Origin of the sequence: Streptomyces clavifer, from assembly GCF_036345975.1 — a bacterium.
Lineage (GTDB): Bacteria > Actinomycetota > Actinomycetes > Streptomycetales > Streptomycetaceae > Streptomyces > Streptomyces clavifer.
Genome location: NZ_CP107793.1, coordinates 1 through 57398 on the forward strand (window position 1 = coordinate 1; position 57398 = coordinate 57398).

The 57398-nt window shown below is 69.7% G+C and carries 51 protein-coding genes and 4 pseudogenes (1 of these 55 running past the window's edge); 20 read left to right on the plus strand and 35 right to left on the minus strand.

Translation table 11 applies throughout. The annotated features are described in order from the left end of the window. Positions 1–2112: 2112 nt before the first annotated feature. Together OG927_RS00005 and OG927_RS00010 are read left to right on the plus strand one after the other, a co-directional pair. Positions 2113–2322: a hypothetical protein gene (locus OG927_RS00005; protein ID WP_124283546.1), complete on the plus strand. Its 210-nt coding sequence runs from the start codon at positions 2113–2115 to the stop codon at positions 2320–2322. Between the two features lie 171 nt (positions 2323–2493). Beyond that, positions 2494–3114, plus strand: coding sequence for an SMI1/KNR4 family protein (locus tag OG927_RS00010; protein WP_124283547.1), 621 nt, complete (start codon positions 2494–2496; stop codon positions 3112–3114). A 259-nt stretch (positions 3115–3373) separates the two neighbouring features. Here the strand turns inward: OG927_RS00010 and OG927_RS00015 are convergent. The 4 genes and pseudogenes from OG927_RS00015 to OG927_RS00030 form a co-directional block, all read right to left on the minus strand. After that, positions 3374–3949, minus strand: a pseudogene (locus OG927_RS00015) (pentapeptide repeat-containing protein); the annotation flags it as partial. Positions 3950–4152: 203 nt separating this feature from the next. Then, positions 4153–4764 (minus strand): hypothetical protein, encoded by a 612-nt coding sequence (locus OG927_RS00020; protein ID WP_330319449.1) that lies wholly within the window; start codon positions 4762–4764, stop codon positions 4153–4155. Then, on the minus strand, positions 4761–5309 hold the full coding sequence (locus OG927_RS00025; protein ID WP_164494257.1) for an RNA polymerase sigma factor: 549 nt from the start codon (positions 5307–5309) through the stop codon (positions 4761–4763). The genes OG927_RS00020 and OG927_RS00025 overlap by 4 nt, the downstream gene beginning before the upstream one ends. A gap of 374 nt (positions 5310–5683) precedes the next feature. Further along, positions 5684–5833, minus strand: coding sequence for a hypothetical protein (locus OG927_RS00030; RefSeq protein WP_164494258.1), 150 nt, complete (start codon positions 5831–5833; stop codon positions 5684–5686). 604 nt (positions 5834–6437) lie between these two features. On the opposite strand from OG927_RS00030, the gene OG927_RS00035 reads away from it, so the two are divergent. The 7 genes and pseudogenes from OG927_RS00035 (at position 6438) to OG927_RS00065 (ending at position 15979) form a co-directional block, all read left to right on the plus strand. After that, entirely contained in the window at positions 6438–8900 is a 2463-nt protein-coding gene (locus OG927_RS00035; RefSeq protein WP_330319450.1) for a helicase associated domain-containing protein, read from the plus strand. Positions 8901–9037: 137 nt separating this feature from the next. Next, on the plus strand, positions 9038–10435 hold the full coding sequence (locus tag OG927_RS00040) for a DNA-binding protein (RefSeq protein WP_124283551.1): 1398 nt from the start codon (positions 9038–9040) through the stop codon (positions 10433–10435). Between the two features lie 163 nt (positions 10436–10598). Further along, complete coding sequence (locus tag OG927_RS00045; protein ID WP_056791393.1) at positions 10599–11363, plus strand: TnsA-like heteromeric transposase endonuclease subunit; 765 nt, start codon at positions 10599–10601, stop codon at positions 11361–11363. Then, positions 11360–13465, plus strand: a complete 2106-nt coding sequence (locus OG927_RS00050) for a Mu transposase C-terminal domain-containing protein (protein ID WP_056791389.1) — start codon at positions 11360–11362, stop codon at positions 13463–13465. Before OG927_RS00045 ends, OG927_RS00050 begins: the two co-directional genes overlap by 4 nt. A 74-nt stretch (positions 13466–13539) precedes the next feature. Next, on the plus strand, positions 13540–14508 hold the full coding sequence (locus OG927_RS00055; RefSeq protein ID WP_330321284.1) for an ATP-binding protein: 969 nt from the start codon (positions 13540–13542) through the stop codon (positions 14506–14508). A 553-nt stretch (positions 14509–15061) separates the two neighbouring features. Continuing rightward, positions 15062–15472, plus strand: a pseudogene (locus tag OG927_RS00060) (transposase); the annotation flags it as partial. Between the two features lie 75 nt (positions 15473–15547). Beyond that, a complete protein-coding gene (locus OG927_RS00065) occupies positions 15548–15979 on the plus strand; it encodes a hypothetical protein (RefSeq protein ID WP_056791384.1) in 432 nt (143 codons plus the stop codon). Between the two features lie 65 nt (positions 15980–16044). On the opposite strand, the pseudogene OG927_RS00070 reads toward OG927_RS00065, so the two are convergent. The 5 genes and pseudogenes from OG927_RS00070 to OG927_RS00090 form a co-directional block, all read right to left on the minus strand. Then, positions 16045–16140: pseudogene (locus OG927_RS00070) on the minus strand (IS5/IS1182 family transposase); the annotation flags it as partial. Next, positions 16141–16998, minus strand: coding sequence for an aldo/keto reductase (locus OG927_RS00075; protein WP_124283553.1), 858 nt, complete (start codon positions 16996–16998; stop codon positions 16141–16143). It lies immediately after the preceding pseudogene. Continuing rightward, positions 16995–17429 carry a cupin domain-containing protein gene (locus tag OG927_RS00080; RefSeq protein ID WP_124283554.1) on the minus strand — a complete coding sequence of 145 codons (435 nt, stop codon included), beginning with the start codon at positions 17427–17429 and terminating at the stop codon, positions 16995–16997. The genes OG927_RS00075 and OG927_RS00080 overlap by 4 nt, the downstream gene beginning before the upstream one ends. 91 nt (positions 17430–17520) lie before the next feature. Next, the gene (locus tag OG927_RS00085; RefSeq protein ID WP_330319451.1) at positions 17521–18507 is read right to left on the minus strand and encodes an aldo/keto reductase; all 987 of its coding nucleotides are present in this window, start codon (positions 18505–18507) and stop codon (positions 17521–17523) included. Between the two features lie 2 nt (positions 18508–18509). Next, positions 18510–19403 carry a helix-turn-helix transcriptional regulator gene (locus tag OG927_RS00090; protein WP_056791369.1) on the minus strand — a complete coding sequence of 298 codons (894 nt, stop codon included), beginning with the start codon at positions 19401–19403 and terminating at the stop codon, positions 18510–18512. Between the two features lie 152 nt (positions 19404–19555). Between OG927_RS00090 and OG927_RS00095 the strand changes: the two genes are divergently transcribed. After that, complete coding sequence (locus OG927_RS00095; RefSeq protein WP_056791366.1) at positions 19556–19891, plus strand: carboxymuconolactone decarboxylase family protein; 336 nt, start codon at positions 19556–19558, stop codon at positions 19889–19891. 193 nt (positions 19892–20084) lie between these two features. On the opposite strand, the gene OG927_RS00100 is transcribed toward OG927_RS00095, so the two are convergent. Continuing rightward, a complete protein-coding gene (locus OG927_RS00100) occupies positions 20085–20531 on the minus strand; it encodes a hypothetical protein (RefSeq protein ID WP_124283557.1) in 447 nt (148 codons plus the stop codon). Between the two features lie 699 nt (positions 20532–21230). On the opposite strand from OG927_RS00100, the gene OG927_RS00110 reads away from it, so the two are divergent. After that, positions 21231–22403, plus strand: coding sequence for a DNA gyrase subunit B (locus OG927_RS00110; protein ID WP_330319452.1), 1173 nt, complete (start codon positions 21231–21233; stop codon positions 22401–22403). A gap of 740 nt (positions 22404–23143) precedes the next feature. Here the strand turns inward: OG927_RS00110 and OG927_RS00115 are convergent. Then, positions 23144–23773, minus strand: a complete 630-nt coding sequence (locus OG927_RS00115) for a TetR family transcriptional regulator (protein ID WP_056791358.1) — start codon at positions 23771–23773, stop codon at positions 23144–23146. Between the two features lie 125 nt (positions 23774–23898). Between OG927_RS00115 and OG927_RS00120 the strand changes: the two genes are divergently transcribed. Continuing rightward, entirely contained in the window at positions 23899–24891 is a 993-nt protein-coding gene (locus OG927_RS00120) for an aldo/keto reductase (RefSeq protein WP_330319453.1), read from the plus strand. 761 nt (positions 24892–25652) lie between these two features. On the opposite strand, the gene OG927_RS00125 is transcribed toward OG927_RS00120, so the two are convergent. The 3 genes from OG927_RS00125 to OG927_RS00135 are packed head-to-tail and all read right to left on the minus strand — an operon-like array spanning position 25653 to position 27123. Further along, positions 25653–26120 (minus strand): YybH family protein, encoded by a 468-nt coding sequence (locus tag OG927_RS00125; protein ID WP_056791349.1) that lies wholly within the window; start codon positions 26118–26120, stop codon positions 25653–25655. A gap of 28 nt (positions 26121–26148) precedes the next feature. Then, positions 26149–26277, minus strand: coding sequence for a hypothetical protein (locus OG927_RS00130; protein WP_282434502.1), 129 nt, complete (start codon positions 26275–26277; stop codon positions 26149–26151). Between the two features lie 18 nt (positions 26278–26295). Beyond that, positions 26296–27123, minus strand: a complete 828-nt coding sequence (locus tag OG927_RS00135) for an SDR family oxidoreductase (RefSeq protein WP_079100724.1) — start codon at positions 27121–27123, stop codon at positions 26296–26298. 101 nt (positions 27124–27224) lie between these two features. On the opposite strand from OG927_RS00135, the gene OG927_RS00140 reads away from it, so the two are divergent. Continuing rightward, positions 27225–28085: a helix-turn-helix transcriptional regulator gene (locus tag OG927_RS00140; protein ID WP_056791346.1), complete on the plus strand. Its 861-nt coding sequence runs from the start codon at positions 27225–27227 to the stop codon at positions 28083–28085. Between the two features lie 72 nt (positions 28086–28157). On the opposite strand, the gene OG927_RS00145 is transcribed toward OG927_RS00140, so the two are convergent. Together OG927_RS00145 and OG927_RS00150 are read right to left on the minus strand one after the other, a co-directional pair. Next, positions 28158–29705 carry a hypothetical protein gene (locus OG927_RS00145; protein ID WP_330319454.1) on the minus strand — a complete coding sequence of 516 codons (1548 nt, stop codon included), beginning with the start codon at positions 29703–29705 and terminating at the stop codon, positions 28158–28160. Positions 29706–29749: 44 nt separating this feature from the next. Further along, positions 29750–30922 carry an NB-ARC domain-containing protein gene (locus tag OG927_RS00150; protein ID WP_124283562.1) on the minus strand — a complete coding sequence of 391 codons (1173 nt, stop codon included), beginning with the start codon at positions 30920–30922 and terminating at the stop codon, positions 29750–29752. Between the two features lie 1077 nt (positions 30923–31999). Between OG927_RS00150 and OG927_RS00160 the strand changes: the two genes are divergently transcribed. Continuing rightward, positions 32000–32875 (plus strand): DUF4394 domain-containing protein, encoded by an 876-nt coding sequence (locus OG927_RS00160; RefSeq protein WP_330319455.1) that lies wholly within the window; start codon positions 32000–32002, stop codon positions 32873–32875. Between the two features lie 113 nt (positions 32876–32988). Here the strand turns inward: OG927_RS00160 and OG927_RS35930 are convergent, their stop codons facing one another. The 10 genes from OG927_RS35930 to OG927_RS00205 all read right to left on the minus strand — a co-directional run bounded on the left by OG927_RS35930 (position 32989) and on the right by OG927_RS00205 (position 41572). Further along, positions 32989–33573 carry a relaxase domain-containing protein gene (locus OG927_RS35930; protein ID WP_408058124.1) on the minus strand — a complete coding sequence of 195 codons (585 nt, stop codon included), beginning with the start codon at positions 33571–33573 and terminating at the stop codon, positions 32989–32991. A 255-nt stretch (positions 33574–33828) separates the two neighbouring features. Beyond that, positions 33829–34788 carry a hypothetical protein gene (locus OG927_RS00165; RefSeq protein WP_330319456.1) on the minus strand — a complete coding sequence of 320 codons (960 nt, stop codon included), beginning with the start codon at positions 34786–34788 and terminating at the stop codon, positions 33829–33831. 72 nt (positions 34789–34860) lie between these two features. Further along, entirely contained in the window at positions 34861–36150 is a 1290-nt protein-coding gene (locus OG927_RS00170) for an MFS transporter (protein ID WP_330319457.1), read from the minus strand. A 3-nt stretch (positions 36151–36153) separates the two neighbouring features. Next, positions 36154–37050, minus strand: a complete 897-nt coding sequence (locus tag OG927_RS00175) for an ABC transporter ATP-binding protein (RefSeq protein ID WP_330319458.1) — start codon at positions 37048–37050, stop codon at positions 36154–36156. Then, on the minus strand, positions 37047–38102 hold the full coding sequence (locus tag OG927_RS00180; protein ID WP_330319459.1) for a FecCD family ABC transporter permease: 1056 nt from the start codon (positions 38100–38102) through the stop codon (positions 37047–37049). The genes OG927_RS00175 and OG927_RS00180 overlap by 4 nt, the downstream gene beginning before the upstream one ends. Beyond that, positions 38099–39061, minus strand: coding sequence for a FecCD family ABC transporter permease (locus OG927_RS00185; protein WP_079100729.1), 963 nt, complete (start codon positions 39059–39061; stop codon positions 38099–38101). The genes OG927_RS00180 and OG927_RS00185 overlap by 4 nt, the downstream gene beginning before the upstream one ends. Before the next feature lie 77 nt (positions 39062–39138). Then, positions 39139–40182, minus strand: coding sequence for an iron-siderophore ABC transporter substrate-binding protein (locus OG927_RS00190; protein ID WP_056791313.1), 1044 nt, complete (start codon positions 40180–40182; stop codon positions 39139–39141). Positions 40183–40332: 150 nt separating this feature from the next. Then, the gene (locus tag OG927_RS00195; RefSeq protein ID WP_056791310.1) at positions 40333–41103 is read right to left on the minus strand and encodes a helix-turn-helix transcriptional regulator; all 771 of its coding nucleotides are present in this window, start codon (positions 41101–41103) and stop codon (positions 40333–40335) included. Between the two features lie 75 nt (positions 41104–41178). Further along, positions 41179–41379 carry a hypothetical protein gene (locus tag OG927_RS00200; RefSeq protein ID WP_157866824.1) on the minus strand — a complete coding sequence of 67 codons (201 nt, stop codon included), beginning with the start codon at positions 41377–41379 and terminating at the stop codon, positions 41179–41181. Positions 41380–41389: 10 nt separating this feature from the next. Further along, complete coding sequence (locus OG927_RS00205; RefSeq protein WP_124283568.1) at positions 41390–41572, minus strand: hypothetical protein; 183 nt, start codon at positions 41570–41572, stop codon at positions 41390–41392. Positions 41573–42030: 458 nt separating this feature from the next. Between OG927_RS00205 and OG927_RS00215 the strand changes: the two genes are divergently transcribed. After that, positions 42031–42513, plus strand: a complete 483-nt coding sequence (locus OG927_RS00215; protein ID WP_157866823.1) for a hypothetical protein — start codon at positions 42031–42033, stop codon at positions 42511–42513. A 1474-nt stretch (positions 42514–43987) separates the two neighbouring features. Next, positions 43988–46459: a SpoIIE family protein phosphatase gene (locus tag OG927_RS00220; RefSeq protein WP_330321285.1), complete on the plus strand. Its 2472-nt coding sequence runs from the start codon at positions 43988–43990 to the stop codon at positions 46457–46459. Between the two features lie 235 nt (positions 46460–46694). Here the strand turns inward: OG927_RS00220 and OG927_RS35935 are convergent. The 6 genes and pseudogenes from OG927_RS35935 to OG927_RS00245 all read right to left on the minus strand — a co-directional run. Then, positions 46695–46823 (minus strand): annotated as a pseudogene (locus tag OG927_RS35935) (DEAD/DEAH box helicase family protein); the annotation flags it as partial. A 162-nt stretch (positions 46824–46985) separates the two neighbouring features. Next, positions 46986–47165 (minus strand): hypothetical protein, encoded by a 180-nt coding sequence (locus OG927_RS00225; RefSeq protein ID WP_319108041.1) that lies wholly within the window; start codon positions 47163–47165, stop codon positions 46986–46988. 189 nt (positions 47166–47354) lie between these two features. Next, on the minus strand, positions 47355–48242 hold the full coding sequence (locus OG927_RS00230; protein WP_319108039.1) for a helix-turn-helix domain-containing protein: 888 nt from the start codon (positions 48240–48242) through the stop codon (positions 47355–47357). A 1-nt stretch (position 48243) separates the two neighbouring features. Beyond that, positions 48244–48702: a hypothetical protein gene (locus tag OG927_RS00235; RefSeq protein ID WP_330319460.1), complete on the minus strand. Its 459-nt coding sequence runs from the start codon at positions 48700–48702 to the stop codon at positions 48244–48246. A 1053-nt stretch (positions 48703–49755) separates the two neighbouring features. Next, entirely contained in the window at positions 49756–50457 is a 702-nt protein-coding gene (locus OG927_RS00240; RefSeq protein ID WP_056791292.1) for a hypothetical protein, read from the minus strand. Beyond that, positions 50454–51044 carry a sigma-70 family RNA polymerase sigma factor gene (locus OG927_RS00245; protein ID WP_330319461.1) on the minus strand — a complete coding sequence of 197 codons (591 nt, stop codon included), beginning with the start codon at positions 51042–51044 and terminating at the stop codon, positions 50454–50456. The genes OG927_RS00240 and OG927_RS00245 overlap by 4 nt, the downstream gene beginning before the upstream one ends. A 797-nt stretch (positions 51045–51841) precedes the next feature. On the opposite strand from OG927_RS00245, the gene OG927_RS00250 reads away from it, so the two are divergent. Both OG927_RS00250 and OG927_RS00255 read left to right on the plus strand, forming a co-directional pair. Next, positions 51842–52168, plus strand: a complete 327-nt coding sequence (locus tag OG927_RS00250) for a hypothetical protein (protein ID WP_330319462.1) — start codon at positions 51842–51844, stop codon at positions 52166–52168. A 597-nt stretch (positions 52169–52765) separates the two neighbouring features. Next, positions 52766–53623: an MBL fold metallo-hydrolase gene (locus tag OG927_RS00255; protein ID WP_330319463.1), complete on the plus strand. Its 858-nt coding sequence runs from the start codon at positions 52766–52768 to the stop codon at positions 53621–53623. Between the two features lie 343 nt (positions 53624–53966). Here OG927_RS00255 and OG927_RS00260 read toward each other — a convergent pair whose 3' ends face one another. The 3 genes from OG927_RS00260 to OG927_RS00270 all read right to left on the minus strand — a co-directional run bounded on the left by OG927_RS00260 (position 53967) and on the right by OG927_RS00270 (position 55798). Next, positions 53967–54380 carry a hypothetical protein gene (locus tag OG927_RS00260; RefSeq protein WP_124283573.1) on the minus strand — a complete coding sequence of 138 codons (414 nt, stop codon included), beginning with the start codon at positions 54378–54380 and terminating at the stop codon, positions 53967–53969. Positions 54381–54437: 57 nt separating this feature from the next. Further along, positions 54438–54734, minus strand: coding sequence for a hypothetical protein (locus OG927_RS00265; RefSeq protein WP_330319464.1), 297 nt, complete (start codon positions 54732–54734; stop codon positions 54438–54440). A 782-nt stretch (positions 54735–55516) separates the two neighbouring features. Then, entirely contained in the window at positions 55517–55798 is a 282-nt protein-coding gene (locus tag OG927_RS00270; protein ID WP_056791278.1) for a hypothetical protein, read from the minus strand. Positions 55799–56064: 266 nt separating this feature from the next. On the opposite strand from OG927_RS00270, the gene OG927_RS00275 reads away from it, so the two are divergent. Together OG927_RS00275 and OG927_RS00280 are read left to right on the plus strand one after the other, a co-directional pair. Further along, entirely contained in the window at positions 56065–56907 is an 843-nt protein-coding gene (locus tag OG927_RS00275; protein ID WP_056791275.1) for a helix-turn-helix domain-containing protein, read from the plus strand. 432 nt (positions 56908–57339) lie between these two features. Next, positions 57340–57398: the 5' portion of an IS701 family transposase gene (locus OG927_RS00280; RefSeq protein WP_330319465.1), read on the plus strand. 1105 nt of this gene lie beyond the right edge of the window; the window shows 59 of its 1164 coding nt (coding positions 1–59); it begins with the start codon at positions 57340–57342; its stop codon lies beyond the right edge, outside the window.

A 57398-nucleotide genomic window follows, 5' to 3' on the forward strand; every position in this document is an offset into this window, starting at 1 on the left:
ATATCGCTGCGCGATATGCAAGCGAACGGCTTCGCTCCGCGAAGCCGGAAAGGGGCTGCGCCCTTTCCGAGGGTGCGCTTCGCTTACCCTCGAATTCACGCTCCGCGTGAACCAGGATTCCCGCTTCGCAGAAACCCTTCACCGCACTCCGCTGCGCTCCATGCGGGGGTCGTCCGCTGCGCTCCCTCCCCCACCGGCTACGCCGGGCTGGCTAGGTGAGAGGGTGTCCGGGGCCGTCGTGAGAGTGCCCCGGACATAGGCCCGGCCTTTCCGGGCGGGGGCCGGTTTGAGGGTGCATCAAAATCTGACCGTAGCTCAACTCTGGAACCACCCACCCCCACCGTTCACCACCTGATGCACCATGTACCTTTGGCAGATTTGAAGGGGGTGCATCATTTTTGGGTGTAGCTAGAGACTGGAGCCAGCCCACACCACCCCTACCGCACTCCGGCACGCCCGGAACGGCTACCGCACACCCCACCCCCGACCGTGCCGGAACCGGCCGGGCTCACGCGGACACTGCCCCCTCCCGCGGGGTCACAGACCCCTCCTGCGACCCCGCGGCACCCCGACTACCCAACCCCCCTCGCCATGGGGCCCCTGGAGACGCTCAAGCACTTCCAGGAGCCCCGAAAAGACAGAGAAAACGCAGATGCCGGGCAACGCAGTCGGCCGGCATCACGGCCAGGACCACCCCCGCATACGCGGGGAGCAGGTGACGGGGACGTCTTGGACGAGCTGGGTGATGGGACCATCCCCGCGTGCGCGGGAGCAGACTCTGTGACCTGCGTGGAAGTTAGAAGGGGGGTTCGTCACTGTAGCCAGTCTGAGGGGGTGGCTTGGCAGGAGTAGCAGAATCGGCCCAGGGGTCGCCTTCGGGGACCTGCCGGGCAGCAGGTACGGCTGACTGCGGGGTGCCCCAGCCTGAAGTGGGTGACGGGCCACCCCAACCGGAGGACGGCGGTGCCGGAGCGGCAGGAGGAACTACCGGCGTCTCGTTCGCTTCGAGGTCATCGATGTCGTTGTTCCATAACTGGCGCAGGTATTCGCGGCAGGTCGCCGGGTCGTCTTCTTCCCAGTGGTCGTCTGGCTTGGCCCAGCGCCGGCCGTCGGGGTCACGGTCTTGTAGTTGGCACAGGGCACGTAGGAGGGCGTCGACGACTACCCATTGGCTGGTGGTTGTGCCGGTAAGAAGGCGCCGGATCGTTTCCCTGCTGACCGGGTGACAGCCGGGCATGTCCCTGGTGAGAGTGGCGATCCGTGGGAGCGAGGGACGTGCGGCTTCCCGGTAGTGAACGAAGAGCTCGTTCACAAGCTCCCGCTTGGGGCCGGGTGGCAGCACGTCTTTACCGGGCATTCGTAACATTCTCGGCATCTAGCAACTCTGCCACGGATAGGCGCAGTTAGACACAGGAAAGCTCGCTTCTGCGTGAGATGACACCACACAAAGACCTACTGAACCCCATGTCAGCTCGTTCTTACTGCCCTTTCCCTCGAATCGACTCAGACCAGCACGTTAATTGCCAGCTTCCACATGGGAATCCATGTTTGAACAACATGCCGTTTTCGCTGGTCAGAGGGGGTGTAGGGGTGGTTTCGTTGGTGTCGGACGCCTTACTGAGCCGCAAATGTCTCGGTGGGTGGACAACGGCGTGGACGTCGCCCGAAACGGCGACGGCCCCCTGGTGGGCAGGGAGCCGTCTGCAGAGGACATCACCACTACATAAGGAACAGCGCATGTCCGACCACGAGCCTAAAGGCACAGGCCAGCCTGCGGAAGGCCCTCGTAGACGCTGGCGACATCGACTCCGCCGGCTCAGGAACGAAGCGGGCGTCTACCTCGTCCGAGGAGCGGCCACCACCGTGGGCGGCATCCTCGTGACCTACAGCGCCTTCTGGATCCAGACACGCGTCTGACGCCACCGTCCGCGGAGGGGCGGAGGGGGCCTGCTCGCAGGATCACTCCGTGGCCGGGGCCGTGGTCCTGGCCCTGGCCGACCGGTCGGGGCCAGGGTCGTATCGGGCTCCCTACCGCGACCCGCCGTGTGTCTGCACCCGAGCCAGAGGCCAGGACTGCCATGCCGGGGGTGGGGCTCTGGCGCACGCTGGGGTATGAACGCGCCGATAGCCGTCCACCGCCCCTCCGCGACCGGTGGACGGCGGGTCACCATCCGCGGGCAGATCGCCGGTCTCGCCCACGACGACCACGACGTCGTGGAGTTCCTGCGCCGCGCCGGCCTCCCCGACGTCGAGCAGCTGCTCGACGACGCGGCGTGGGTGCAATGGCGCGGCGGCAGAGCACACCGCTACGAAGCCGCGTAGCGGGTCCGGCCGGTGGTCAGGCGGGTGAAATACCGGGGGGACGCCGCGGTCGCGGAGCTGCTGGAGCCTGTCCAGGCCTGGCCGGCCGGTCGCAGGGTGCTGGTTCGCCGTGCGTGCCGTGAGCAGCGGCCAGTCGCGGGCAGCGGCTAGGCCGTTCCTTTCGGATCTTGCATGATGATCGGCATGAACACGGAAACCTGCGACCCTGCCGAGTTGGCCGCCCTCCGTGAGATCTTCGCGCCCCGTCCCGAGGCGTCGCTGCCGGCAGGCTGGGAGGCGGTGCGGTTTTTCGAGGCGGAGCACGGCATCCTCCTGCCGGAGCCATACCGCACGTTCGTGGCGGAGGTCTGCGACGGCCTGCGGGCCGGGCCGCCCTACTACGGTCTGCTGCCCTTCGCGCAGACGCCCTCGGATTGGGGCTCCGACCGCCCCGAGCGCCTGCTCGCCGAGCCGTTTCCTCTCAGGTCGACGTGGATGTGGGAGACCAACGAGGAGGACGAGGAGGCATTGTCGGAGCAGGAGCTCGAGGCCCGGATGGACGCCGTGTTCGACCACGGCTCCCTGTTGCTGGGCACCGACGGCTGCGGCATGTACTGGCACCTGGTCGTCACCGGCCCGCAGCGCGGTCACGTCTGGCTGATCGACGAGTACGGCGCGGTGCCCTTCGGTACTTCGCCGAGCACCTCCCCGATGCCGGGCACCCCTGGTTTCACCGGATGGGTGATCCACTGGACCCAGGGCCGTTCCTGGTTCGCCGGTCCTCCGGGAGATGATCCGGAAGAAGCGGCCTAGCCGCGGGCGGCGGTCAGCAGACTCGCTTCGTGCTCCGTTCCGACGGTGTCCTGGTGCGATGCGCCGCCGTGATGACAGTGCGCGACCTGCGGATGTAGATGGCGTCCGTGAGGCCCGTGGAGGGCGCTGGGACGCCCCGGGGGCCCTGGGGTGCCTGACCGCATCACGGGTGGCCCAGCGGCCGCCGCAACACCCTCAGAGGCCAGCGCAGCGCCGCCCGGTTTCCTTCACGAGGGCGCCCACCACCGCTGCAGGGTGGTCAGCGCTTGACGCGGTTGCGGACCGCGAGGACCGCGAGGCCCAGCAGGATGGGTTCGGTCAGTCGGGAGGTCATTTCGATGTAGGTGCCGGTGGTGGTGAGGTCCTGCCCGGAGGAGCGGAAGACCACCGAGTTGAGCGTGACGTTCAATGCCTTCTCGAAGCGCTCCCCGTTGAACCTGTCGCCCTTCGGGTTCTGTGGATCGGCCTTGTCGATCTCGAAGGTGACCTTGCCGCCGCCGGCCGGGACGGTCCCGGTCGCTTCCTGCTTCGGGGAGTCCTGGGCGATCCCGAAGCCCATCAGCAGCACCACGGTGGCCAGCATGGTGGCAGCGAGCCAGTACAAGGCCCGCGAGGCACGCAGGCCGTACCCGGACAGGGCCCAGTAGCCGTGCAGCAGCCCGCGTTCGGTGCGAGTGGTGCCCTCACGGTCATGGCGGCGCATCTCCATCTCGCCGTAGTAGAAGTCCGCCGCCCCCGGCTCGTTCTTGCTGTCCTCGAACGACTTGCGCAGCGCCCGGTAGACCGGTGCCAGCTGTGCCGGTCCGACGTGGCCGGCACTGAACACCGCCACGTTGGCAGGATCTGAGGGGCGCCCGCATGCCCCGAGGGCTGTACGGCCAGCCGTGGTGGTGGTTGGTGCAGAAGCCAGCGGCCGGCTCAGGGGCTCGGGCGGAACGTGCTGCGGCGGCTACCGTTTCGCCTTCGGTAGCCGCCGCATCGCTGAAGTTCTCGCCGGTTCTCCCGTCAAAGAGAACGGATCACCAAAGAGATAGTCGCCTAAATACGCCTTCCCCCATCCGCAACCTGATCAGGATTCGCCAGAAACTTTTCGATCTCTTCAAATGCGTCCTTGAGATCGTTTCCTGTTTCTCGCTCACGAATGCAGAAATGCATCAAGGAGTTGGACATCAGATGCGCAATCGATTTCTGCACGTCGAGAGGAATGTCCTCGCCTGGATAATCACGCACCTCCAACTCCTCGTCTAGAATCTCTAGATAGCATTTTGCGTCCTCGTCACCGGACACAGCAGCTCTCTTCCACCACAGGTAAGCACCTTTGTCATCGCCGAGAGACTCGACAATCTCAGCTACTCGCCGAAGCTCAGCAGAACTGATTTCATCTTTCGCATCTCTCTCGAGCAGTGCGTCTAGCTCAACGAGACGTTTCAGCTGGCGACGATCAAGGAGCTGGGTAATCTGAAGAGTCTCAGAATCATCCAGCGGACACGCCCCGGCCGGGGGCCGGCCCGAAGGCCAACCCCCCTGGTTCCCGGGCAGGTCAGAGACCTCACCCGAGACGGCTTCCTTGCACAATGCCTGGTCAATGAGGTCCAGCAGGACCAGACGGGCGAACTTTTCCTGCTCTTTTCCGAACTTCCAGCTGCTCATGCTGACACCTCCTCAGATGACTCAACCATTGCTTTCTCCAACCGTCGACGCGCCGTCCTGATGTACTTCTGGACGGTCCCCACGTCGACGTCCATCATTCCTGCTACCTGATCCAGCGGAAGTTCCCGCACGATGGCGAGATTGACGACCTCGCGCATACGCTCAGGCAGATCAGAAATAAGTGCATAAATCTTGGCGCGAAGTTCAAGAACCAAAAAAGATTCCGGAATTCCGAGAGAAGATGCTGCATCAGGAATATCTTCTGGGGGCATCGGGGTGATCGAGGGTCTCCCACTCTTTCGAAACTCGTCCACGATCACATGGTGCAGAACCTTGCGACTGTAGTGGATTAGTCGAGTGTCGCTGATGTGCCCCAGTTCGGGAAATCGTTTATAAACTTTCTCCATAGTGATCTGGACCGCGTCTTCGGCGAAGTCTCGGTCAGATGATGTGGCCCTGGCCGCCGTCAAAAGAGGGCGCCGCAGGGTAGCGAACCGATTGTTGGGGTCACTGTCGTAAGTGGGCGGACACGCTTCATCGGTCACGGGGACCTCCGACAGCGCATCGCCTGCCACGGCGTGCTGTGGCAGGCGATGCGCACACCGTCCCTCCATGGGATCTCAGGCCAAGCCATGGGCTCAGCTCCCTTCTCGGCGAGGATCTTCAGCGGTGAAGGCAGTGCCTTCACACACCTACACGCCAGAAGGCTCCGGATCCGGACGCCTCACGACGAAATTTTTCAACAGGGTGCCGACCGGCTGCGGTTGGCGGGTCTGCGCAGCCGGGAAGGGTGCGCCCGTCGTGGAGCAGGTCTCCACAAGGGATTCGAATGTCCGGCGCGGCGGCGTGTGGCGTCAGGACCCGAGGGAGCTGACGTCACACGCCGCGGCGCCGAAGGCCTCAGCGCTGAGCACGGGAACTACAGCTTCAGAAACAGCAAAAGCGCCACGAAAGCGGCTACGGCCAGGGTGAGGGCCGGAATCAGGGACGGCATGGAGACTGCGAGGTAGGCGGCAAAGGCCGCGCCCATCATCGCGATCGCGATGGGCGTGCGCTCGTTGCTGGACACTGGGTTTCCTCCGAGGTGTCGGGACTGCCGTGTTCCGGAGAGCGCGTGTGCCCTCCGATGACCTACACGGCGAACCAACGTGAAAGCGGACGCCTGAATGGCCATCACCCTTCCGCCGACCACGGGCCGCCGCTACGCTGCTGCCGCCCAGGGTCCACGACGACGCTGGCGTCGTGGAATTCCTGCTCGGCGCAGGCCTTCCCGACCGAGCAGCTTCTGGACGACACGTCATGGGTGCAGTGGTGAGGCGGCAGAGCACACCGGCACGAAGCGGCGTAGCGGATCGGCCGGTGGTCAGGCGGGGGGGACGCCGGGGGGAGGATGCCGCGGTCGCGGAGCTGCTGGAGCCTGTTCAGGCCGCCCGGCCGGTCACAGGGTGCTGGTTCGCCGTGCGGGCCGCGAGCAGCAGAGGCTGGTCTGCTCCTTCAGTTGACCTGCGCAACGCGTTTGTTGTCCGGCATCATCACGATATGCCGGTCGATCCCGTACTCAGGGCTCGTCCGCCAGCTGGAGCCGTCACTTATGTTCGTCCGGATCCGTCCGTCTCGTCGCGAGCTCAACCGCTCAGGCGGCCGGGCCCCTTGAGAGATCGGTCTCTTCGCTGATGCCTGCCTCCCTTCTGCTGTCGGCACCGGCGTCGCGTTCTGCTACGACACAGCCAGGGCTGGTGCGGCTCGCGCCGCTGCAGGGTGAGACGAACCTTTCGTATCTGGACCGGCTGGCCGACCGCTACCGCCTTGGCGTCAAAGACCTCATCCCGCCGCTGCTCCAGGACGGCACAGAACTGTTCAGGGGCTTCCGCACGGACGGGGAGGTGTACCTCAACGCCGAAGCGCGCGCCCGTGTCTCCGCGTTCTGCCGCGTGTCCGAGAGCGTCCTGGGAAGGGCTCTGCCCGCCTGGGCCGCCCATGAGCCCCTGTCACCGGACGGGGCGGGTCCGGCGGGGCGGTTCCGCTTCGGAGCTGTGGTGCCGGCCGCGGGGGAAGGCTGCCGGCTGTGTACGTCAGCGCGCACCGGAGGGGCCAAGCCCGCGCGGCTGTATCTGCAGCCGCACACCCGGGTCTGCCCGCGCCACCGGCGCTGGATGCTCGGCACCCAGTGGGTCGACGGCGCGCCGGCGGGCACCGAGCAGATCGGCCTGGCGGGTCTGCCCGAGGTGCTTTCAGCGCACCGGTCCCACCTGCACCTGCTGCGGCGCCGTCCGGACACGGCCCGGGCGTTCGAGGTCGCTCACGCCGTGATCGTCTCCTGGTGGGCGCAGCAGTGGCCGGAGGAGGAGGAGTGGCCCGATCGGGTACGTCAGATGGCGCCGTCGGGGGCAGATGCGGGCTGGTGGCGGCTTTTGGTGCGGGACGCGGTTGTCTACCCGGAGACGGTTGCCCTGGCCCGGGTCCTCACCGGCGCACACGTGAGGCAGCGGCTGCTCGTTGAGACCGGCGGGCATCTGCCCCACATGCTGGCTCATACCCCTGCCTTCATTGCTGGGTTGGCGCGGGTGTTGAGACGGCCGTGGCTGCTTGATCGGATCGCCTCGGCTTCGGTGGGCCCTTTGCTGGTCTGGGTGCAGCACTGTGTACGGGCTGGTGCGGGCTCGGCCGCCGCCGGGAGTCTGTGGGAGCTGCGCACGGCGCACCGGCCTCGCAGCGTCGCCCGTGAGCTGACCGTCTACCGCGGTGCTGCCGCCCGGCGGGAGGAGGCTGCGGGCGGCGGGGGGCAGCGTCTGGGGTTGCGGCACACTTCGGATCAGGCGTTCACGGCCGGTTTGGCCCATGCCCGTGCTTATGCCGCTGTCCACGGCCACCTCGCCGTCCCGATCGGCACCTGGTTCAACGGCTTCGCCCTGGGCCGGTGGCTGTCCGATCACCGTGAATCTGCTGCGCTGCCGCCCGAAAACGTCGCGGCACTCGAGGCGCTGGATCTCTGGTGGCGGCCGCCGTGGCCTGTGACGTGGCAGCGCTTCTACTACCAGGCGCAGCACCACACCCGCGCCCGCGGGGCTTTGCGGCCCGAACACGGCTTCCCCACCACCGGCTTCGGGTTGGGTCAATGGCTCTACCAGCAGTGCGTCGGCTATGAGAGTCTGCACTCCGCGCAGCGGGGTCTGCTGGCCGGTATCGGCCTTACTTGTGAGGCCGTACGGGTGGCCCGCCCCGGTAAGCACCGGGCTGCTTCTTTCCAGCGCGCTCTTGGCTGTGCGCGCGCGTTCGCGGAGGCTCACGGGACGTTGGTGCACGCGACTACCGGCACGGTCCAGGACGGCCACAGGCTGGGGCAGTGGCTGGCCGGCGAGCGCAGCAAGGACCGAGCCCACCAGCAGCGTCACGGCACCCACTCCCCCGGGGCGCTGGCACTCTTGGCGATCGACCCGTGGTGGAATCCGCCGTGGTCACTGCAATGGCAACGCTCCTGGTATCAGGCTCGCGCCTGTGTCCAAGACGGCAAGGTCCTCAACGCGGCGGCGGGGTTTCCTGGCACCGGCAGCAAGGTCGCCACGTGGCTGACCACCCAATGTGCCCGGTACGACACGCTCCTGCCCGAACAGCAGGACCTCCTCGCCCGCATCGGTATCACCGCAGCCGCCGCTCTCGAAGCCACTACCCGGCCCACCGAGAGCGGGACTGACTACGCCACCGCGTTGGGACACGCCCGCTGGTATCACGCGGTCCACAACACACTCGCCGCGGCGACCGGCACCATCCATGATGGCTTCCACCTGGGACAATGGCTACGCCGACAACGCCAGCACGCCCGTGACAACGCCCGCCGGGGCGCGCCTTCGCCGGCCGCCGCGAAAGCTCTGAGCGCGCTCGATCCGTGGTGGTGCCCGGCCTGGAGCCTGGCGTGGCAGCGCTCTTGGCAGCGCATCCACGACCAGAGCGAAACCGGCGCCCGGCCTGGGACCGGTCATCACTCCCGCAGCCTCACTCCCGTCCAGCGCGCCTGGCTGCGCCGGCAGCACACCCGGTACCACGATCTGCACCCCGGTCAGCAACGCCTCCTGGCCGGCATTGGCCTCACCACCCGGACCACGGCCGGACCCGGGCCCGTCCCACCGCACGCCGAGTGACTATCCACCCTGGTGATGGTGGGACGTGGTGCGAGGGCTTGCCAGCTCGGCGGTGCGTGGCGCTGATGGGTTGAGAGCCACACGGAAGTACTGTGAAGAACGCCCGCCAAGGCCGGTGAACGCGAGAGCGTGGTGGAGTGACCCCTCGTCCCGGCCTCCTGTCGACAGTTCCTCTGCAGAGGGAGACGACCTCGTCGCTGATCTGCCGCATCGCGAGCCGCTACGGGCTGGAAGCGAAGGCGTTGCGGTCCTGCTGGAAGTGGCACAGCCACCAGCCCCGGCACGACGGCGGGGGTGCACGGGCAGACGCCGAGGTGCTGTTGAACACAGCCGGCCGGCAACTCCTGGGAGGCTTGTGCGGCGTCGAGGAAGACGTGCTGGCGCGGGCGTTGCCGTCCTGGGGACACCAGGACGCCAAGGTGCCCGCCGAAGAGGGCGGAGTGCCGGCGGCGGTGTGGCGGACCGGGGGGACGGTCGCCGGACCGGTGGCATTCGGCTGCCGCCTGTGCACCGCCCGGCGTACGGGGACGGTCGTGCGGGTGGTGCGGTACTCACCTCTCTGGTCCCGGGTGTGTGTCCGGCACGGGAGGTGGTTGCTGGACGCGGACGCCGACCAGCCCTACGAGTACCTGGACGTGCGGTGTCTGCCGGAAGTTGCCGCGGCGCAGCGGCGGTGGGTGGGGGTGGCGCGGCGCGCGGTGCGGGCGGGGGCCCAGCCGGAGCGGGTGTTCGCGCTGGCGCACGCGGTGGTGACCCGCTGGTGGGAGCAGGCCCTGCACTGGGAGCGGGAGAAGGTCTGGCCGCGGCGGTTGCATCAGGTCGCGGGCGGTGATGCCGGGGGTGATCTGGAGTGGTGGCGGATCGTGGGGCGGGGCGCGGTGGTCTTCCCCGAGGTGGTGGCGGTCGCCGACGCGCTGCTGGATCCGGCCATGGGCGAACTGGTGTGGGTGGACAGCGGGGCCGGGCAGCCGCGGGCGCTGCCCGTCGACGGGTTGTTCTGCCGTCGGCTCGGTGAGCGGGTGGGGCGGGAGTGGCTGGGGCCTCTGGTTGCGGCGGACCATGGCGGTCCGCTGATCGCGTGGATGGGCAGCGTGATCCGGCTGCGCCGTGGGGCCGGTGGGCCTCCCGGATATGACAACGACCCCTGGTGGCTGCGTCGGGAGTATCAGCCGGTGACGATGGCGGGGCAGTTGCGGGTGCTGGGCAAGGAGAAGAAGGCACCCGGTTCGGGGACGATGTGGCGGACGGTGGTGCCGGCTGAGCAGCGGATGCGGATCGGCAGTCTCATCGGCAGTGCCGAGGAGCAGTTGCTGCAGCTGCGCGGCGTGCAGAGCGGGCCGACCGCCGAGGTCGCCCGGCAGCTGCTGCAAGGCCTCGGTCACAGTGCTGGTCTGGTCGAGGCGGCCTGGAAGCGGACCGCGGTGGCGGCGGTGAACGGCGGGGTTCCGTTGGAGGAGGTGGCCCGGTGGGCGGATATGTCCCCCGGGACACTGAGAAGGATGCTGACGGCAGGCGGGCAGGAAGAGGACGGCTGAGATCAAGGTGGGCCCGGGCGCATCGGCTGTTAACTGATACAGCACTCGTTTGTGGCAGAAACCCTGAAAACGACGATGCTTGTCGGCGGGAGCGGCTTGGCTGACGCGGGTGATCAGCACAGGAGAGGCCGCCCGGCCCGGGGGCCGGGCAAGGCGAGCGGCCGTGGATCGTCGGAGCGGCTTCGAGGCGGTGTTCCTCGATCCGGTGGGGCAGCCGGTTCAGCAGCGGTGGGCGGATGCCGCCATGACCGTGGGATTCGAGGAGTTGCGACCGGTGTCGGCGTTCCCGGTGATCCCTGGGCGCCGCTGGGGGCCGGGGCTGTGGTGGTCGGCGACCACCGGGCGGCACGTGGCGGCCGGGTCGAACGCGATGCGCACCCAGCTGATGGTCCTGGACCGCGACCCCGATGTGACCGGGCTCGCGGGGCGTCCGGTGCGGCTGCTGTGGCGCGAGGAGCGGGGCCGGGTGCGTTCCTGGGTGCCGCAGCTGTTCGCCCGGTACCGCGACGGCACGGGTCTGCTGGCCGACTGCCCCAGCCACCTGGAGGCCGGCGGCGACCGCGCGGTGAAGGCCGCCGAAGCGGTGAACGCGGCGTGTGAGGAGATCGGCTGGGCCTACCGGCGTCTTGCGCCGCTCGACGACGTCCTGGCCGCCAATCTGAAATGGCTGGCCGGCTACCGCCACCCCCGCAACGCCGGCCGCCCCGGCCTGACGCCCACGGTGGTGGAGGCGTTCGCGCGGCCGCGGCCGCTGATCGAGGGCGTCGAAGCGGCCGGCGACCCGATCGAGGTCCTGCCGGTGGTCTTCCACGCCCTGTGGCACGGCCGGGTGACGGCAGATCTAAAGGCGCCGCTCCACGAACGCCTCCTGGTCGGTCCCGCGGGCTGGAGTGGCCCGCGTCCGGGCACGGCGGGAGGGGCCCGGTGACCGCGCGGCGCAACGCCCGGCCATCGGTGACGGTCGGGGCGCAGGTCCGGTTCCGCGGTGTGAAGTGGCAGGTGGTCGCCCTGTCCGGGCAGACCATTCACCTCGTCGGCCCGGACGGCGGTGGCGAGGCGGTGCTCGCCGGTTACCTGTTCGCCGATCCCGGCTTCAGCGTCATCGGGGCCGAAGTGCCGCAGGCGGCCCCGCAGTGGGGGCTGTTCGAGACCGCCCCCGCCGCGGCACGTGAGAAGGCCATGGCCTGGCAGCGGCACGTGCGGGAAGTCGAATGCGGCCTTGCCGACGGGCCCGGCAGCGCTGGAGCGGTGCGGGTGCAGTACGACCCAGAGCGGCACACGCTGGCCGAGCGGGAACAGGCCAAGGCCGAGGAGCTGACCGCCCTGGGCTTCGGCCGGGTGTCGCGCACCACGGTGCAGCGCATGCGGCTCGCTTACCGCAAGCAGGGCCTGTGGGGGCTCTTGGACCACCGCACCACTCGTGCCTCCAGCCCCACCGGGCGGTCCGACGAACGGGTCGTCGCCGCCGTCCGTGAAGCACTGCGCCGCCGGCGCGGGCGCTCCAAAGGCACCATCAACGGCCTGTTCCCGCTCATCAACCAGATCCTCGAAGATCAGCACGGCCCCGGTACGGTGCCCGTGCCGTCCCAGGCGACGCTGTACCGGCTCGTCACCACACTCGCCCGCCCCGGTGAACTGCCCAGCGGTCCGGTGCGGCAGGTGCCCGCGAGTGTCGAGGGGCGGGCTTTCACTCCCGCCATGGCGCTGCGGCCGGGCGAGCAGGTCCAGATCGACACCACCCGCCTGGACGTCTTGGCCCTCTTCGACGACGGGCGCCTGGCCCGGCCCGAGCTGACTATCGCCGTCGACGTCGCCACCCGCTCCATCCTCGCCGCCGTGCTGTGCCCCAGCGCGACCAAAGCCGTGGACGCGGCCCTGCTGCTCGCGGAGATGGCGGTCCCGCCCCCGGCCAGGCCAACCTGGCCGGACATCCTGCGCATGGACCACGCCCGCGCACTCCCCCACCAGCGGCTGGCCACGCTGGACGAGCGTCTGGCCGGTGCGGCGGCCCGGCCGGTCGTCCTGCCCGAGACGATCGTCGTCGACCGCGGCAAAGTCTTCATCTCCCGGGCGTTCACCGCCGCCTGCGAGAGCCTCGGCATCAGCGTCCAGCCCGCCCCGCCCCGCGCCCCCACCGCCAAGGGCATCGTCGAGCGCACCTTCGGCTCCATCAACGCCCTGTTCTGCCAGCACCTGCCCGGCTACACCGGATCCAACGTCACCCGCCGCGGCCCCGACACCGAGAAAGACGCCTGCTACAGCGTCACCCAGCTCCAGGACCTCCTCGACGAATGGCTGGTGCACTACCACCACCGGCCCCACGAAGGGCTGCGCCACCCGATGATGCCCAGGAAGGCCCTCACCCCGAACCAGATGTGGGCCGCGCTCCTCGCCGTCGCCGGCTATGTACCCGTCCCGCTGACCGGGCGCGACTACCTCGAACTGCTCCCCGTGCGCTGGCAGGCCATCACCCCCGCCGGCATCACCATCCACCACCGCACCTACGACGCGGACCTCCTCGCCCCGCACCGCAGCCAGGCATCCCCCGTCGCCGGCCGCGGCGGGAAATGGGAAATCCACTACAACCCCCACGACGTGCGCCAGATCTGGGTCCGCCTCCCCGACGGCGAACTCACCGAGATCCCGTGGATCCACCGCGACCATGTCCACCGGCCCTTCGACGAACGCACCTGGCAGCACATCCGCACCCAGGCCGTTGACGGCAACCACAGTGACACCGAGCAGCACGAAGCCAGCCTCGCCGACTCCCTCGACCAGCTCATGCGCCGCGTCCACAGCGGCCACGCCACCACAACGGAGCAGGCACTCCTCGCCCGCACCGCTCACCTCCCTCTCCCCACAGCCCGCGACGGGGACCACCACACCGAAACACCCGCTGACAGCCCGGCGCAGCTGGACGAGGACGACAGCATCGACGACCTCGACGACCTGCCCGACGACGACGTCAGACCCGCCCCGGCCGCCGGATTCGGGCTCTACGACGCACACGAGGAAGCCGACAAGTGGTGAACCCGAGCCCGCCAGGCGCGAGCAGCACACAAGGCGGTCCCGGCGACAGCGGCGGAGCCGAGCTGTCGTGGCCGCTGACCACCTGGCAGGGCTGGCACCGCTTCGCGACCACCGACCCCGTCGTCCCTCCCCGGCCCGGCGACCCACCCCGCAGTACAGAGGAACGCCTGGCCTACCACTCCAGCTTCGTCACCATCCGCACCCCCGCCATCCACACCCTGGCCATCCAAGTCCGCACCCTGATGATCCTCGGCCGTCATCAGCAGACCACCGCACGGCCCTCACTGATCGTCACCGGACCCGCCGCAGCAGGGAAAACCACGGCCCTCCTGAACGTCGGGCGTACCTGCCACCTCGCCCACACCCGCAAAAACCCGCCACCACCGGGATCAGCGCATGCTGCGGTACCCGTCGCGTATGTTCTGGTCCCGCCCGGCGCGACCGCGAAAACCCTCATCACCGAATTCGCCCGCTACCTCGGCATCCCCGTGGCCGCGCGCATGACCCAGACCCAGATCACCGAAGCCGTCTGCCACACCTACACCCAAGCCGGCGTGCAGCTCGTGATGATCGACGAGATCCACCGCCTCAACCCCCGCACCACCACCGGCGCCCAAACCGCCGACCTTCTGAAAGACCTCAGCGAACGCCTCCCCGCGACATTCGTCTACGCCGGCATCAACGTCACTGACACCCCGCTGTTTACCGGCGTGAGAGGCGCCCAACTCGCCGGACGCGCCACCCTCGTCGACTGCGGCCCCCTACCCGCCCGCCACGGCACCCGCCACCCGTTCCGCGACGTCATCACCGACATCGAAAACCATCTCGACCTCCAGCAGCACAAACCCGGCACCCTCCCCCACCACGCCCCCTACCTCCACCAACGCACCGCAGGACGCATCGGATCCCTCACCAGACTCATCCGCCAAGCCGCCATCACCGCTATCAGTGACGGCACCGAACGCATCACCAAAACCACCCTCGACACCATCCGCCTCGACCACCTCGCCGAAACCCAACACCGCTCCCGCCGAGGCCGATAGGCCCACCTGCCAGCCAGGCAAAACAACCCTGACCAGCACAAACACCAACCGGGCCTATACACGCCAGAACTACCTACAACACACCCAGCCCCGCTCAACGCACAACACATAGCCCCAGCTCAGAAGCCCCCACCTACCCGCCCGAGCCGCCGACTCCACCTCTCAGCGAACCAGCAACACCCCAGACCAGCCGCCCCACCACACACCAACAAACCCCCCACCCAGCGTTAGCCGACGGTCGTCGCGGCCGACGGTCGTACGGTCTGTCGCTGAGCACCTGAAGCCTCCCGCCCGGCCCTGCCGCTGGACAGCGCCAGCCGACCGTAGCTTCCGGGACGGCACCCCACCGCCTCCGGCCGCCACGGCGTTGTCACCTGGGAAACCGGTCTCGCGGCTCCGGGGTGGCGGTCAAGCGCGGGCGGCCCCGGCGCACTGCGGCTGCGAGTACGCGCCTGCTGCTTTTCGCCAATGCGTCATGGCGGGGCCGTCCTTGTCACCGACCATCATGTGTGCAGATGGAGGGCTTCTCTGAGGTGCTGTATGGCGGAAGACCTGCGAAGGGCAGGGCATCCCACTCGCTGTGTCGCTGACCGGCGGAAACCGCAACGATGTGACGCAGCTGTTGCCTCTGCTTGCGAAGATCCCGTCCGTAGCGGGCCTGGTCGGCAGACCACGACGCCGGCCGGACGTGCTGCTGGCCGACCGGGGCTACGACCACGACAAGTACCGCCGCCTCGTCCGGGCCCAGGGCATCAAACCGGTGATCGCCCGCCGCGGCGTCCCGCACGGCTCCGGCCTTGGCGTCGACCGCTGGGTCGTCGAACGCACCATCGCTTGGTTCCACGGCTTCCGGCGCCTACGCGTCCGTTGGGAAAGACGCGACGACATTCACGAAGCCTTCCCCGGCCTCGCCACATGCCTCATCACCCACCGCCACGTCCAACGTCTCTGCCAGGGTCCTTGATCCTCAATTCGATCGACAGCTCGGCACATCCTCGGCAACTATGCGGTGCCGTCGAACCTTCACCGGGAGCCATCCGTGTCGTCCAGAACAGCAGACATCGACTTCACCTTCGCCCACGAGCTCACGGTCCGTGCCACCACCGGGGCCCTGGCCGCCGCAGGTTGGGCGCTGGAGGATCCGCTCTCGTTCATGGTGAACGACGACGACCTATACGACTGGCGGACCACGACCCGCGAGCACGCTCAGGATGTCTTGGCCATCCTTGACGCACCCGAGCATGCGAACCACCACGTGGCCGTCTGCATCTACCACGAGAAGGTGAGCGCAGGCGGTCAGCTCCTGTTCTTTCCTGGTCGCATGACCTGCAGCTTCATCCCGACCATCAACCGGCGGCGTCTATCTGACTCGATCGACTTCACCGACCTGGGCTGGTACATGCACACACTCGTGCCGCCCCTGCTGACGGTCGGGCTGAAGAGCTACGAAGCATGCGACATCGGTCACTGAAGCGCCTGATTGATCAGCTCTCGATCCATGCAAAGTCCTTGTTGGGACCTCGCAGAGTCCTGGCAAAGGCGTTGGACGTGGCGGTGGGTGATGAGGCAGGTGGCGATGCCGAGGAAGGCTTCGTGGATGTCGTCGCGTCGTTCCCAGCGGTCGCGGAGGCGTCACTTGCCGCTGTAGACGGGGAACGCGCTGTGTTCGCCGTAGTCCACGTTGCGCAGGCTGCGCAGGGCGTCCATGTCATCGCCGGAGATCTCGAAGTCGGCCTTGGCATTGGTGCGCATGTGCTCGGGGTTGGCCGTCTTGGGCAGCGACACCGTGCCCAGCTGCAGGGTGTAGCGGATGCACAGCTGCGGGACGGACACGCCGTACTTCTCTGCCATCGCCTGGACCTCGGCGTTCCGCAGGATCGCTCCGTGTGCGATCGGCGAGTACGCCTCGACGAGGATCTGCTTGCCCTCGCAGTAGTCCAGGAGTTCCGAGGGGGTGTTGCCGGCGTGGACGAGCAGTTGGTTCACGTGCGGCACGACGGTCGCGCCCTGCAGAATGTTCTCCAGGTCCTGCTGCTGGAAGTTGGACACTCCGATGGAGCGGATCTTGCCGGCTTCGTGCGCCTCTTCGAGCGCGCGCCATGCTTCGCGGTTGCCCTGGGCGTAGTCGCCGCCGCGGTAGTCGTTCCACGGCTGCGGGCTGTGGATGAGCATCAGGTCGATGTACTCGACGCCGAGTTTCTCCAGTGACTCGTCGATCGCGTCGGCAGCCTGGTCGTAGTCCTTGATCTCCGCTGCGAGTTTGGTCGAGACGAACAGCTCGTCGCGGGGGACGCCGGCGGTACGCACGCCTTCGCCGACGCCGCGCTCATTGCCGTAGGCCTGGGCGGTGTCGATGTTGCGGTAGCCGATCTCCACGGCCGCGCGGACCGCCTCAGCCACCTTGTCGTCGTCGATGAACCAGGTGCCGAGCCCCAGTTTGGGGATTTCGACGTTGTTGGACAGGGTGTAGGTCTCGTCCAGGATGGTCATGCGTTCGCTCCGTTCTTCGGCAGCTCGCCGTACACCTCGTCGGTGACGGGCTCGAGCCATTCGTTGCTGACGTCTTCGCCCGGGGTGATGAAGGCGACGTGGGAGAACCACGAGTCGGCCTTCGCGCCGTGCCAGTGCTTCGTGCCCGCCGGGACACGGATCACCGTTCCCGGCTCCATGCTGGTGGGGTCCTCGCCCTGGGCCTGGTACCAGCCGCTGCCCGCCGTGCACAGCAGGATCTGGTCACCGCCGCCGCCCGTGCCGTGGTGGATGTGCCAGTTGTTGCGGCAGCCCGGTTCGAAGGAGACGTTGCTGACGGGAACGCTTCCCGAGGCGAGCGGCGCCAGATAGCTCTGGCCGATGAAGTACTGCGCAAAGGCGTCGTTCTTCTTCCCGAGCGGGAAGATCTGATCGAATCGGTTGACATTCATTTCGTCCTTTCCTTCTGTTTCAGCGCGTCTCGCCGGGCGCCGTGCGGCGGCGCGGCGTCCAGGGATCAGCTGGTCAGGCTGCGCGGCACTCCTAGCGGTTGACGTAGGCCATGTGCTCGGTGTTGTAGCGATCGCCGCTGACGCCGGCCCGCTGGGCAAGGCTGTCGAGGTCGGCGACCTCGTCCGCGGACAGCGCGACAGCCGTCGCGGCGTTGTTCTCCTTGATTCGGGCCGCGCGGCGTGTGCCGGGGATCGGTACGATCCCTGGCTGCTGCGCGAGCAGCCAGGCCAGGGCGATCTGGCCTGGAGTCGCACCCTTCACTTCGGCGAGCCGGCGGACGTGGTCGAGGAGCGCCTGGTTCGCGGCCAGGTTCTCCGCCTTGAAGCGCGGGACCCTGTGGCGGATGTCCCCGTCGGTGAAGGTCGTGGAGGTGTCGACGGTGCCGGTGAGAAAGCCCTTGCCGAGAGGGCTGAACGGCACGAACCCGATGCCGAGCTCGGCAAGCGTGGGCAGCACCTCAGCCCCGGGGTCCCGTGTCCAGAGCGAGTACTCGCTCTGGACCGCGGTCACGGGGTGGACGGCGTGTGCGGCGCGGATGGTGGCGGCCGAGGCCTCGGAGAGCCCGAAGTGCCTGGCTTTCCCCTCGGCGATCAGCTCGCCGACGGTGCCTGCGACGTCCTCGATCGGCACGTCGGGGTCGACGCGGTGCTGGTAGAACAGGTCGATCGTCTCCGTGCGGAGCCGCTGCAGGGACTCCTCCGCGACGCGGCGGATCTGCTCGGGACGGCTGTTGAGGCCGACGCTCCGGCCGTCTTGGATGTCCCACCCGAACTTCGTGGCGATCACGACCTGGTCGCGGATCGGCTCGAGCGCCTCGCCGACCAGCTCCTCGTTCGCATAGGGCCCATAGACCTCCGCGGTGTCGAAGAACATCACACCCTCGTCGACCGCGGAGCGCAGCACCGCGATCATGTCGTCGCGACTGCCGGGGTTGGGGCCGTAGCTCTGCGACATGCCCATCGCGCCGAGCCCGATCGCGGAGACTTCCAAGCCCTGTCCGAGTGTTCTGGTGTGCATGGTCATCTCTCCTGGATCTTTGTCGGGTGCCCACCGACGGGCGGCCTCGCGGGGGACGTCGCGGCGAGGCTCGCCAGCAGCTGCAGGCGCTCCTGACTGGGCGAGCCGGGCTCGGCGGTGTAGATGAGGAAGGACAGCCCGGGTTCGGCGGTCAGCTCCATCCCCTCGTAGGTCAAGGTGAGGTCGCCGACCTCGTGGTGGTGGAACCCTTTGGTACCCGATCCGTGGCGGCGCACATTGTGTGCTCCCCACCGGGTGCGGAACGCGTCGCTGCACGTGGACAGCTCGCCGATCAGGTCGTGCAGTTCCTTGTCCCGGGGATCCCTGCCGGCTTCGGTGCGCAGGATCGACACGGTGACGTCCGCGGCCGCGTCCCAGTCGGGGTAGAACACCTTGGCCCGTTCGTCGAGGAAGCAGTAGCGCGCCAGGTTGGTCTGTCCTGCTCCGTCGAAGACCTCGTCGTAGAAGGCGCGCCCGAGGGCGTTGGTGGCGAGGATGTCCATCCGTCCGTTGCGCACGAACGCGGGCCCGTGGTCGATGACGTCCAGCGCACGGGTCAGGCTGTCCCTGGGCACCCACTTCTTCGACCTGCGCCTGCGCACGGTCCGGGCCGCGCCGCTGGCTGCCCGGGCGAGGTCGAAGAGGTGCTCGCGCTCGGCGTCGTCGAGCTGCAGCGCCCGCGCGACCGACTCGAGGACGGCGTCGGAGACGCCGGCCAGGTGGCCGCGCTCGATCTTGGCGTAGTACTCCGGGCTCACGTCCGCGAGCATCGCCACCTCGCCGCGGCGCAGGCCCGCCACCCTCCGGTGTCCGGAGACCGTCAGACCGGCCTGCTCGGGAGCGAGGTTCGCTCGACGGGACATGAGGAACTCCCGTGCTTCGTTCCTGGCTTCCATGCGTTCCACGTTAAGGCGCGAAGGCCCGGTGAGGGATGCCCTGCCAGTACGTCCTTCACCGGTGACTCCCTCTCTTTGCAGGTGCGGCGATGTCATTGGCATTGCACCTTCAGAGAGCGACCGACGGACATCGACGCTGGTAGGGAAAGATCATGGCTGAGAACACAAGCACCGGCTGGACCGGCGGGAAGAACGCCTTCGGCGACTTCGCTCCGGGGATGGTCCATTACACCGACAGGGTCCTCTTCGACGAAGTCTGGGAGCGTGAGGGCCTGTCCAAGCGCGACCGCAGCCTCATCACCATTTCTGCTCTGACCGCGCTCGGGAAGATGGACCAGCTGCAGTTCCACCTCGGCTTCGCCCGCCAGAACGGCGTCACCGACGAGGAGCTGCAGGAGGCTCTGCTGCACTTGGCGTTCTACTCCGGCTGGCCCAACGGCATGGGAGCGACGAGCGTGCTGAAGAGCGTCGTCGAGCAGCAGGACTGAGCACGCCCCAGGCAGTGGCCTCCGCGTCGGCCGGATGGTCGGCGAGGCGTCCCGATCGCGTCTCGCGGCTTCGGGCGGCGATCAGGCTCCTGGTGACAGTGGCTGTTTCTGATGCCTGCACGTCAGGCGCCAGGGCAGGGGTCTGGGGTATGCCCGCTGGGCTCGGTCTCGTCGATCCGGCTTGCCGTCGTGATCAGCTCTCGACAGGTACGGGTTCCGCGTGGACCGACACGGTGGTGAGGTGGAGACCGTCGCCGCCGAGTCGGAGCGTCGGGGGCAGGCTGTCACCGAGGGCATCCGAGACCTCGGCGGCCGGGTGGCCGAAGAGGTTGATGCTGCGGAGGACAACTGGGCAGGCAGACGGCCCAGTGAGTGTGAAGGGGTCGCGGGTGAGGCCGATGCCGGCCAGGCCAGGGGTGTCTTGGTGCCGGCCGCGGCGGTCCGTGGTGTCGCCGTATACGTCGAGCGTCAGGCCCCGGTACTGCGCGCTGAAGGCCCAACGGGCGCCACAGACCCAACCCTGGCGAACGTCCGCGACGGTGGCGACGGCCCACTGGGCGGTGCGCTCGTCCATGCCGAAGCGGAGGGTGCCGGCACAGCCGGGGAGCCGGAGACCGACTTCGGGGAGTAGCTCGAACATGCGGAGATGGTCGCAATGAATGGCGCTGCGTCACAAGCCGGAACCGGTGATCACCTGCTGCCGACTTCCTAGGGTCGTTTCCTGTTCCTGCAGATGAGGCGGCTTGCGCGAGCTGGTCCGGACGAACGGGTCGTCGACGGCTCGGTGCGACGGGCCGACTTGCGGGTAGGCCGCCTGGTCATGAGCGTGATGACGGCCCAGGTGATGAGCGTCTCGAAGTGCTGAACGAGCCGTTCGTAGTCATGCGTGTAACGGCGGGCGCAGGGGCCGCTCTGCCGGGCGCCTCCGGGCGCAGGAGCACGTCGGGTCGGGTCGGGTCGGGGAGAAGAAGGCCATGGGGGTGGCCGGTGTCTGCGGAGCGCGCGCTCAGGCCATTCGGGTCGCTCCCGGCGAGCTGCGCGGTGTCTACGGGCCGACCGGCACAGCCCCGGGACGTCGGGCCCTGCAGTCGGCGCAGTCCGCGGGGTGGCTGTCACGTAACGGAATTGGGGGCCTACGGGGTGCCCGGAGTGGGGTCGTACGCGGCTTCGGCGGGCCGGCGGAAAGGTTCCGGGCGTGGTGTGCGGCGCCTGGGCCGACTGTTTCCCGGCACGTTCTCATCCGCCCGCCCGCAGCTTCGCCAAAGCGGCTCTGACCTGGCATTTCCTTAGATCTCGCATAGGCTGCGGAGGTCTGCCGGACGCCATGGGAGGGGTCTTCATGAGTGCGGAAAGAGCAGGGTACGGCGCTGTCCGGATCGAGGAGCTGGAGGGGTGGGAAGGCATTCGGAAACGGCCCGGTATGTGGGTGGGCTCGACCGGTGAACGCGGTCTGCACGAGTTGGTGTTCCAGGTCGTCGGCCGGGTGGTGAACGACGTCCTGGCCGGCCGTGGCGGCGACTGTATCGATGTCACGCTCACCCGCGACGGCGGTGTGCGGGTCGCCGACAACGGGCCCGGGTGTTCCTTCACGGCCCCCCGGGACGCCGGCGGCCCCGGCCTCGAAGCCCTGCTGACCAGCGTGTGCGCCGAGGCCGAGCCCTGCGGCCGGCACATCGCGTACGTGAGCCATAGCTGTTTCGGTGGAGGTCTCTTCGTGGCCAACGTCCTGTCGAGCAGGCTGACGGCCGAGGTCCGGTGTGAGGGGAGCCGCCGGGTCCAGGAGTACGCGCGCGGTGTCGCGGCCGCCCCGCCCGCCGCCCTGGGGCCTACGGCCGGCAGCGGGACGACCATCGTTTTCTGGCCCGACACCGAGATCTTCGGGACGACGCGGTGCTCGTTCGCCGTGCTGGCGGAGCGCTTCCGGCAGGTGGCCTTCCTCAACCGGGGCCTGGGACTTTCACTGACCGACGAACGCCCGGCGGGCGGGGCCCGGGCGGTGAGCTTCCGGTTTCCGGACGGAGTGCGGGACTTCGTGGCCGCACTCGACGCGGAGACGGGGGCCGTCCTGCGTCCGGACGTGATGGGCTTCGAGCGGGAGGATCCGCGGATGGCGGGAACGATGGAGGTGGCCCTGTTGTGGAGCGGGTCCGGCCAGGAGCGGATACGCAGCTTCGTCAACAGCCGGGCCACTCGCGAGGGCGGCGCGCACGTGGACGGCTTCAGAGACGGAGTGGTGGCCGCGGTCACCGCGTACGTGCGAGAACGGGGGCTGCCCGCGGCGGACACCGATGGCTGCGCCGACTGGATGGGCGAGGGCCTCACGGCAGTCGTGTCGGTGAAACTCGACCGCCCCGAATACCTCGGCGCCACGCACGAGTTGCTCGGCAACACCGACGTACGGGACTGTGTCGGGGAGGCCGTCCGTGAACATCTCGGCAACTGGTTCGAGGAGCAGCCGTCACAAGCCGCGCAGGTCGTCGACCGGATCCTGCGGAACACCCGCCAGGACTGAACAAGTCCGCGGGGTGGTCCGTGGCCGGCACGTCACGTACCGGGGCGGGACGCTCGAACCGTCGCCCACCGGTACGCCCTTGCCACCGGCAGCCCGTAGTGGACCGCGTCGCCATCCGGAGCGTGTGGTCACCATCGGCCGGGTCGGCTTCTGCGGCCAGGAGGCCGTCGAGGCGTTCCGGGCTGTCCACCAGGGGCGTAGGAACGCCGGGTTGGGCGTCTCCGAGCTCGGGAGCGGCGGCCTCGATGGCGAGCGGGGGTGTCTGTGGGGTGTGCTGAGGTCGTCGTGGTCGCGTGGGGGAGCTGCGCCGGGGCTGGTTGGTGTCGGCGGGGCCTGGCCGTGCGGCCGGCACGTCTACGGCGGCGGTGCCTGAACGTGGGAACGGCCGTCAACATGGCCAGGACCAGGTGCACCGCCGAAGCCGAGCGCCGGGCGCAGCGGCGGGAGTAGGGCGGGAGTGGCGGGGCGGCTGCGTCCTGGCGTGCTGCGTTCCTCGGCCGGCCCGCCGCCCCGCGGTGGGCCGGAGGAGAGGGGTCGGCCAGGGCCGCCGGTCAGCGGTGCGGTTCGGCGAGGAGGTTCTTGGCCGGTTCGTGCTCGTCTTCTGGCTGTCCTGATCGGTCCGGGTTCAGAAGGGGCAGGCCGGGTTCGTCGGAGTGGATCTGGAGGGCGTCGCCCTTGAGCCGGTGCGGCCGGGGGCGCTGGTTGCCCGGCGCTGGGCTGTTGCGGTTTGTCGCTGGTGGTCAGGGGGTGCGGGGGAATAGTTGTTCGACTGCGGTCACTACGGCGGTGCGACGGGCTGCGGTGGTGGAGTCTGCGGCGTGTTCGGTCGCGGCTCGGGTGAGTTCGGGTTGGGCTGCCCAGGTCGTGGCGATCTGGTTGACCAGGGCGAGGATGTCGGCCGGGTCCCAGGCTGGGTCGAGTTGTCCGGCCTGCTGGGCCTGGCGGAGCTGGGTGAGCTTGCGGGTGATGGCAGCCCGGGTGGGATCGGAGTCGGCGGCTTCGGTGTCAGCCAGTTCGAGGCGGCCCCAGGCGAGCAGACGGTGGTGGTCGGGGCGGGCGGTGAAGTAGTCGAACAGGCGGCCCGCGTACCCGGGGAGGTCGGACGGGTCTATCTGCGTGGCTTCGGCGATGACGGAGAGCTCTCGCGTGGCGACGTAGGTGTAGAGCGCTTCCTTGCTGCGGAAGTAGGCGTAGACCCGTTCCTTGCTGGTCCGGGCGAGTTTGGCGATGCGGTCGACTCGGGCGCCGGCGATCCCGTGGAGGGCGAACTCCTCCATGGCCGCGGTGAGGATCCGCTCACGCGTGGTGTCACTGCTGTCGGGGGTGGCAGCGGGCGCGGGGATCCGGCCGGAGTCGGGGGAGTCGAACATGGCCCCAGGATAAGGCAGCGAACTGTTTGGTTTGGTCTTGCGGCTGCCTGTCCGTAGAGTTAAAACCGAACAGTTCGGTTCGACCCTTTCGAGTGGGACCGGCAAAACACTGAGGAAGTGAACTCATGCAGCACCGCACTCTGGGCTCCCAGGGCCTGCGCGTCTCGGCCCTCGGCCTTGGCGTCATGGGCATGTCCATGGCCTACGGGGCATCGAACGATGACGAGGGCACGGCGACCATCCACCGTGCCCACGAACTCGGAATCGACTTCTTCGACACCGCCGAGCTGTACGGCGCCGGTACCGGGAGCAACGAGATCCTGCTGGGCAAAGCGGTCCGGGACTTCCGCGACGAGGTGGTCCTGGCCACCAAATTCGGCTTCGACATGACCTCCCAGCCGATCGGTTCCGGCTTTGACAGCCGCCCCGAGAACATCCGCAGGGTCGCCGAGAACAGCCTGCGCTACCTGCAGACCGACCACATCGACCTCTTCTACCAGCACATTTCCGACCCCGACGTGCCCGCCGAAGAGGTCGCGGGCGTAGTCGGCGACCTGATCGCCGAAGGCAAGGTGAGGTACTTCGGCCTGAGCAACGTCGGCCCCCAGTACATCCGCCGCGCCCACGCCGTCACCCCGGTCTCGGCCCTCCAGTACGAGTACTCCCTCTTCGAGCGCGAGGTCGAGGAGAAGATCCTCCCCGCCCTGCGGGAACTCGGCATCGGCCTGGTTCCCTACTCCCCTCTCGGCCGAGGTTTCCTGACCGGCACGGTCAAGCCGGCGAGTGAATACCCCGCAGACGACATGCGCAACTGGGACGAGCGCTGGCAGGGCGAGAACTACACCTACAACCTGCGCGCCACTGAACAGCTCAAAGAACTCGCCGCGGCCAAGGGCATCACCACCGCTCAGCTCGCGCTTGCCTGGCTGCTCGCCCAGGGCCAGGACGTCGTGCCCATCCCCGGCACCCGCAGTGCCAAGCGTGTCGAGGAGAACGCCGGCGCGGACGGCGTCCAACTCACCGGTGCCGACCTGGCCCGCATCACCGAAATCCTCCCCCACGGCTCGGCGGGCAGCCGATACCCGGCCGCAATGCTGTCCAGTTTCACCACCGCCTGAACCCGCCGGCACCCCAAGGCTCCCTGTTCCGCAGCCCTTCGGGCCCCGCTCGCCGCGCCACCGGTACTGGCCGCGGCGAGCCGCAGCGGCGGACCTGCCTTCCAGCCGGTCCGTCGCGCCGCTGCCGCCTTGCCGTCCCGCCGGGCACGCTGAAGCCGGCTTCCTGGTGGAGTTCGTCCTCCACGAGGATCGCCGGGGCGGCTGCGGCTTCGATGCGTCCGCGCACCCGGGTCGCGCGGACGCTCTGCGTCTCGGTGGGCCTCCCCGGCGCGGCGTGCTCTCCACGACGGTCAGGCGCCCGGGCCACAGGGCCGGTGTCCTGGTCGCGCCGGAGCGGCCCGGCTTCGGACGGGTCGGGCGGCGCGGCGACGGCGCTGTCGTCCCCTTCGCGTGAGTGGTGGTGAGAGCCGGACCGGGACGTTTTCTGAGGGTGCGCACCGTCCTGCGTGCGCCGGCCACGGTCGGACCGTCCAGATGCATCGAGGCAGCCGCCCGCCGCGCCACCCCCTCCGGATCGATCGTCGGGGCGGCCGGAGCGTCCTGGCCGTTCGGGACGAAGGCCACGCCACCGCGGCCCGAGTCGCATGGGACCTCGTAGACCTGATCAGGGAGGCCTGACCGGTGGTGGCCTGGGCGTCATGGAGCCGCAGCCCCCGGCCTGAGACCGGCCCATCAGCTCGTCGATGAGCTGATGGGCCACCGTCTTCGACGGCGAGCGACCGGGCCAGGATCTCCTGTTGAGCCCGAGCCTGCCCAGAGGGTCAGAGAGCCTCAGGGGCCGGCAGCCTGCCGTCGAGGTTCCCTGTGGGCAGAACCGTGGTCGAGTTGTGTTCGCGGACGATCCGCCAGCCGTCCGGCGTTCGGCGCCAGACCAGCGAGGTCGTGGTACGAATGTCCGTGGTGACGTCGGGCATGGTGATCCGCGCGACGAACGTCAGGGTGGACGCGGCCAAATCGTGGTCGGCGATGACGTGCGGGCCGTCATCGACGGCATGGTGTGCGGAGACCATCTTGTGAAAGTTGGGCTCCCAGATCGAGCCGTATCCGGCGGCTGTCTTCGCCACGCGCTGTTCGGGGTCGAAGTCGTCGTAGAGGCGGACGTCCGGAGAGCTGAAGTCGTAGAACTCGTCGAAGGTGCGCCGGAAGTCGAACGGTGCGTCCCCCTCGTTGCGCTCCCAGCCGAACATCCACCGGCTGTGCAGGTCCGCGATCACTTGTTCATCGTTCATGACTCGACGCTAGGACCGCGAGCGGGGTTCAGGGAGGGTCCGTCGCACCCACCCATCCGTCGGACAGCCAGGAGCGCAGGTAGACCGAGGTCATGCGCTGCATGATCGCCTGTCGATCGAAATCCTCGTGGTCCGTCTCCTTCAAGGAACAGCCCATGGCGCCCGCCTGTCGTTCTCAGCCGAGCTGGGTGGGAACGACCGTCAGCTCGGCGATGTTGACCCGGGCCGGCACCGCCACCGAGTACGTGATGGCGTCGGCCACGTCTTCCGCGGTGATGGCCGTGATGGCCGAGCGCATCCTGTCCAGCCCGGTCCGAGTCGCCTCGTGTGCCATGTCGGCGCCGAGTTCGGTGACGGCGAAGGCCGGGTCGACGGACCGTACCCGTACGCCGCGAGGGCCGAGAGAGGCGCGCAGGTTGCGGGTCAGCTGAGTGACCGCCGCCTTGGTCGCGCCGTAGACGGGGTAGTCGGAGAAGATCACCTCCGCCGCGATCGAGCTGAGGTTTACCAGGTCCGCGGGCCGTCCGGCTTCGGCCGCGTCGAGCAGGTCCGTGATGAAGACCCGGCCGGTCGCCAGCAGACCTCGCAGGTTCACGTCGATCATCTGGTCCCACTCGGCCGTGTCCGCCTCCTCGAAAGGCGCTCCGAGCATCACCCCCGCGTTGGCGACGACCAGGTCGGGCCGGCCCAGGGTGGCACGGATCGTCGATGCGGCGGTGGTCAGTGCGGCGGCGTCGGTGACATCGACCGCGAGCGGCAGAACCTTGGCGGAGTGTTCCTTGCGCAGGGTCGCGGCGAGGTCGTCCAGTAGCCGGGATCGCCGGCCGAGCAGCGCTACCGTCGCTCCGGCGGCGGCAAATCGGTGTGCGGTCGCGGCGCCGATCCCGGCGCTGGCCCCGGTGATCACCGCGACCCGGCCGGCCAGCAGACGCGCAGGCCCACCGGCGACGGGCGAAGAGGAGTTGTTCGGCAGGTTGTCTGCAACGTTGGCGTTGGTTGTCATGGGACCGAGCCTGTTCGGTGAGTGGGCGTTCAGCCAGGGCGGTGTTGTCCAGGGTGTGCCACACCCAGGCAACCCCTCGCGTGCGCGCCTATCGTTGCGGCATGGACAGTGCCAACCCCTTGGGTGAGTTCCTCCGCGCGAGGCGAGAGATGACCAGCCCGGACCGGGCCGGTCAGCCCTGGTCGGGCCGGCGCAGGACGCCGGGCCTGCGCCGGGAGGAGGTCGCCCAGCTGTCCGGCGTCAGCACCGACTACTACGCCCGACTGGAACAGGGACGGGAGAAGCATCCTTCCGCACAGGTGGTGCACGCCCTGGCCCGCGCCCTGGGACTGGATCCCGAGGAGACCGCGCACCTGCACCAACTGGCACGAACGGCTCGCGGCACTGTCCGGCGAGGTGGTGGTGTGTCGGTGGGACCCAGTCTGCTGCGCCTGATGGACGGCTGGCATCACACACCCGCGCTGATCCTCGACCACCGGCTGGATGTGCTGGCGGGCAACCGCCTCGGACGCGCCCTCTTCGCCGGGATGCTGGACCATGGCGAGACCAACCTCGTCCGGTTCACCTTCCTGAACCCGGACGCCCGGAACTTCTACCCCGACTGGGACCGTGTCGCCAAGTCCGGGCTCGCGGCCCTGCGCGCGGGTGGCGGCGACCTCGTGAACGATCGCCGGCTCACGGAACTGGTCGGCGAACTCTCCCTGAAAAGCCCCGAGTTCCGCGCTCTGTGGGCCCGGCACGATGTACGGGGCAAGGCGCACGAGGCCAAGGCCTTCCACCACCACCAGGTCGGCGAGATGACCCTGACCTACGACTCGTTCACCGTCGACAGCGCCCCGGACCAGCAACTCATCGTGTACCAGGCCGAGCCCGGCAGCGCTTCCCAGCAGGCCCTCGCACTACTCGGCACAGTGGCCGCCGACCTGCCCATCCTGCCGACGCCTGCCGACTATGTCACTTAGTGATCTGTTCCGGAAATCCTTCGAGGGTTGACGTCAGACCTTCCCTCCGTGGCGGTGGACACGCGTCGTTGATCACGCGGCGAGCATGAGTTCAGCCGCGTGGTGTCGGCGTTCGTATTCGTCGGGGCTGAGACGGCCGTTGGCGGAGTCCCGACGGCGGGCGTTGCAGCGGATCAGCCAGGCGAACACCTTGGTCCTGCAGGTGACCGGGTCGCCGTAGTCGCGGGCGCCTTTGAGCGTCTCGCGTGTGAGGGACGCGTGGAAGCTTTCGCAGGCCGCGTTGTCCGCGCTGGTGCCGACCGCACCCATCGACCGGGTGACCTTGACCTGGTCGCAGAGGCCGGCGGCGGCCCTGGTGTCGGCGTACGGGTCAACGAGGGTGCGGAGGTCGGCTCCGCTCCCCGTGTCCCACACCCGCAGGGAGCCGCTCGCGCCCGAGGCGGCCCAGGCGCCGTCGTGGGCGACGACGAGGGAGGTGACAGGGGCGGTGTGTCCGGTCCGTACGCGCACCGGGGTGCCGGAGGCCGGGTCCCACACGGTCGCATCCGGTCCCGCGGCGGTGACCAGACGGCTGTCGTCCACGGCGATTGCCAGGGCGGTGATCTCCCCGGTGGCGCCTCCCGCGCCGGCGGCGTCGGCGCGCGGCGGTTCCCAGAGTCGTACGGTGTGCTCGCCGGCGACGGCGATCCACGCGCCGTCCGGGGCGACGGCGACGGACGTGGTCCGTCCGTCCAGGGCGCCGAGGAGGGTTCGGGACTCCACGTCCCACACCTCGGTCCGCCGGCCTCCGGTGACGATCCAGCGGCCGTCCGGGGCGACGGCGAGCCGGGCGTCCATGCCCGTGGTGGACCGGATGGCCTGCGGCGCGGCGCCGGGGCCGGTGCCCCAGATCCGCGGCCCGTCGGTGTGCTGGGTCACCAGCCAGGTGCCGGACGGACCGACGGCCACCGAGCCGTGCGCGCCGGTGTAGGCGGTGGAGAGTGTCCGGAGTCCCCGGCCGGTCGCGGTCTCGAACAGGCGGGTCGTGTCGCCGCTGCACGTGGCGAACCAGGAGCTGTCCGGGGCCGTCGCCAGCGCCTCCACGGGGTAGGCGTGGGGCACCTCGCGCAGGCGGTGGCCCGAGGCGGTCTCCCACACGGTGACGACGTGGTCGACGGAGGCCGTCACCAGAAGGGATCCGTCGGGCGAGACCGCGAGGGCCGCGACGGTGTCGCTCAGCCGGGTGTCCGCCTCGACGGAGAACGTGCGGAGCTCCGCGCCGGTGGCGGTGGCCCACATCCGTATCCGTCGCGCGTCGGCCGCGAGGACCCAGGCCCCGTCGGGCACCACGGCCACGCGCCCGACGACGGTGCCGTCGACGGGGAGCACCAGGACGCAGCCGCCGTCGTCGGGGTTCCAGAGGCGGACGGCGCCGGGCTCGGCCGTCGCCAGGACTCCCCCGCCGGTGGCGACGGCGGTGACGGGCCGCGCGAACCCGGTGAGGCTGCGCAGGACGCGGTCGTCGGGCAGTCGGTGACGGTTGGCCAGGTACGGCCGCAGGCCGGGGTCCCGTCGACGGGCGGCGACCTGGCCCTGCCAGTGCGGCAGGTCCTCCAGACGGCTGTGGAGCACGTTCCGCATCAGGCGAGGGGCGTCCGGGGATCCGAGCAGGTGCGAGGCGCGGGTCAGGTCACGGGCCAGGGCGGCGGGGGCGGGACCGGGGAGGCGGGCCAGGTCGCTCCAGGGCGCCGAGGGCCCGCGTTGCGCAGCCGGGTCTCGACCCAGCGGATGTCTCCGGCCAGCCGTTCGGCCTCGCCGGTCCGGCCTGCGGCGTGCAGGTGCTCGACCAGGTGGTCCAGGAGGTACCCGTCGGAGAGCTCCCACCAGGACGGGCCCGCGGCTCCGCCGGCCACGGTGGCAGCCGCCGCGTCCACCAGCACCCCGTGGAGGGCGGTGAGGCGGGTCGGTCCGAGTTCGCCGCGCAGGTAGTCGCGGAGCACGTCGTGGAGGGTGATGCAGCCGCCGTGCGCGGTGGAGAGGGTGACGAGCGACAGGCTGCCGAGCCGTCCGCAGAGGGTCCGGGTCTCCGCCGCCGGCAGTCCTCCGGTGGACTGCCGGCGGCGGGCGATCAGCTCGATCGGGACGGCCTCGTCCTCGACGAACACGCCGAGCTCGGCCAGTCGTTCCGCGCCGCCGGGCGGCAGCAGTGTCGTCGCCGCCTCGACGGTGGCCCGGACGGCGAGGGCGCGGCGTTGCGGATCGTCGAGGTCCAGCGGGGCGGCGGACGGGTCCGCCGCCGCAGGCCCTCGTGCCCTGAGGTTCGCGAGCACGTTCTCCGCGGCGTCGAGCACGGCCGACGGGTCGGCGGTGGAGGCGATCTGGTCGGCCATGAGGCGGTTGGCCAGACGGAGCAGGAGGGCCCACCGTCCGGTGGCCGCCAGCAGCTCCCTGACCGTCGCGGGAGGCAGCGGCGGAAGTTGCCAGGTGAGGACGCGGCGGGCCTGCTCGACGGTCATCTCGTCCACGGTGACCCGGGCGGTTCCCGGCGGCAGGAGGCCGGGCACGCGGGTCGTCACGAGCCGGACGCAGCGCGCGCCGCCCAGCAGGAACGGCGCCAGCTGGGCCGCCTCCCACACGTCGTCCAGGACCAGGAGCGTCCGGGGCCGCTGGTCGAGCAGCCGGCCGAGGTGCGCGCCGGCGAGCGCGGGGTCGTCGAACGCCGTCGTGTCGCCGGTGATGAACCGCGTGGCCTCGGCGACCTTGGCCGCGATCGCCGCCCTGCCCCGCACGTCCCGCCCGACGGTGATGGTGAAGACACGGCGCCGGAAGTGCCGGCGGACCTTCGGGTGCGCGCACACGACGCGGCCAGCGTCGTCTTGCCGAACCCGCCGGCCCCTTCCAGCGAGGTCGTGATCGCGATGGCCCGTCCGTCGGCCTTCGCCCGCACCGCGGCGACGGCGCGGTCGCCCTCTCCCCGGTCGACCACCCACTCGGGCACCCGCGTGGCCGGCGGCGGGGGAGGATCGGCGGTCGCGCCCTGCGCGGTGGCCCAGCTCGCCGCGAACGCGAGGATGAAGGCGGCGGCGAGGTACCCGACGGACTGCCAGGAGTGGGTCCGGATCCAGTCCAGGGGCTTGGGCCACCGCTCGTCCGACGTGGCGGCGTTGGCCGCCAGCGAAGCGAGGACGCCGACGGCCACCGTCGCCGGCGATACGGTCGCAGCCCTCAGCAGGGCGACGACGATTCGGCGCGTCGGCATGCGTCCACCCCCCGGTCGGACGTCCGTCGGGGCTCCCGGCCGGTGACCCGCGAAGGCCCGCGGCGGGAATCCCCTCCGATGCTTTTCGGAGATTGCCGCGGGACACCTCCCGGGGACGCCGACGTGGACGCGGGGTCGACGCACCCGTCCGACCGGGGGCCGCTTCCTCTTGAGGGGCTGCTCCGTCCCCGTCAGCGTCGCGTACACCACCGTGTTGGCGCGGTATCCGGTGTCGCTGGGCCAGTCGCCGCCGCAGGTGATGAGGCGGAGTGCGGGGGGAGGTGCTGTAGACCCGACCGGCCCCGACCCGTCGGGCCGCATCGATGCCTCGTGCATCCTCGTGTACGGCCTGATCCCCGAGACCGAGAAGGGTTCGGTCGTCCACGCCCCGCTCCCGCAGGCCCCGGCCTCCGGCGACATCCGTCAAGCGCCGCCGTCAGCCAGCCTTTTACGAGCTCGTATGCGGAAGAGGGCGCCGTCGGCCGTGCGCGCTGTGTCGAGGGGAGATCCAGCTCACCCGCCTTCGCCACACCTGGACAATGCGGCATATATCAATCCACTTAGGCCATCTGGGGCGTATTATCCCGTAAGCCCAAACCAGGGCGAGACCGGCATCGAAGGAAGGGTGTACCCGCCCCGTTCCGTGGGCGGTCGAACTACCACTGGGAGTGCAACCGTGCGTACCCGTCTTCTCTCCGCAGCCGCCGCCGGCGTCATCGCGGCGTCCCTCGCTGCTCCCGCTCTCGCGTCAGCGGGAGCCGAGCCCACCCCCTTCGGTCCGCGCGGACGTGCGACGGCACCCGGTCTCGTCAGCGTGGGACTGACCTCGGACCAGCGCCTGGTCGGCTTCCGGGTCACGGACCCGGGCGACAGTTGGTCGTTCGGCAAGGTGTCCGGCCTGAGTGCGGACAGGAAGCTGGTCGGTATCGACTTCCGTGTCCAGAACGGCAAGCTCTACGGCGTCGGCGACCGCGGCGGCGTCTACACCGTGAACAGCGACGCGCAGGCCGTCAAGGTGTCCCAGCTCACCGTCGCCCTGGCGGGCGAGAACTTCGGCGTGGACTTCAACCCCGCTGCCAACCGCCTGCGCGTCATCAGTGACACCGGCCAGAACCTGCGCCACAACATCGACGACCCGGCCGCACCGCGAACCACCACACCCGACGGCACCCTCACCAACCCGACCACGCCGCCATCAACCGCGCTCGGCGTCACGGGGGCCGCCTACACCAACAACGACCTCGACGTCGACACCGCCACCACCCTGTTCGACATCGACACGGTCAACGACCGGATCTCGCTCCAGTCCCCGGCCAACGCCGGCACCCTCGCCCCCACCGGAAACCTGGGAGCGAACGCCGGCCCCCAGGCCGGGTTCGACATCTACTACAAGCCCTCCGACGGCTCCAACCGCGGCTTCGCGACTCTGAACACCGGCGGGAAGCAGCGCTTCTACCAGGTGAGCATCCTCGACGGCGAAACGTCCCTCGTCGGCGCGTTCCCGGCCGGCCGTCAGGTCGTCGACATCGCACTCCCGCTGAACCAGAACTGAGGACCACTGCGTCGGTGTCGGCAGAGGAGCCCCGCCGACACCGACGCAGGCAAACCGTGTCGCCTCGCCGGAAGCGAGATCCCCAACCACCGGACGAGGGCACAGCAGCCCTCCTACGGCACCTGCGTCCCCTCCTGCGGAGCCACCGCCGAACGCGTCCTCACCGACAACGGATCCTGCTCCACGTCATCCGGCGCGGATCGCGTCGCACGAGCGAGACGTTCCAGGCGGTGGCGAACAGACACCAGTCGACACAGGGCGCCGGAGCTACGGCGGCGGTACGGTCGCTGGCCGCCGAACGGCGGATCAGGTCGGCGTGGCTGACATCCGACAACACGGTGCCGGCCTGACCGGCCCGCGGGCTCCTGCGACGGAAGAGCAGATGATCCACGCCACGTTCGAGGCCGGATTCCCCTGCTCGTTGTAGAGCGCGGAAGCGGCCACGGTGTTCTCGTGCAGTGCCGTGGTGTGGATCGAGCCCCACGTGCCGTCCAGGCGCTGCCCCTTCGCCGACGGCAGCACCTGGTCTGGAGCAACGGTCGGCCGGAGCGGGCCTCGTGATGGCGGAAGCGGGCGGCGACCAGACCGCCGGGCGGCCTCACCCGGTAGACGCCGTCCCTGCCGTGCCGGATCACCGCGACCTTGTCCTCGATCCACTCCAGCACCCGTACGATCGCCTGCTGGTGCGCGGCCTCGATCCGGTCCGCGTACCGGACTTCCTAGCCGGGCCCGGGCGGGGGACTGTGGAAGTCGGGTCCCGGCGTTCCAGGTCCGTCACGCTTCTCCACCGCGGCGGCTGGGGGCTCCTCGACAGCGATGGCGCGCTCGTCGATGGCGAGGCGGCCCTCGCCGCGCTGTGCGAACCGGACGTGGAACCCGGCAGCCGGCGTGTCCCGCCCGGGGCTTCCCCGGGCGGGACACGGCGTGCGCAGGCCGGCGGTCATGAGGGCCGACTACTTGAGCAGGTAGGCCTTCACGATGGTGACCTGGTAGGTGTTTCCTTGCCTGTCGGTGAGCTTGGCCTTGAGGGAGACCGAGGTGGCCTTCTTGGGGTGGCTGAGGGAGAGTGTCCGCTTGCTCTTGTTGGTGAGAACGGGGGCCTTGGACCAGGTCTTGCCGCCGTTGTAGGAGACCTGTACGGACAGGCTCTTGAAGCTCTTGGCTGCCGGACCCTGGAGGGTGAGCGGGACCGTGAGCTTCTTCCCGGCTGCGGCCCGGCTGTGCAGGTCGAGCTTCGGGGCGAAGCGGACCGAGGAGAGCGGGAGCACCGTGTAGTTGTCGGCCGGGGTCTTCTTGGAGCGGAAGGTCCAGGCGGCGGTGAGGCGGGTGGTGACGCCGGCGACCTTGGTGGAGCGGGTCGCGTCCGTGCTGATCCGGTAGGCGGCACTCTTCGACGGCAGGCCGTAGACGTCCTGGCAGAGGCCCTCTTCGGAGTTGAGGAGTTTCTTGCCGTCGGCGGTGACGCGGGTCTGCTGCTTCGTGACGGTCGACAGGCCGATGTTGCCGGCGCCGTCGGTGTACTCCGCGATGCAGAAGCTGAGGTCGTTGCCCGAGCGGCGGGCGGTGTTGTAGGTGTTGATCTTGGGGCTGAACACTCCGACGTTGAACGTCTGTGTGTAGGTCTTCCCCCGCTGGTAGGCCTTCGGGGTCGGCTCGTTGAAGATGACCTCAAGGCTGTCGTCTCCGCTGCCGGGCTGGTGCTGCCCGGCGGAGAAGCCCCAGGTGACGCCCTTGCGGGTGTCCGGGTCGGCCTGGGTGCCCTTGCGGGTCTGGACCGGTGTCTCCAGCAGGTAGGTGCCCTTGGGTACCCGGGTGCGGAGGATGCCCTGGCCCTTGGTGTCGTAGGCGTCCAGGGCGAAGTCGGTGTTCTGGCCGGGGATGAAGGTGCCCGACTGCGAGGGCCGGCCATCCACGCGCCTGCCCGCACCCGGCATGCGGCCCGCCTCCGCGGCCCGGTGGCTGCGGGAGCAGCGGGCGACGCGATGTCACGGGGTGGCCGGTGCCGTTCCGGTGCTCTCGTCGGCCCGGCGGCGCAGCGCGTCCTCGTCGGTGCGGGCGTCGTAGCTGACGAGCTTCGGCAGCGCGGCGGTGAGCAGGCCCACCGCGGCGACACAGGCGAGTCCGCCGCTCCAGATCGCCGGGCGGGCACCGGTCCAGCCGGCCATCGCCCCGGCGCGGACCTGGCCGAGCTGGGGACCGACGCTGTAGGAGAGGACCTCGATGCCGGCGAGCCGCCCGCGCAGCCGGTCGGGAATGGTCTGGTTCCAGATGGTGGAGCGGCCGAGACCGCTCAGCATGTCCCCCGCTCCCGCGAGGCCGAGGCACGCCAGTACCAGCCAGACGTTCGACGCCCACCCGGCCGCCGCCATGGCCAGGCCCCAGCCGGCGGCGCCGAAGACCACCAGCAGGCCGTGCCGCGGTGTCCGCGACGCCCAGCCGCTGGTCAGACTCACCAGCAGCGACCCGACGGCGCCCGCCGAGTACATCAGGCCCAGCGCCCAGTCGGCGTCGAGCTCGTCGGCGAGGAAGGGGAAGATGGTGTTGGGGAAGGCGAAGAACATCGCCGCCAGGTCCACCGCGTACGTGCCGAGGAGCACCGGACGCGACCAGGCGTACCTCGCCCCTTCCGCGATGCCGCGCAACGACGGCTTGGCGGCGTGCTCGACGGGCGGTACCGGGGAGAGCCGACGGCACATCAGGACCGACCCGAAGAAGCAGACCACGGTGGTGGTGTAGGCGGGGACGTTCCCGGCGTACGCCACCACGAGGCCGGCCAGTGCGGGTCCGCCGATCGCGCCCGCCTGCCAGCGCAGGGCGTTGAGCGCGGCGGCGGCGGGAAGCTGGTCGTGCGGGACGATCCGGGCCAGCAGCGAGTCCAGGGCGGGACGCTGGAGTCCCGCCAGTGCGGCCACCCCGGCCGCCACCAGGTACAGCGGCCACAGCATGGGGCTGGGCAGCAGCGCGTTCAGCAGCAGGAGGGCGGCCAGCACGCCCAGCCCCGCTTCGGTCAGCACGATGACCTTGCGCCGGTCCACCGCGTCCGCGAGCGCGCCTCCGTACAGGCCGAAGACCACCAGTGGCACCAGTTCGACGGCGCCCATCGCGCCCACCGCGAGCGGTGAGCCGGTCAGTTCCTTGATCTGGAGCGGCAGCGCGATCAGCGCCATCACACTGCCGAGATAGGTGACCAGGCCCTGCACCCACAGGAGGCGGAAGTCCCGGGAGGAGCGCCAGGGTGTGAGGTCGGGCAGGATCGCGGCGAGCTTTTTGATCATGGTTCAGCGGTTCCCGGCCGTGTGCTGCGGCGACCCGGCCGTGTGCTGCGGCGACCCGGCCGTGTGCTGCGGCGACCCGGCCGCGGTTTCGGCGGCAGCGGTCGTCGAGTGGTGGCGTCCGATCGGCAGGACGAGGGGCTTGCCCGAGACCGGGTCCTCGATGACGCGGCTTTCCATGCCGTACACGGCCCGGATGGTGTCCTCGATCATTACTTCCCCGGGTGTTCCGGAGGCGTGCAGTCGCCCGGACGCCAGGGCTATCAGCCGGTCGGCGTAGCGGGCGGCCAGGTTGAGGTCGTGCAGGACCATGACGATCGTGGTGCCGCGGGACCGGTTGAGGTCGGTCAACAGGTCGAGGACCTCGATCTGGTGGCTGATGTCGAGGAACGTGGTGGGCTCGTCGAGCAGCAGCAGGTCGGTCTGCTGGGCCAGCGCCATCGCGATCCACACGCGCTGGCGCTGGCCGCCGGAGAGTTCATCGACGGCCCGGTCCATCAGGTCGGTCGTGTGGGTGGCCTCCAGCGCGGCGGCGACCGCGGCGTCGTCCTCGGCCGTCCAGCGGGAGAAGGCGCGCTGGTGGGGGTGGCGGCCCCGGCCGACCAGGTCGAGGACGGTGATGCCCTCGGGAGTGACCGGTGACTGCGGCAGAAGGCCGAGGGTGCGGGCGAGTTCCTTGGCGGGGGTGCGGTGGACCTCCTTGCCGTCCAGGAGGACCCGGCCGGTGCGCGGCACGAGCAGCCGGGACATCGCGCGCAGCAGCGTCGACTTGCCGCAGGCGTTGGCGCCGACGATCACCGTGATCCGTCCGGCCGCGAGGGTCAGGTCCAGGCCCTCGATGACGGCGCGGTCTCCGTAGCCGAGTTCGAGGTCCTCGGTGGCGAGGGTGTGGGACGCGGTCACAGCGAGCCTCCGGCCCGGTTGGTGCGGACGATCAGGTAGACGAGGTAGGGCGCGCCGAGGACGCCGGTGACGATGCCCACGGGGTAGCGGACGTCGAAGGCGTACTGGCCGGTGAAGTCGGCGACCAGCACGAGCAGGGAACCGACCAGTCCGGCCGGGACCAGCAGGGAGCCGCCGGTTCCCGTCAGGCGGGCGGCGATCGGGCCGGAGAGGAAGGCGACGAAGGCGATCGGTCCGGCGGCCGCCGTCGCGAAGGCGATCAGTCCGACGGCCGCGACGATCACGATCACGCGGGTGCGTTCGACGCGGACGCCGAGCGCGGAGGCCGTGTCGTCGCCCAGGCTCAGCGCGCTCAGGTCACGGGCCCGGGACAGCAGCACCGGGCCGCACACGAGCACGGCGAGGACGGCGGGCACGGTCTCCGCCCAGGTGGTTCCGTTGAGGCTGCCGGTGAGCCAGCGCATCGCCTCCTGGAGGTCCCACTCGCCGGCCTCCGACAGGACGTAGGAGGTGACGCTGTCGAGCAGGGCGGCGACACCGATGCCGATCAGGATGAGCCGAATGCCGGCGACCCCGTCCCGGAAGGCGAGGGTGTACATGAGCAGTGCCACCCCGAGGGCCGCGGCTATCGCCACGGTCGACACCCCGGTCCCGCTCATCGAGAAGGTCACGATGGCGAGGGCCGCCGCCGCGCTCGCTCCCGCGGTGATGCCGATGACGTCGGGGCTGGCGAGCGGGTTGCGGAGCATGGTCTGGAAGGTGACGCCGGCCATGCCGAAGCTGAAGCCCGCGGTCAGGGCCAGCACCGCCCGCGGCAGTCGCAGCGTGCCGACGGTGAAGGACGCTCCCGGCACCTGCTCGCCCATGATCACGCGCAGCACGTCACCGGCCGGATAGAAGGTGTGGCCCGCCATGAGGGACGTGAGAAACGCGGCGGCTACGAGGACCAGCAGCGTGAGGACGAGGAGCCGGCGCCGGTTCGCGCCGCGGACCCGTGCCCGGGTGACGGCCGACTGTGTGGACGACGGGACGCGGACCGCTGGTGCGCTCACAGGGACCTGACCTTTTGGCGTCGGACGATGTGGATGAAGAAGGGGGCGCCGATGATCCCGGTCAGGATCCCCACGTCGATCTCGGCCGGGCGTGCCACGACCCGGCCCACCACGTCCGCGGCCGTCAGCAGGACCGCGCCGCTCAGCGCGGAGAACGGCAGCAGCCAGCGGTGGTCCACACCCACCAGGAGCCGGCAGACGTGCGGTACGACGAGACCGACGAAGAGGATCGGTCCGGCGACGGCGGTGGACGCGCCGCACAGCACCACCGCACCGAGCGCCGCGCCACCCCGGACGAGGGCCACCCGCTCGCCGAGTCCGGCGGCCAGGTCGTCGCCCAGTGCCAGCGAGTTCAGGGCGCGTGCGGAGGCCAGGCAGATGACGAAACCGGCGCCGAGGAACGGCAGGACGCTGCCGAGCTGCTCGTAGGAGGCGCCGCCGACGCCGCCGATCTGCCAGAGCCGGAAGGTGTCGGAGATGTCGTTGCGCGGCAAGACGACGGCGCTCACCAGGGAGGTCAGCGCGGCCGTGATGGCGGCACCGGCGAGGGCCAGTTTCAGGGGGGTGGCGCCGCCGCGGCCCAGCGAGCCGATGGCGTACACGAAGGCGGCGGTCAGCGCCGCCCCGAGCATCGCCACCCAGATGTACCCGTCCGCCGACGCGAGCCCGAAGTAGGCGATGGCGGTGACCACGGCCAGCGAGGCGCCCATGTTGACGCCGAGGATGCCGGGGTCGGCCAGCGGGTTGCGGGTCACCCCCTGCATGACCGCGCCGGAGAGTCCGAGGGCGGCGCCCACGACGACGGCGAGGAGGGTGCGCGGTATGCGCTTGGCGACCGCGGCCTCCTCCAGGGTGGCCTCCGCGCCGCCGAGTGCCGCCCACACGTCGGACCAGGCGACGCCGCGGGAGCCGAAGGCGAGGGAGGCCACCATGACGGCGGCCAGGACCGCGGCGACCATGAGGAGCCACAGGACGCGGACGCGCGCCGGACGCCGTATCAGCACGGCGTCCGGCGCGACCGGGGTGGGGGTGACGGTCACTTGGCCTTGTCCGCGGCCTCGGCGAGTGCCTTCACGTAGTCGTCCAGGACGTACGGGATCGACAGCGGGGTGGGGTTGGCGGCGGTGGCCAGCGGGGTGCTGCCGGGCAGCAGGTAGATGGAGCCCCGCTTCACGGCAGCCAGCTTCGAGGTGAGCGGATCGTCCTTGAGGGCCTTGAGCAGTTCGCCGGTGTCGTCGCCGTAGCCGGTGATGATGTCGACGTCGTTGAAGTCGTCGATGCGCTCGGCGCTCTTGGTGAGGACGAACTTCTTCGTGGACTCGGACGGCCCCGAGATGCTGGCGGGGATCTTCATGCCGAGGTCGGTGAAGAACTGGGTGCGGGTGTCGTGGGTCGTGTAGAAGCCGACCTCGCTGACGTCCTTGGAGGACACGTGCGTCATGAACATCGCCGTCTTCCCCTTGAGCTGGGGGTACTTGGCGGCGGTCTTGCCGATCTGTCCCTCGAGGTCGCCGATGAGCTTGTCACCCTCGTCGGCGAGTCCGATGGCTTTGCTGTTCTGGCGGATGATGTCGCGCCAGGGGGTAGCCCAGGCGGCCTCGGGGTAGGCCACCACGGGGGCGATCTGGCTGAGGGTCTCGTAGTCCTGCTCGGTGAGCCCGGAGTACGCGGCGAGGATGACGTCGGGCTTGGTGTCGGCGACGGCCTCGAAGTCGATGCCGTCGGTCTCGTCGAACAGGACGGGCGTCTTGGCGTCGAGTTCCTTGAGGCGCTTCTCGGTCCAGGGCAGTACACCGTCCCCGTCGTCGTCGCCGAAGTTGGCCTTGGCCATGCCGACGGGGACGACGCCGAGGGCGAGTGGCACTTCCTCGTTGGCCCAGTTCACGGTGGCGACACGCTTGGGCTTGCTGGGGACCACGGTGGTTCCGAGGGCATGCTTGACCGTCACCGGGAACTGGCCGGAGTTCTTGGCGTCGGCACCGGCGGCGTTGTCGTCGGTGCCGTCGGTGCCGCCGCAGGCGGTGAGACCGATCAGGAGGGCCGCCGCGAGGGCGAGCGTGCGGAGGCGTGGAGTTCTCATCGGCCCGTGCTCAACTTTCACTCTAGTTAGGTAAGGCTTGCCTGCAAAGAGTATGGAGCTGGGGCGTGTGGATCAATCAAGCTTTCCCGACAGCCCTTGTAGCGATCGGGACACACAGAACGGTGCGGGCGCTCCGGCGCGGCAGCCCCCTCAGCGCACCCGGAACCTGCCGGGAGTCATGCCGGTCGTCCGCCGGAAGGCAGCGCCGAAGGCGCTCGCCGAGCGGTAGCCGACCGCGTCGGCCACCACGTCGACCTCGAAGCCGAGGGACAGCAGGTGCACGGCGTGCTGGGCCCGCACCGAGGCGACCCAGCGGGCGAAACTCGTGCCCGTCTCACTCTGGAAAGCGCGGGTGACGGTACGGGCGCTGCATCCCAGCGCGGCGGCCCATCCGGTCAGCGTGCGCTGGTCGGATGGATCGCCGCGTACGGCGTCCACGATCGGCCGCAGCAACGCGGAGGTGGGCAACTGCACCAGCAGGGCCCTGGGCGAGGGCCGCAGGACGTCGAGCACCATCACCTCGGCCACCGCCCTGGACGCCGGCGGCAGTTCGGGCTCCTCGATCCGCTCCAGGAGCAGCCGCAGCAGCGGGGTGATCTCCACGGCCACCGGCACGTCGGGCAGTGCCGACCGGGTGCCGTGCCGGAAGAAGTGGGCGCGGTAGGAGGTTCCGGCGACCGCGGAGGCGGAGTGCAGTTGTCCCGCGGGCATCCACAGCCCCAGCGTCGGCGTGACGCACCACACCTGGGAGCCGACGACGGCGGTGGAGGTCCCGTACTCGTTCCAGAGGAGTTCGTGCCAGGGGTGCGAGTGCTCGTTCCACGTCGTGTCGGCGGCGACGAACTCCTCGTACCCCTGGATCACGAAGGGCACGTCCCCCTCGCCCGCGGCGAGTGCCGGCAGGTCCCTGATGACACGCATGCCGTTCAGGCTAACCGGCGCCCGTACCGCGCCCACCGCCGCCTCAGGACGTGAGGCCAGCCACAAAGGTCCTGGTCAGAGCTGCCGGTACGGTGATGGCGGCCCCAACGACGAGACCGAGCCCGCCCGCCGCGAGGGCCTGGGCGGCCTGCTCAGGGGGCGCGATCGGCCCTCGGCGATCACCGGGACGGGGACCGCGGCGACGAGACCGGAGACGACGCCCGACCCGTCACCGCCGGACAGATGCGGGACCTGGTCGAGCGCGCGTGCCGCCACGTCGGCAAGCTCACGGCGCGGACCGTGGATTCGCCCGTTCGGGCAGGTGTGTGCGGCGGAGGATGAGCATCGCTGCGGCGGCTGAGAGGACCGCGGCCGCGGGAAAGCTGAGCCAGAGCCATGGGGTCCCCAGCAGGCTGAAGGTGAGCAGGAGCGGGACGTGGACGGCGAGGACCGAGCCGATGGAGATCACGGACGAGCAGGGATTCTGTACCGATCTCGCGGATGCCCCAGTCAGGGATACGCGGACCGGCCACGAGACGTTCACCGGATGCCGACTGCGCACCACCGGCAGCGGACGGCGGCCCTCCGACTTCTCGCCCGGCAGCACGTCGTCGTGGTCGGCGGCGGCAACTCCGGTGCAGAGTGCCCGCGGACCTTGCCGCCCACGGAGACGTGGGCCTGACGCGGCTCACCCAGCGCCCGCCCCGCTTCCTCACCGACGACATCGACGGCCGTGTCCTGTTCGACCCCGCGCCCACGGCCTGGCTCACCGGCTGTCCGACCACCCCGACCACCTCGACCGTCGTGGCAGTGCCGCCGGGGTCAGGGCCCGCTGCGGGCGCGCGGCGCACTCTGGACACGTGTCCGGGCAGCTGCGAAGATCCACGACTGGACCGGCAAACCGTCGGTGGACAAGGGGAGTTCAGCATGCACTTGTTAGCTCTGCGACGCCGCGTCTCCGTCGTCGCCGTCACTGCGCTCCTCGCCGGAGCGGGCACCCTGGCCGCCGCTCCCCCGGCCCTGGCCGGGGATGACTCGACGATCTTCGGCAAGGACAACACCGTCACTGTGGGCGAGGCAACGTACTTCCCTGCGACGACGCAGAACAGGGACGGCATCACGGCCTACGTGACGTACTCCTGCGATCCGGCCCCAACCCTCTACCTGGGTATAGCGTGGCGGCTGGCCGACGAGCGGGATTCGCAGATCAACAGCCCCCGCGGAGTCGCGACCGTGCAGCCCTCCCAACTGACCTGTGACGGGCAGAAGCACACGGTGGCGATCACCGCCCGCACACTGTCGGGCAACCATCTCCCGTTCGGAGAGGGCGACCCGGTGAAAGTCACGGCAAGCGTGAGCAACTTCGAAGGCGCGCCGTACGCCCAGCGCGTGGTGGTCACGACGCTCTGAGGCCGCGGGCGACGATTTCCCCACCGGCACTGCTGTCACCTGCAATCTCGCCGAACCAATCCGCGGATCGTGAACGGCACTGCCATCCCGCCGCAGTGCGGCCGCCCGGATCCGCGGCTCAGGGCTATCCAGCTCGGTGCGTGATACGCCAGGGGGCAGCGGCCGGACACGCGGCAGCCCTGACCGAGGTACTCAGTCAAGTTCATGTTCCCAGTACTCCAGCACACATGACAGTCAGTCATTTGTGCTGGTTGTAACCACACGGAACAATCTCGGCAGCGGGCCGTGGCCCCCACAGCCATAGCTGCCAAGGAGTAGGTCTGCTCCGTAGCCGGGCGGTCCCGCCGACGGCCGGCGTGCAGCGGCCGGTTCGTACCGGCCCAAGAGCTGCCGGGCCACGGTACCGGTACCGAACTCGCGGCCAGGCGTTCCCATACCGGGGGCTCGTACCTTCTGTCCCAGCCGGCGTAGCCGTCGCCGTCCATCAAGGAGGACAGGATGCCCGAGAACACGAACCCTGAGCAGCAGGACGACATCGAGCCGGAGGTCGTCGCGCACAGCGAGGAGGAGGAGCTCGAGGCGGGCTGCATCATCAACGGCAGCAGTGCGCTCTGACCCGTCCCATAGAGTCCTGAGCACCCAGCGGGCTACTTGGCTCCCGCCCAGGGGAACCGGGCAGCCCGCTTCGGTGCCTGCCCCAGGCCACGGTACCGGGGCCTGTCCGCTCGGTCGGCCAGGCCGTGGGAGAGCGCCGAATGGCTGCTACGGGGAGATGACGACGAACGTGTCGATCTCGTCTGCACCGCGACCAGCAGGAGCTTGAACACCCTGATCGATCCCTGAAAGGTCCTGCTGGTTGACAGCCAGGCCGACGTCAGGGCATGCCTGGACAACTCTGTCCTCGTGGTTGCCACGGGGGGGTACTCCCCCACCACCGGGCTACGCGACGTCGGGGCCTCCTCGCCCCCTCGTCATGTTTTTCGCGGTCCCGCAACGGGGCCGCTGGCCTCCTGGCTCGGCATGGCTGTGTCCCTCTGTCGAAGGCATGACCCGGGGGACACAGCCATGCAGGTCGGCGGCACGATTGGCGAAGCGGCTGTGCTTCATCTCCGAGGTGAAGTGCGTCGACGGCCAGGTCGTGAACGCCATCATCGCCGTGGCGGACATCGAGTTCATGTGCCCAAAAACCGCAGTACTAGCCCGACTTCCGGCCAACGTCCCGCCTCATCAAGGGGCGGTCAGCCGTGGCAGCAGCGGAGGAGCGGTGACCATTGCCACGGCCCAGCTCCCGCGGGCCCGCATCACCAACGAGACGCGCCCGGCAACCGGGCGATGAAAAAAGATCTGAATGCTCGAGAACCTGATCTTCCACCCCCGTACTACCAGCGGACTGCGCCGTCTCACGATCCGCACGGAGTCCCCGGCGGGCGTTCTCTGGCTGTCGGCCTGCTCACTGATGCCCCAGGCTGGGGAGGTGAGCACTGTCGGTTATGGAAAACCCTCCCGGGGCGGGGACGACCCCTGGGGCCTGGTCCCGGACGAGGCGGCCACTGCCCGCGCCCTCCTGGACGGCTCCGGCCGAATTACGCACTGGAACGACGGTGCCCGGCGGCTGCTGGGCCACACCGCGGCGCAGATGCTGGGCCACTCGGCAGCCGAGCTACTCGCCGATCCCGTCGCCGCCACCGCCACCGCCCCGTCCGGCGACGAGCGGCCGATGCCCTGGAGGGGCACCGTGGAACTGCGGCACCGCGACGGCCGGCGGCTGACCGTACGGCTGCTGGCCCACCGGCTCCAGCAGCACGAAGACGGCTCCGAAGGGTGGCTGCTCGTCAGCCCTCTGGCCGGCACCGAACGCACCGAGGAGGACGACCAACTGCCCCGCCCAGCGTTCCTCTACGCGCCCAACGCTCTCGCCCTCTACGACACCGAAATCCGGCTGCGGCGCGCCAACCACGCGATGGAGCAGGTCATCGGGCTCACCGAGGATGAGGCTCGCGGCCTACGTCTGTCGGAGATCGGCGGCAAGCCGCAGAGCATCGAACTGGAGGAGCAGCTGCGCCAGGCGATGGAAAGCGGCAGGCCCAGGGACGTCCGCACCCGTCTGCGTACCGGTGGCGAGCCGCGCGAGCACGCCTGGCTGGGACGGATCGCCCCGGTGTGGGACACACGGGGCGAGCTGGTGGGGGTCGCGCTGTCCGCCGTCGACATATCCGGCGAGGACCGGGCGCAGGCCCGGCTCCAGCTGGTCAACGACGCCTCCCGGAGGATCGGCAGCACCCTGGAGATCGGCCGCACCGCCCTGGAGCTGGTCAATGTGTGCGTCCCCCGGCTGGCCGACTTCGGCAGCGTGGACCTGCTCGCCACCCCGTACCTGCACGGCGACGCCCCGCCGTCGCTGGAGAACGGCGTGCTGACCCTGCGCCGGGTCGCGCACCGCTCCACCCGGGAGGACACCCCTGAGGCGCTGGTGGAGACAGGGCAGGTGTGGGACCACGCCATCGCGTCCTCGCCGGTGCGGGCCGTACTCTCGGGGGAGCCGGTGGTGCTGCACAAGGACGATCCGGCCTTCCACACCTGGGCGGAGCAGGAACCGCTGCGGGCGCGGCACGCCAGGGAGCTGGGGGTGCACTCCATCCTGTCTGTGCCACTGTCGGCGCGCGGGGTGACGCTGGGGGTTGCGCAATTCCTGCGGTACCGGCGCCCGGATCCGTTCGCGCCGGACGACGTACTGGTGGCGCAGGAGATCGTGACGCGGGCCGCAGTGTGCCTGGACAATGCGCAGCGGTTCACCCAGGAGCGGGAGACCGCGCTTGCGCTCCAGCGCAGTCTGCTGCCGCAGAGGCTGCCGCAGCGCAGCGCCGTGCAGGTCGCCTCCCGCTACCTGCCGGCGGCCGGGCAGACCGGGGTGGGCGGCGACTGGTTCGATGTGATCCCGCTGTCCGGGGCACGGGTGGGCCTGATCGTGGGCGACGTGGTGGGGCACGGGGTGCGGGCATCGGCGACCATGGGGCGGCTGCGTACCGCGGTACGCACGCTCGCGGACGTCGATCTGCCGCCGGACGAGCTACTCACCCACTTGGACGACCTCGTGCTCCGTCTCTCCGAGGAGACCGGGGGTGAGGAGACGGCCGGGGACATCGGCGCCACCTGTCTGTACGCGGTCTACGACCCGGTCACCGGCGCCTGCACAGTAGCCAGGGCCGGACATCCGCCCCCCGTCCTGATCGACCCGGAAACGGGCGGGGCCACCATCATGGATCTGCCTGCTGGGCCGCCACTGGGCCTGGGGGGGCTGCCGTTCGAATCGGCGGAGTTCTCGCTGCCCGAAGGGTCGGTGCTGGCGCTGTTCACCGACGGCTTGGTCGAGCGCCGCGATCAAGACATGGACGAGGGCTACCGCGTGCTGCACGAGGCGCTGGCCGCCCCGGCCGTCTCGCTCGATGCCCGGTGCGGGGCGGTCATTGAGGCGCTGCTACCGAGCGGGGCGCCGGGCGATGACGTGGCTCTGCTGATGGCGCGCACCCGGGTTCTCAACGCAGCGCACGTGGTGTCGTGGGAGATCCCCGCCGACCCGGCGAGCTGCGGGGTCGCCCGCAAGGACATCGACGGGCAGCTGACGTGGTGGGAGCTCCAGGAAGCGGTGTTCACCACTGAGCTGGTGGTCACCGAGCTCATCACCAACGCCATCCGGCACGCTTCCGGCCCCATCCGGCTGCGGCTGATCCTGGACCGTACGCTCATCATCGAGGTCTCCGACACCAGCAGCACCGCCCCCCATCTGCGCCGGGCGGCCGGGTTCGACGAGGGCGGCCGCGGGCTGATGCTGGTGGCCCAGCTGACTCAGAGTTGGGGCACTCGGTATTCGGCCGGCGGCAAGACCATCTGGGCAGAACTCCCGCTGCCCGACAACTATGCGGGGTTCGATGGATCGGCTGTTCGTTGAGCCGGTCCACCCGAGTGCCGCATACGGTTGATTCCCCGGGCACGACGACGCGTCCGTGCTCGCTGGAGTCCTGGGTGTCCTGCTCGGCCGGGCAGCAAGCTGCGAATTCACCTTCGGGCCGGGCCGCCAGAACACCGAAGCGCATTGCGGCCTCGCCGCGTTCGCACCCGGTGAGTTTTCGCAAGCCGGCGTGCTCGTCGGGGTGCAGGCCGCCGGCGGGCACCAGGCGGGCCCCGGTCATGGCGGAGATGAGGGTCCTGCCGGACCCGCATGCCGCGTGTAGCCGGCCGCGGCCCTCCTCGCGCAGGCCGGCGCTGATCGCCTCGACGGCCTCCTGCTGATAAGGGCGCAGTGCGTGGCTCACCGCCGTACCCCCTCGTTCGTCGTCCGGTCTGCCGCAGTACGGCCCCGGCCGTGCGGCGGGGCTTCGGCTGCGACCGCGTCGGCGAATGCGATGGACGGCGTCGGAACCTCCTGGGCGACCCGCGCGACGACTGCCCGGTGCCAGGAGGCCGGGAACCCGCTCTCAGGGGTGGGCGGCGTGGTACTCCTCGTCGTCCCGGTAAGTGACCACGCCCGGCTCCGGGTAGAGCGTGCCGTAGCTGTCCGGACGGCTGTAACCGGTCAGTGCCGTGACGTGGCGGCGCAGCTCATGGCCGGGCAGGGGGCCTTCGGCGAGGGAGCCGGGGATCGCGATTGCCAGCATGCCTCCAGCGCCCGCATCGCTTCGATGTTCATATCGAAACGGTGTTGCGTTGGGAAGGGCCGAAGGATCTACCGTGGGGACCATCCCCGCGTACGCGGGGAGCAGAAGGCAGCGAACTGTTGGGTGATCCTCGAGCCAGTGAGCCCCGACCGTGGAAGCCGGCCGGGGCTCACGTGATGTGTCGCCGTTCTAGAAAAGGCCCTCGGTCATGTGGCTGACCTGGACGAGCATGACGAACAGCGTCATCACGGTAGTCATGAGGGCCTCGAACCCGATGTGGCTGATCTTCTCGAAAGCCGCACGGATCGGTGTGGCCGTCGGGCGGCCCGCTTCACGGATCTGCGAGATCTTCAGACGGGTGGCTGTGTGGTGCCACATCGTCGTTTCGTCGCGGTCGATACCGCACGCCAGGAGGTAGGCGTGCAGTTGCTCGGTGGTCGGCAGCTTCCCTCCGCTGGTCATGTCATGGACGGCCGACTTGGAGATCGGGATGCCGTGCCTCTGGGAAGCGACGTCGCTTATCTCACGGACGGACAGGTCGGCGTGCTGGCGCAGGTCCCGCAGGAGCCCGGTGAAGTCGGCCGGCGTCGTGCAGAGCATCAGTGCCGTCCGCATCGTGTCGTCGCGCCCCGGGCGCTGATGCGATTGCCGCGGCATCGAGATCGTAGCCGTGCGCAGGAGCTCGGCCAGCGACTCCGAGGGCAGTTCGAGCGGCTGCGGATCGGGGTACCGCTGACGACGGCGGCGCTCACGGCGGTTGGGCGCTGCGGGCGCCACAGCAGGTGCGGCCGGTGCGGGCCGAGGGTTTCCTGCGAGCCGGGCCGCGTCCCAGAGGCTCCTCCACTGAGTGAGGTCGGTGTCGGGGTCGCAGCCCAGGACGTACGCCTTGACGACTTCCCAGCTCGGGACCTTCTTGCCGGAGGCTGCGGTGGAGAGCGTGGCCACCGAGTAGTGGCACAGCGGGGCCAGGGTGGTGTACGGCATCCCCTTCTCGGTACGCAGTTCGCGCATGGCGAGGACCAGGGACCGGTTCTCAGGGCTGGCTCCGACCCAGATGGGGCTTTCGGGGCGTGCCATCTCAGGCCTCCGCCAGGAAGGTGTGCTGCGGGCTGTGCTTGAGGACGAAGCGGCGCGCGGAGCGCTTCCACCGTCGATGGTCCCCGGAGTCACGGGGCCTTGAGGCCGGGACCGTCATCTCGATGTCGCCGGTGGTGCCCGTGCCGGACTGCTCGTCAGCCACGATGCTCTGCTTGGCCGGGAGCGGTGCGACGGCGAACAGCGCAGCCGTGACGTTCAGACCCAGTGAGGTCGCCTCGACGGGGTCGATGCCGATCAGTGTGGTACCGGCGACTGAGGCGGCACCGGCGGCGGCGTACAGAGTGGCACGCAGAGACCGTGCGAACCCGCGTGTGGTGTCGGTGATCCTCTTGCGGGTCGCGCGGACCGCGTCAGGCGCCCGCGGCAGGCGGAACTTGGGCAGAGGGTAGTAGGGATAGGGCAGGCAGATGCCGCCGGGAAGGGGTGCGTAGATCTCCACTGCTTCTTCTCCTGAAAGAAACAGGGTCCCTGCTTAAGGCAAGGGAGTACCTCGACATGAGGACAGGGACCCTGCTCGACCTCGGACAAGGTCGTCACCGCCGACTGACGGGTGCGCCAACACCCCAACGGATCCGACCGCTTACACATTCATACTGCCGCACGTATAGGCGCTTCCACCACGCTGGAAGCCGGCAGAGCATGCGACGGCCGAAATCTTGAATAACCCTGCGGAGAGGACGATGTCCGCGCTTGTTTCCAAGCGATCTTCCTTGGGGTCACAGAGGCACCAACCCGTCGACCGGTATGGGCGGTTGGCCCGCAATGGCCATCACCCGATCGGGTGGCTGGGAATACCCGAACTGGCTATAAGCACGTGGGGTGAAGAACTGAACAACACAGCTCCGAAAACCCGCCACGCTGCTGTCTGTCCAGCTCAACGCCTTGTGGGAGATCTTCAGGAAACTCGCTTTCAAACAATGTTGTCCACTACGCTGGCCCTACTGCTCCTGGATTCGTAACCATGGAGCAGCGGCCCACCGTGGCCGCTATCCACAGCGCTTGTTCCTGACCTTGGACACGCTTGCGGATTACAGAGTCCCTCGCGCCAACGAGGGTCTCGCCGTCGGGGGAAGCCTCGACACCATGAGGGGCCTGCCACGCGGCGGGCCCCTCATGCATCGTGCGGCTTCCTCATGACCTGGGCTGCCCGGTGGCCCACTTCGGCCGGCCTCCACAGCCGATAACGCGGCGTGCCGGAGGGCGGGGCTCGCCGGCAGCGCCGCCCTCCGGTGCGCCGGCCGGACGAGTCGGTCGCGGCAGCCGCTCCGGATCGGCCGGGTGCGGCCGTACGGAGCTCGGATCGGAGAGGACGCCCCGCCGTCCGGCAGCTCATCCTGGAATGAGACGAGGGGCAGCGCGTACACCTGGACCGCGGCACCGGCTCGCGGCCAGGATCAGGCGGGCGACCCCTGGCTCGGAACGCTCGCGCGGCAGGAGATGGACGTAGTCCTCGGTGTCCTGATTCGGGTCTGAGCGCTTGCGGGTTCGGTGGTCAGGCACGCCGGCCCGAGTGGTGAAGACGGTCGGCGATCTGCCGTTCCGGCCGCCACACCAGGGTCTGCTCGTCGCTGTGGTGCACGGCCAGTCTCACGACTTCCTCGAGCAGGTCAGGGTGGGCAGCCGGCGGACGGTGCTCGTGCATCCACCGGGTGAAGCGTGCGGCGCCGAGCAGGAACTCCTTGTCGAGATCGATGGCCTGCAGGTGCAGCTGGTCCACCCAGTGCATGGCTTCGGTACGGGCGCCTTGTCCGGTGTGATGGAGGTAGAGGCAGTAGGCGGCACCGAGGTGGCCGGCGCCTGCGGCCAGTTCCCACCAGAACTGCGCGCTTTGCGCATGACCGGCGAGGTGAAGCATGCAGCCGAAGAGCTGGGCCCCTTCGATGTCGAGGTCTTCGAACGGCGGGTGCAGGTTGCCCTCACCGTCGTCACCCAGGCAAGCGGCCAGCTCTTCGACGTGCTGGGGCGCCCCGGGGCCTTTGAGGTACAGGCGCGCCATCACGGACAGCTGGCGGCGGGCCCGCATCACCAGGGGTGCTTCGCGTGACTTGGGGAGCGCCGCTTCGCGGGCCAGGCGGCGCAGGCCTGTCGCCTCGTCAAAGGGGCGGCGGCGGGCCCTTAGGGCTTCGCCGGTCTTGGCAAGGATCTCTTCGACAGTGTCGGCGGGACGGGGATGATTGAGTTTCGCTCTGCTCACGGCGTCAGTCCTTCGTGTCCGTCTCGCTGCGGTCCCCCGGTGCGGGCCTCGCCGTCCTTCTTGAGCAGCGTGGGCACGGCCTGTTCGAGGCGCTGTTTGCCCTGGCGGCAGTGATAAGCGACTGTCTGCTCACTGATGCCCATGTACCAGCCGATGCGCTGGGGCTTGTAGCGCAGGACGACAGCGTCGAACTGCTGGGGCGGCAGCGCGGCCAGGGCTTCGAAGACGCCCTGCTCGCTGTTCAGGCGGTGCAGTCCCCGGCGGTAGTCGTCCAGGCCCTGCGTTATCGCGGCCCGATCCTCGCGGTCCTGCCGAAACTCCTCCACGGTCTGGCGCATGATCGCCCAGACCTGTTGCTGCATGTTTCTCTCGACCAGCAGTTCGTCCCAGTTGTCCTGTACCCGCAGCATTGCGGTGTGCACGGACTCCTCGGCAGCCTCGTCGTCGTCCAGGACGGCGAAGGCGTAGTCGTGGAAGGCCGTCTGGTCAGCCAGGTACAGGGCCTGGTAACTCAGTGGCAGGCGGAGGTGGACCCCGATCGGGTCCCCGCTGCCACCGATGTGCTTGACGTACTCGTTGTCGTTCATGACTCCTCTTCGCGCGAGGACGAAGTAGCGCCCCTACCGGGCACTTGGCCCGCAGCCGCAGCTATGTGACGACCACTCAAGCGCCCCGAACGCTCGATCGTTCATGCACGAGTACGCGAATTTCATCCCGCCAGGCATCGACGGGACATTCAATACGCAACTACCCTTCGGTAACGGCCCGCTACCTGCCAGTTCCCCGTAGTCATATGACCGAGGAGTGGTCATGGATCCCCTGGTATGTGCCCCAGCTCACACCGGCGCAAGCCGGGCGCCCGCCTCGGCACCTGACACGTAGAGATGAAAACCCACGAATCGACTGGTACTTGACCTGCCCCACGCCGAGCAAGGAATTGCATCCGCCTGGCGGAGGCAAGGCAGGGGCCCTTCGCTGATCGCTTCCAGGAAGCCGTGCAAGGGCGCGCCGACGAGCGGCAGCTCAGCAGGAAGCCTCCTTGGACCCGTAACGGTTCGGGGGCCTCCACTCGTATCGACTACGGCTCGCACACGGTCCTCGCTGAGCCTGCTACGGGCGGGGAGTCCCTCGACCACCAGCGGGCGGCGGCCCCGACGGAACGAGCCCACGTCGGAAAGAGCAGCTTGGAGCTCCTCCCAGGCGCTCGGCGTCAGCCTCTCCGCCTGCGGCCTACGCTTCACATCCAGTTGCGCCGGCGCCGTCCGTCTGTGCACTGGTTGTGCTTCTCGGACCGATCCTGTTCGAACTTCGTTGCTCAGTGGAAGACTTGATGGGTGAGCGGTATACGGTAACGACCGCTTCGTCTCAGGGAAGGCGGATTCATATGATCGCCGTTCGTCGTGCGCTCGCCCCCCTCCGTAAGGTCTTCACCGCCCATCCACCCGTCCCCGTTCCGCCGCGGGACCCGGCCCGGCCGCGGCACAACGTCTTCGAAGCCGCCGCGACCTATGTGACTGCGAGCGCCGAGGACGACGCGGACCGCCTCGACGAGGCGGCGGGATGGGTCGCGCCCGATGCCCTGGCCTTCGGGATCAACGAGCTCGCCTGCCGAGCAGTGATCGCTCTGGCCAGGGAACGCGACCAGCCCGTGGAGGCCGTGGCACGGGGTCTACTCGGCCTGCCCGGCGCGGAACCGTCCAAGGCGGCATGAGACGAACGGCCTACGGCCAGGGCCGGATTCCGGCGATGCCCTTCAGGGTTCCCGGGCCGTGTCGATCGCGGCGACAGCCATTCCCTGACCACGAATGCGGCAATCGATGCCGCTGCTCCGGACGATGCGCATGAGGCCGGGCCGCCCGGTCACCACGGGTCGGCCTGGTCGTGCCACGGGCGGCCTCGGTCGTGGTGCGGCCCGTCCCGTGACCGGGGCCTGTCCCCCACACTCTGTACGGGCACCAGTCGAGACCGGGCCCGGTTCGTCAGGGTAGAGCGAGAGGCTTTCGCTCCCACACCCCCGGCCGGATGGTCACCGTCGAATCCCCGGGTGCCGTGTGCCCGCGCTTCTTGGACGGAAGGTCGAGTGCCTGTTGCCGAAGGTGAGTTCCCTGTCGCGCCTCGGTGCGGCGTCCTCGTCGGGCCCCGCGTCGGTCACCCGCCTGCAGTGCGCCTCGTACCGCCGCCGTCGGAGGCAAGTCGGCAGGGAGAACGCCGTCTTCGCAATCCTCTTCGCAAGGTCGGTGTCCCCACATCGAGATCATCACGCATGGGACAAGCACCACCCGTGTGAAGGCATGGCAGGATCGCGTTCATGTCCCTCCGCGTGCCCCGCCTCCGGATCGGCTCGACCGAGATCATCGCCCTCGCCGACGGCGAGGGCCCGTTCTTCTCCCCGCGCGCCGAGGCCTTCCCCGAGGCCACGGCCGCGCAGTGGGCCGAGGCCGACCGCTACGACCCGGGCGCGGTGGACGCCGAGGACCGCTGGCGGCTCCAGTTCCGCGCGTACGCGATCCGCGGCGACAAGGGCCTCACCGTCGTGGACGCCGGGATCGGTCCGGCGGACAGCCCGGCCGGCTCGTGGGCGCCCGTGCCCGGTGTGCTCCCCGAGTCACTCGCCGCCGCGGGCATCGACCCGGCGGAGGTCGACACCGTGGTGCTCACGCATCTGCACACCGACCACGTCGGGTGGGCGGTCGTGACCGAGGCGGCCGTCCCGCCGGCGGGTGGCGCGGTGGACGGCAGCGCTTCGGCCGGCGGCCGCCGCCCTTATTTCCCGAACGCCGAATACCTGCTCCAGCAGGCCGAGTTCGACGCCATCGACACGCTCAACCCGCAGCTTCGCGAGACCCTCACCGACCCGCTCGCGGCCGCCGGACGGCTCCGGCTCCTCAACGGGGACACGCCGCTGCGCGCCGGGCGTGCGGTCGCCACGCCCGGACACACGCCCGGACACCAGAGCGTGCTGGTCGCCGACGGGCGCGAACGCGCGCTCGTCACCGGCGACCTCCTGGTACACGCGCTCCAGCTGCTCCACCCCGAGCTCGCCTACGCGCACGAGGCCGACCCTGAGGCGGCCAGGCACTCGAGGGAGCGCATGTTCGGCGGCGAGACCGCCATGCCGCTGCACCTGGCGACGCCGCATCTGACGGAGCCGTTCCTCCTCGCGTGATCGCGGCCCCGAACCAGGGCATCGGCCACGCGACGTTCCTCGCAAGCGGGGAGCAGGCTGCGTGGCCTGCAGTCGCGGAGATGGGCCGCGCCTACGGTTCGTCAGGGCGACGGTCGCCCGGACTACGACGGGCCCGGTCCACGGGCCGGGGGCCACGTCTGCACCGGACTGGATCGCCGCTGCCTGCCGGTAAGCGCGCAGCATGGCGTTCCCGTGTGGGCGGGCAGCAGCGTTTCCTGTCCCGCACCCGGCGCAGCGGGGTGCTCGTGAAGGGACCGTGCTCGGACTCCTGTCGGTGTCGATGCGCTCGCGAGGCGAGCTCGACCTGCTGGGCAGGATGCCGCTAGGTGGCGGTGCAGGTGCGATCGCCCGTGTCGTCGAGCTGGAGCGCGGCCCGGGACGTCGTGCCGTCGTGGCTCAGGAGCAGCGCGATGCTGCCCTTCGTGTGGTCCGGGAACCGCACGGCGTACAGCGTCCGGACGCCGTGCGCGGCGGTGCCGACCCGGCGGACTTCCAGGGGGCTGCCGCCACAGGTCGCGGAGGTCACCTGCTGGTGGTCGGTGGCGAAGAGCTGAACCCAGCCATCGGTGAACAGGGTTGCGAGCGGATCCACCTTCCTTGATTTTCCTACGGGCACGGGCTCGACGGTGCAGGACAGTTCGGAGAACCCGGGGCCGGTGGCCGACGCCCAGCACAGCCGCCGGTCGCGGGTCTCCCAAGCGTAGGCGGCGCCGGTCGGCCAGGCCTCGACCAGCATCAGGCCCTGAGAGCCGGGGGCGTCGGCGTCTCCCTGCCGGTCACGGCGGGCGCCGGGTCAGGTTGCGCGACGGCGGCGGGCGCGGAGCAGGTTGAGGCCCTTCATGGCGTAGGAGGCACCACTGAGCACGAGGCCGGCGAGGGCGAGCCAGAACCAGGATTCCGCCAGCAGGAGGCTCAGCAGCAGGCCGCCGAGAAGTACCAGGCTGCCCATGGTGTCCAGCAAGTCGAGACGCGCCTTGGAGCGCACCGCGGAGTCGGTTTCGCGGAGTCGGCGGATGACGGGAACGAGGGCGAGTGCCTGCAGGACGGCCAGAGCGAGAAGGATCCAGCCGAACCAGTCGGGTATGTCCACGACGCGGACTGTACCGCCCGCCGGGACCCCCGGAACGAAGATCCGTAAGAAGCGCCCCGGTTGGGTTGTTCGGCCGGTTGGGGCCATCCCCGGATGTGCGGGGAGCAGGGGTGCGAGGCGTCTGCGGTCACCTCCCAGCCAGAGGGCGGGCTGCCGGAGTCGGGAAGGGATCGCTTCCACGACTGGCGCCTCGGTGGGCGCGGTGTTCTTGCGGTCGGCCCCGCCTGATTCGCTGGGCGGAGTGGTGCCGCTGCTCCCCTCGTTGTCGTTGAGCACCCCTGCCGTGGCCGGGCGGGGGCCCAGGGCGGATTCCGGGGGTCGCGCAGGACGGGGGTACCGGCGAGCGCCCGGCCGCGGCACGACGCCTTCGGAGCCGCCGCGACACGCGTGACGGCGAGCGCCGAGGGCGACGCGGACCGCTCGGCGACGCGGCGGACCGGGTCGCGCCTGATGCCCTGGCCTCGGGATCGACGAGCTCGCCTGCCGAGCGGTGGTCGCGCCGGCCGGGGAACGCGACCAGCCCGTGGAGGCCGTGGCACGTGGTCGTCTCGTACCGCCCGGGGCGGTTCGGCTGCCGGGCGGCAGGAGACGGCTCGGTCACGGCACCGGTGCGTACCGGCCCGGGTCCGGATTCGGTCAATGCCCTTCGGGGTTGCGGCCCCTGGGCGCTGTACCCGGCGGCACGGGCGGGGTACGGCGTCCGGGGGCACACGGCGTACGGACCGGTGCGGGCCGGCGGTGGCTTCTCCTGCGTGGGGGAGGCCACCGCCGGCGTCATGTGCTCAGCGGTTGGTCCACAGGTTCCACACCCAGGGCCAGGCTGAGCCCTCGGCGCACTGGTAGCGGTCCCAGTGTCCGCGCTCGATGCCCTGCTGTCCGGCGGTCTGGCAGCCGCCCAGGGTCATGTACTTGCCTCGGTGGATGTCGAGGCCGTCGGCCGCCTGGACGGCGGCCACCGGGTGGGACGCCGCCCCGGACACCGCGACGGCGGGTGCCGCCGAGACCAGCCCGAGCCCGACCACGGCCATCGCTGCGAAAGCGGACAGTGCGGTGCGTACACGCATGGTGAAGATCCTTCCGGTAGGGATACGAAGTCGGCACGTGCGGCATCCGCCGGCACGGCCACAGCCACCGGCACGCTCACCCCTGGGGGTGATCTGTTCAGCCGGTACGCCGAGTTTGCGCAGGAAGCCGCACCTTTACAACCAGATCCCGCTTGCTTCACCGATGTCGGGATAAATACAGTCCTGACCTGCTGGGACGCATCCGTCCCGGGACGCGGGACAGGCGGCGGGACGCCGTTGCCCCGCCTGCGGAAAGGGCGACTTCGATGACCGGCCAACGGCCCGACCGTGATGCGGCAGCACGGAAGCTGGGAGCGGCGCTGCGAAGCCTGCAGCAGCGATCGGGGTGCACACTGCGCGGCCTGGAGACCCGGGTCCGTATCAGCGACTCGTCGCTCTCCCGCTACTTCCGGGGCGAGACCGTGCCGGCCTGGCCCGTGGTGAGGGACCTGTGCCGGGCGCTGGGGGCGGATCCTGCCGAGTACCGCGCCCTGTGGGAGGCGACCGGCCAGGCCCCGCCCGACGAGCCCGTCGCCGCGGTCGTCCGGCGCACTCCGGAGGAATCGGGTGCCGGTGAAGATGCTGTCGGTCCGTCACGCTCCCGCGGCGGCCCGGCCCGGTGGCACCGATGGCGTGGGCCGTTGTCCGGCCGGGGGGTCATCGCGGTGGCCGCGGCCGCTGCGGGCGGACTCGTGGCGGTGGGGCTCCTGTTGTTCCTGCTTCCCTCGCAGGGGGTGCCGGGTGCCGCACCCGGCGCACGGGGCGCCGAGGGCGGTTCGGGCAGGAGTGGTGATGCGGGTGTTCTCGTCCACAACGTCGAGGAGGTCTGCCAGGAACCGCGCACGACTTCATGTGCGCTCTCCCTGGCCTACAGCCCCTACCGCCCCTACGTCACGACCAACGCGGCCGACCGTGTCTGGCACCACGACCTGCTCCGCGCCCGCTGCACCGTCGCCAACGGGGTCACCGTCACCGACGAGAACCACAAGCACACCAGCATCTGGATCCAGGTCACGCACGGCGGAAGGCGCCTCTGGCTGCCCGGAATCCGGGTCCACCCCGACAGCCTGACCCAGCTCACCACCACCCTGCCCCTGTGCTCCTCGTAGGTGCGGGAGTGGGGGGGTGCAGGGGGTGGGCGGCACGGCCGTCGGGCGGCGTCAGCCCTGCCCGGCTCCCGTGGGCGTGGCGGCCCCGTGGGCGCAGTTCGTCGTGACCGTGATGCAGGACGGCGTACCCGTCGCGTGCGTCGTCAGTGGCCGCAGCAGCATGACGGCCCCGGGGGCGGCGGGCCTCCCGGGGGCGGGCCGCGGCTTTCGCGGGGGAGCGGGTGTCCGGTTCTTTCCCGTCGCCCCGCCCTGGTCGGCGGGGGTGGCGGGTTCGCTCTGCACGGGTAAGGCTTCACGAGGACAACACAACAAACCGCGTGTGTGGTTTCATTTGATGACGGCTCGCCACGCGGCTTCGCGCGCGGCGCGGCCTGCCGTCGGCGCGCCATGACCGAAAACAGGACACCAGGGTTTCGCAGGGAGTTATGGGACATGCACTCGCCCTCGTTCCACCAGATGCTCGCCGAGATACCCATGGACCTGTTCGACTC

Excerpts from the sequence above, each read along its gene's own strand:
- OG927_RS00005 (WP_124283546.1), top strand. The coding sequence starts at position 2,113 with ATGAACGCGCCGATAGCCGTCCACCGCCCCTCCGCGACCGGTGGACGG.
- OG927_RS00010 (WP_124283547.1), top strand. The coding sequence starts at position 2,494 with ATGATGATCGGCATGAACACGGAAACCTGCGACCCTGCCGAGTTGGCC.
- OG927_RS00020 (WP_330319449.1), bottom strand. The coding sequence starts at position 4,764 with ATGAGCAGCTGGAAGTTCGGAAAAGAGCAGGAAAAGTTCGCCCGTCTG.
- OG927_RS00035 (WP_330319450.1), top strand. The coding sequence starts at position 6,438 with ATGCCTGCCTCCCTTCTGCTGTCGGCACCGGCGTCGCGTTCTGCTACG.
- OG927_RS00075 (WP_124283553.1), bottom strand. The coding sequence starts at position 16,998 with ATGACCATCCTGGACGAGACCTACACCCTGTCCAACAACGTCGAAATC.
- OG927_RS00080 (WP_124283554.1), bottom strand. The coding sequence starts at position 17,429 with ATGAATGTCAACCGATTCGATCAGATCTTCCCGCTCGGGAAGAAGAAC.
- OG927_RS00085 (WP_330319451.1), bottom strand. The coding sequence starts at position 18,507 with ATGCACACCAGAACACTCGGACAGGGCTTGGAAGTCTCCGCGATCGGG.
- OG927_RS00090 (WP_056791369.1), bottom strand. The coding sequence starts at position 19,403 with ATGGAAGCCAGGAACGAAGCACGGGAGTTCCTCATGTCCCGTCGAGCG.
- OG927_RS00095 (WP_056791366.1), top strand. The coding sequence starts at position 19,556 with ATGGCTGAGAACACAAGCACCGGCTGGACCGGCGGGAAGAACGCCTTC.
- OG927_RS00100 (WP_124283557.1), bottom strand. The coding sequence starts at position 20,531 with ATGTTCGAGCTACTCCCCGAAGTCGGTCTCCGGCTCCCCGGCTGTGCC.
- OG927_RS00110 (WP_330319452.1), top strand. The coding sequence starts at position 21,231 with ATGAGTGCGGAAAGAGCAGGGTACGGCGCTGTCCGGATCGAGGAGCTG.
- OG927_RS00115 (WP_056791358.1), bottom strand. The coding sequence starts at position 23,773 with ATGTTCGACTCCCCCGACTCCGGCCGGATCCCCGCGCCCGCTGCCACC.
- OG927_RS00120 (WP_330319453.1), top strand. The coding sequence starts at position 23,899 with ATGCAGCACCGCACTCTGGGCTCCCAGGGCCTGCGCGTCTCGGCCCTC.
- OG927_RS00125 (WP_056791349.1), bottom strand. The coding sequence starts at position 26,120 with ATGAACGATGAACAAGTGATCGCGGACCTGCACAGCCGGTGGATGTTC.
- OG927_RS00130 (WP_282434502.1), bottom strand. The coding sequence starts at position 26,277 with ATGGGCTGTTCCTTGAAGGAGACGGACCACGAGGATTTCGATCGACAG.
- OG927_RS00135 (WP_079100724.1), bottom strand. The coding sequence starts at position 27,123 with ATGACAACCAACGCCAACGTTGCAGACAACCTGCCGAACAACTCCTCT.
- OG927_RS00140 (WP_056791346.1), top strand. The coding sequence starts at position 27,225 with ATGGACAGTGCCAACCCCTTGGGTGAGTTCCTCCGCGCGAGGCGAGAG.
- OG927_RS00145 (WP_330319454.1), bottom strand. The coding sequence starts at position 29,705 with ATGCGGAACGTGCTCCACAGCCGTCTGGAGGACCTGCCGCACTGGCAG.
- OG927_RS00170 (WP_330319457.1), bottom strand. The coding sequence starts at position 36,150 with ATGATCAAAAAGCTCGCCGCGATCCTGCCCGACCTCACACCCTGGCGC.
- OG927_RS00185 (WP_079100729.1), bottom strand. The coding sequence starts at position 39,061 with ATGGTCGCCGCGGTCCTGGCCGCCGTCATGGTGGCCTCCCTCGCCTTC.
- OG927_RS00190 (WP_056791313.1), bottom strand. The coding sequence starts at position 40,182 with ATGAGAACTCCACGCCTCCGCACGCTCGCCCTCGCGGCGGCCCTCCTG.
- OG927_RS00195 (WP_056791310.1), bottom strand. The coding sequence starts at position 41,103 with ATGCGTGTCATCAGGGACCTGCCGGCACTCGCCGCGGGCGAGGGGGAC.
- OG927_RS00215 (WP_157866823.1), top strand. The coding sequence starts at position 42,031 with ATGCACTTGTTAGCTCTGCGACGCCGCGTCTCCGTCGTCGCCGTCACT.
- OG927_RS00225 (WP_319108041.1), bottom strand. The coding sequence starts at position 47,165 with ATGCTGGCAATCGCGATCCCCGGCTCCCTCGCCGAAGGCCCCCTGCCC.
- OG927_RS00230 (WP_319108039.1), bottom strand. The coding sequence starts at position 48,242 with ATGGCACGCCCCGAAAGCCCCATCTGGGTCGGAGCCAGCCCTGAGAAC.
- OG927_RS00245 (WP_330319461.1), bottom strand. The coding sequence starts at position 51,044 with ATGAACGACAACGAGTACGTCAAGCACATCGGTGGCAGCGGGGACCCG.
- OG927_RS00250 (WP_330319462.1), top strand. The coding sequence starts at position 51,842 with ATGATCGCCGTTCGTCGTGCGCTCGCCCCCCTCCGTAAGGTCTTCACC.
- OG927_RS00255 (WP_330319463.1), top strand. The coding sequence starts at position 52,766 with ATGTCCCTCCGCGTGCCCCGCCTCCGGATCGGCTCGACCGAGATCATC.
- OG927_RS00260 (WP_124283573.1), bottom strand. The coding sequence starts at position 54,380 with ATGCTGGTCGAGGCCTGGCCGACCGGCGCCGCCTACGCTTGGGAGACC.
- OG927_RS00270 (WP_056791278.1), bottom strand. The coding sequence starts at position 55,798 with ATGCGTGTACGCACCGCACTGTCCGCTTTCGCAGCGATGGCCGTGGTC.
- OG927_RS00275 (WP_056791275.1), top strand. The coding sequence starts at position 56,065 with ATGACCGGCCAACGGCCCGACCGTGATGCGGCAGCACGGAAGCTGGGA.